At 37.8% G+C, this 57,671-nt stretch carries 33 protein-coding genes and 4 pseudogenes (1 of these 37 running past the window's edge); 12 read left to right on the forward strand and 25 right to left on the reverse strand.

Translation table 11 applies throughout. The features are described 5' to 3' along the window. A partial coding sequence (locus ADICYQ_RS16390) for an ATP-binding protein (RefSeq protein WP_040416736.1) occupies positions 1 to 1,530 on the forward strand: 1,530 nt, incomplete at its 5' end. 464 nt (positions 1,531 to 1,994) lie between these two features. Further along, positions 1,995 to 3,383 carry an arginine decarboxylase gene (locus tag ADICYQ_RS16400; protein WP_020889744.1) on the forward strand — a complete coding sequence of 463 codons (1,389 nt, stop codon included), beginning with the start codon at positions 1,995 to 1,997 and terminating at the stop codon, positions 3,381 to 3,383. 683 nt (positions 3,384 to 4,066) lie between these two features. On the opposite strand, the gene ADICYQ_RS16405 is transcribed toward ADICYQ_RS16400, so the two are convergent. Beyond that, complete coding sequence (locus ADICYQ_RS16405) at positions 4,067 to 5,806, reverse strand: c-type cytochrome (RefSeq protein WP_020889745.1); 1,740 nt, start codon at positions 5,804 to 5,806, stop codon at positions 4,067 to 4,069. 501 nt (positions 5,807 to 6,307) lie between these two features. Here ADICYQ_RS16405 and ADICYQ_RS16410 point away from each other — a divergent pair. Next, positions 6,308 to 6,850 (forward strand): hypothetical protein, encoded by a 543-nt coding sequence (locus ADICYQ_RS16410; RefSeq protein ID WP_146946930.1) that lies wholly within the window; start codon positions 6,308 to 6,310, stop codon positions 6,848 to 6,850. 174 nt (positions 6,851 to 7,024) lie between these two features. On the opposite strand, the gene argJ is transcribed toward ADICYQ_RS16410, so the two are convergent. The 11 genes and pseudogenes from argJ to ADICYQ_RS16465 all read right to left on the reverse strand — a co-directional run bounded on the left by argJ (position 7,025) and on the right by ADICYQ_RS16465 (position 21,406). Continuing rightward, positions 7,025 to 8,236, reverse strand: a complete 1,212-nt coding sequence (gene argJ / locus ADICYQ_RS16415) for a bifunctional glutamate N-acetyltransferase/amino-acid acetyltransferase ArgJ (RefSeq protein ID WP_020889748.1) — start codon at positions 8,234 to 8,236, stop codon at positions 7,025 to 7,027. A 13-nt stretch (positions 8,237 to 8,249) separates the two neighbouring features. Then, entirely contained in the window at positions 8,250 to 9,293 is a 1,044-nt protein-coding gene (argC, locus tag ADICYQ_RS16420) for an N-acetyl-gamma-glutamyl-phosphate reductase (protein ID WP_020889749.1), read from the reverse strand. Further along, complete coding sequence (locus ADICYQ_RS16425) at positions 9,280 to 10,485, reverse strand: acetylornithine transaminase (RefSeq protein WP_020889750.1); 1,206 nt, start codon at positions 10,483 to 10,485, stop codon at positions 9,280 to 9,282. Before ADICYQ_RS16425 ends, argC begins: the two co-directional genes overlap by 14 nt. A gap of 2 nt (positions 10,486 to 10,487) precedes the next feature. Continuing rightward, complete coding sequence (gene argB, locus ADICYQ_RS16430; RefSeq protein ID WP_020889751.1) at positions 10,488 to 11,312, reverse strand: acetylglutamate kinase; 825 nt, start codon at positions 11,310 to 11,312, stop codon at positions 10,488 to 10,490. Positions 11,313 to 11,671: 359 nt separating this feature from the next. After that, positions 11,672 to 12,439, reverse strand: coding sequence for a PhzF family phenazine biosynthesis protein (locus ADICYQ_RS16435; protein ID WP_020889752.1), 768 nt, complete (start codon positions 12,437 to 12,439; stop codon positions 11,672 to 11,674). A 17-nt stretch (positions 12,440 to 12,456) separates the two neighbouring features. Beyond that, positions 12,457 to 13,907 (reverse strand): annotated as a pseudogene (locus ADICYQ_RS16440) (TrkH family potassium uptake protein). A 2-nt stretch (positions 13,908 to 13,909) separates the two neighbouring features. Continuing rightward, a pseudogene (gene trkA / locus ADICYQ_RS16445) lies at positions 13,910 to 15,255 on the reverse strand (Trk system potassium transporter TrkA). Between the two features lie 114 nt (positions 15,256 to 15,369). Then, positions 15,370 to 17,370: an alpha amylase C-terminal domain-containing protein gene (locus ADICYQ_RS16450; RefSeq protein ID WP_020889757.1), complete on the reverse strand. Its 2,001-nt coding sequence runs from the start codon at positions 17,368 to 17,370 to the stop codon at positions 15,370 to 15,372. A gap of 45 nt (positions 17,371 to 17,415) precedes the next feature. Beyond that, positions 17,416 to 18,852, reverse strand: a complete 1,437-nt coding sequence (locus ADICYQ_RS16455; protein ID WP_051160255.1) for a Ca2+-dependent phosphoinositide-specific phospholipase C — start codon at positions 18,850 to 18,852, stop codon at positions 17,416 to 17,418. A gap of 38 nt (positions 18,853 to 18,890) precedes the next feature. Further along, positions 18,891 to 19,868: an endonuclease/exonuclease/phosphatase family protein gene (locus ADICYQ_RS16460; RefSeq protein WP_020889759.1), complete on the reverse strand. Its 978-nt coding sequence runs from the start codon at positions 19,866 to 19,868 to the stop codon at positions 18,891 to 18,893. 260 nt (positions 19,869 to 20,128) lie between these two features. Next, entirely contained in the window at positions 20,129 to 21,406 is a 1,278-nt protein-coding gene (locus ADICYQ_RS16465) for a DUF445 domain-containing protein (RefSeq protein WP_020889760.1), read from the reverse strand. Positions 21,407 to 21,667: 261 nt separating this feature from the next. On the opposite strand from ADICYQ_RS16465, the gene ADICYQ_RS26190 reads away from it, so the two are divergent. Further along, positions 21,668 to 23,023, forward strand: coding sequence for a sensor histidine kinase (locus tag ADICYQ_RS26190; protein ID WP_020889761.1), 1,356 nt, complete (start codon positions 21,668 to 21,670; stop codon positions 23,021 to 23,023). A 2-nt stretch (positions 23,024 to 23,025) separates the two neighbouring features. Here ADICYQ_RS26190 and ADICYQ_RS16475 read toward each other — a convergent pair whose 3' ends face one another. The 7 genes and pseudogenes from ADICYQ_RS16475 to ADICYQ_RS30870 all read right to left on the reverse strand — a co-directional run. Further along, entirely contained in the window at positions 23,026 to 23,745 is a 720-nt protein-coding gene (locus ADICYQ_RS16475; RefSeq protein ID WP_020889762.1) for an NYN domain-containing protein, read from the reverse strand. 192 nt (positions 23,746 to 23,937) lie between these two features. After that, a pseudogene (locus tag ADICYQ_RS16480) lies at positions 23,938 to 25,538 on the reverse strand (BCCT family transporter). Between the two features lie 532 nt (positions 25,539 to 26,070). Further along, positions 26,071 to 26,337, reverse strand: coding sequence for a toxin-antitoxin system YwqK family antitoxin (locus ADICYQ_RS16485; protein WP_020889765.1), 267 nt, complete (start codon positions 26,335 to 26,337; stop codon positions 26,071 to 26,073). Positions 26,338 to 26,395: 58 nt separating this feature from the next. Beyond that, positions 26,396 to 27,829, reverse strand: a complete 1,434-nt coding sequence (locus tag ADICYQ_RS16490; protein ID WP_020889766.1) for a sulfatase — start codon at positions 27,827 to 27,829, stop codon at positions 26,396 to 26,398. Positions 27,830 to 27,910: 81 nt separating this feature from the next. Continuing rightward, a complete protein-coding gene (locus ADICYQ_RS16495) occupies positions 27,911 to 29,137 on the reverse strand; it encodes a TolB-like translocation protein (protein ID WP_040416744.1) in 1,227 nt (408 codons plus the stop codon). Positions 29,138 to 29,580: 443 nt separating this feature from the next. After that, positions 29,581 to 31,173 (reverse strand): aminotransferase class V-fold PLP-dependent enzyme, encoded by a 1,593-nt coding sequence (locus ADICYQ_RS16500; protein WP_020889768.1) that lies wholly within the window; start codon positions 31,171 to 31,173, stop codon positions 29,581 to 29,583. 173 nt (positions 31,174 to 31,346) lie between these two features. Beyond that, positions 31,347 to 31,541: pseudogene (locus ADICYQ_RS30870) on the reverse strand (hypothetical protein); the annotation flags it as partial. A 990-nt stretch (positions 31,542 to 32,531) separates the two neighbouring features. Here ADICYQ_RS30870 and ADICYQ_RS16505 point away from each other — a divergent pair. Both ADICYQ_RS16505 and ADICYQ_RS16510 read left to right on the forward strand, forming a co-directional pair. Beyond that, the gene (locus tag ADICYQ_RS16505) at positions 32,532 to 35,399 is read left to right on the forward strand and encodes a SusC/RagA family TonB-linked outer membrane protein (protein ID WP_152520497.1); all 2,868 of its coding nucleotides are present in this window, start codon (positions 32,532 to 32,534) and stop codon (positions 35,397 to 35,399) included. A 17-nt stretch (positions 35,400 to 35,416) separates the two neighbouring features. Then, the gene (locus tag ADICYQ_RS16510) at positions 35,417 to 37,087 is read left to right on the forward strand and encodes a RagB/SusD family nutrient uptake outer membrane protein (protein WP_020889771.1); all 1,671 of its coding nucleotides are present in this window, start codon (positions 35,417 to 35,419) and stop codon (positions 37,085 to 37,087) included. 337 nt (positions 37,088 to 37,424) lie between these two features. Here the strand turns inward: ADICYQ_RS16510 and ADICYQ_RS28855 are convergent, their stop codons facing one another. Together ADICYQ_RS28855 and ADICYQ_RS28860 are read right to left on the reverse strand one after the other, a co-directional pair. Next, the gene (locus tag ADICYQ_RS28855) at positions 37,425 to 38,669 is read right to left on the reverse strand and encodes an FG-GAP repeat domain-containing protein (RefSeq protein ID WP_235114741.1); all 1,245 of its coding nucleotides are present in this window, start codon (positions 38,667 to 38,669) and stop codon (positions 37,425 to 37,427) included. Further along, positions 38,609 to 40,702 carry a CRTAC1 family protein gene (locus tag ADICYQ_RS28860; RefSeq protein WP_020889773.1) on the reverse strand — a complete coding sequence of 698 codons (2,094 nt, stop codon included), beginning with the start codon at positions 40,700 to 40,702 and terminating at the stop codon, positions 38,609 to 38,611. The genes ADICYQ_RS28855 and ADICYQ_RS28860 overlap by 61 nt, the downstream gene beginning before the upstream one ends. Positions 40,703 to 41,191: 489 nt before the next feature. On the opposite strand from ADICYQ_RS28860, the gene ADICYQ_RS16520 reads away from it, so the two are divergent. Further along, a complete protein-coding gene (locus tag ADICYQ_RS16520) occupies positions 41,192 to 43,108 on the forward strand; it encodes a heparinase II/III domain-containing protein (RefSeq protein WP_235114743.1) in 1,917 nt (638 codons plus the stop codon). Between the two features lie 176 nt (positions 43,109 to 43,284). Here ADICYQ_RS16520 and ADICYQ_RS16525 read toward each other — a convergent pair whose 3' ends face one another. The 4 genes from ADICYQ_RS16525 to ADICYQ_RS16540 form a co-directional block, all read right to left on the reverse strand. Beyond that, the gene (locus ADICYQ_RS16525; protein WP_020889775.1) at positions 43,285 to 44,409 is read right to left on the reverse strand and encodes a hypothetical protein; all 1,125 of its coding nucleotides are present in this window, start codon (positions 44,407 to 44,409) and stop codon (positions 43,285 to 43,287) included. A gap of 7 nt (positions 44,410 to 44,416) precedes the next feature. Continuing rightward, entirely contained in the window at positions 44,417 to 45,787 is a 1,371-nt protein-coding gene (locus tag ADICYQ_RS16530) for an FAD-dependent oxidoreductase (RefSeq protein ID WP_020889776.1), read from the reverse strand. A 137-nt stretch (positions 45,788 to 45,924) separates the two neighbouring features. Further along, positions 45,925 to 47,373 carry a RagB/SusD family nutrient uptake outer membrane protein gene (locus tag ADICYQ_RS16535; protein ID WP_040416746.1) on the reverse strand — a complete coding sequence of 483 codons (1,449 nt, stop codon included), beginning with the start codon at positions 47,371 to 47,373 and terminating at the stop codon, positions 45,925 to 45,927. Positions 47,374 to 47,415: 42 nt separating this feature from the next. Continuing rightward, positions 47,416 to 50,592, reverse strand: coding sequence for a SusC/RagA family TonB-linked outer membrane protein (locus ADICYQ_RS16540; RefSeq protein WP_040416747.1), 3,177 nt, complete (start codon positions 50,590 to 50,592; stop codon positions 47,416 to 47,418). Between the two features lie 1,585 nt (positions 50,593 to 52,177). Between ADICYQ_RS16540 and ADICYQ_RS16545 the strand changes: the two genes are divergently transcribed. The 5 genes from ADICYQ_RS16545 to ADICYQ_RS16565 form a co-directional block, all read left to right on the forward strand. Then, positions 52,178 to 52,780, forward strand: coding sequence for an RNA polymerase sigma factor (locus ADICYQ_RS16545; RefSeq protein WP_020889779.1), 603 nt, complete (start codon positions 52,178 to 52,180; stop codon positions 52,778 to 52,780). Between the two features lie 176 nt (positions 52,781 to 52,956). Next, the gene (locus tag ADICYQ_RS16550; RefSeq protein WP_020889780.1) at positions 52,957 to 53,226 is read left to right on the forward strand and encodes a hypothetical protein; all 270 of its coding nucleotides are present in this window, start codon (positions 52,957 to 52,959) and stop codon (positions 53,224 to 53,226) included. 148 nt (positions 53,227 to 53,374) lie between these two features. Further along, positions 53,375 to 54,046, forward strand: a complete 672-nt coding sequence (locus tag ADICYQ_RS16555) for a FecR family protein (RefSeq protein WP_161625611.1) — start codon at positions 53,375 to 53,377, stop codon at positions 54,044 to 54,046. Between the two features lie 136 nt (positions 54,047 to 54,182). Further along, complete coding sequence (locus ADICYQ_RS16560; protein WP_146946914.1) at positions 54,183 to 57,443, forward strand: SusC/RagA family TonB-linked outer membrane protein; 3,261 nt, start codon at positions 54,183 to 54,185, stop codon at positions 57,441 to 57,443. 15 nt (positions 57,444 to 57,458) lie between these two features. Then, positions 57,459 to 57,671: the 5' portion of a RagB/SusD family nutrient uptake outer membrane protein gene (locus ADICYQ_RS16565; RefSeq protein ID WP_020889783.1), read on the forward strand. Its footprint extends 1,455 nt past the window's final position; 213 of the gene's 1,668 nt are visible here — the first part of the coding sequence; it begins with the start codon at positions 57,459 to 57,461; the stop codon falls past the right edge of the window.

Consider the following 57,671-nt stretch of genomic DNA (forward strand, 5'->3'; position numbering starts at 1 on the left):
GCGATTCCTTTTTTCAAAAAGGCCATAGAGGAAAATAAGGCCTGCTGGGGAAATGGAAATTTGATACAAAACATCAATGAGCCTCAACAGTACAGGAATACCATGGCCCTTTGCTATGAAAAAATGGAGAAATATGATAGTGCAGCCTACTATTATATCGATGCTTTGGCTTTTCTGGAAGAAATCAAACCGAAATTTCCTGAACAAGAATTGTTTATATCCTCCGCTATGGGAGTTGTAAAAGGTAATTTAGGCGGTGTGATGGCCAAGCTAGGTAATATTGGCGTAGCGAAAAAGCTATTAAAAAGCAGTATTGCAATCAATAGCCAACCCAATTATGATCATAGTGATGCCCAAACTGCCAAACTTAAATTAACCCAAATTTACATAAATGAGGGATCGCTTGATAAAGCTTTGGTTTACCTTGACGAGCTTGACAAAGAATTACCTAATTCTGAATTAAAAACCCGACAATATTTGGATATAATACTTCGATGGTACCTGATAAAAGGTGCTTATTACGAAAATAAAGGAGACATGGCAAATGCTTTAGCACTCATGAAATCCTACCATCATCTAAATGATTCCATCCAAAAAATAGATCATGAATTGAAATATGTAGATGTGGAAGGGTCTTTTAGAAATGCTGCGCAAAATTACGAATTATCCATTGTCAACAGAGACAATAAAATTAAAAATATCTATCTCGCCACTGCTGCCAGTTTCACTTTTCTGTTGGCCATTTTCTTAATAGTCATTTGGAATAATCTAAAAAAATCAATAAAAGCCAACAACGTTATTCTTCAAAAAAACAGCGACCTTCAAGACACCTTAGGTGCTTTGGAATTTAGTCAGGCTGAAAACACCAAAATAATGTATATGGTAGCTCATGACCTGCGAAACCCAATAAGTAGCATGATCATGATGGCAAATTTGATACTTGAAGACCAACAAGTCAATGGTGAAAACAAATACCTTTTAGAAAACATCAAGACTTCCTGTAGCAATTCATTGCAACTCATCACAGAAATGCTACTTCCCAATAAAAGAGACAAGCATTTAGTGAAAGAGGAAGTACAAATTGACAGACTTCTAAAGTATTGTGTTGAAATACTAAACCACAAAGCGGAAGAAAAACATCAAAAGATACATCTGAATACGATCCCTGTTACCGCATTGATCAGCAAAGAAAAAATGTGGCGTGTTATTACTAATTTAATAGCAAATGCTATCAAATTCACGCCAGTAGGGAAAAATATTGACGTAATCATGCAGAACACGCATGAAATAATAACCATTAAGATAAAAGATGAGGGAATTGGGATTCCAAATTCATTAAAAAACATGGTATTCGATTGGGATACTATGGGCAAAAGAGAAGGCACAAATGGTGAAAAATCTTTTGGAATGGGATTGGCCATTTCAAAACAGATCATATCAGCACATGATGGGAAAATATGGTTTGAATCCAAAGAAAATGTAGGAACTACTTTTTTTATTGAGCTTCCAGTGAGAGCTAAACGTCTTTAGCCACTTTTTGACCGAATAGTAAACGCCTAGACCCAACCCACCAATTAAAATACTTAATCCCTTGCTATTTGAGCATTGCTTATAAGTTTTAGTGTAAACTCAGGCTGTATAGGCACAATAAAATTTCGATAGGAAAAGTTGAAAAATTGGGACAATGTTGGTGCCATCTATTTTAAAAAAAAAAGGATACACCGATATTGCCATACCTGATTATCCGGCATTTAATTATAATCTTAACACTTTGACTTACCCTGTAAAAAGGCTGATTTACTGCCTTTTGAATGGTTTACTAAGGGAGATCTGGACTAGCGACATCGAACTTTATTGTGAAATCTGGGTTTAAAGAATTGATAGGGTATCGATGAAATAAATAAAAATTATTTTCCGTTAAAAATTGATTTGATATTTCGGTTTTTAATGCAATTTTTGATCCCAGTAAACCTTTATATCTATAGCAGGCAAAAATGAACAAATACATAGATCTAATAAAGCAGACTTTTGATTTCCCTACCAAAGAATTCAAGGTAGAGGACAATAAGCTGCAATTCAATGGAATAAACTTATTGGATATTATTGAAGAGTACGGCACGCCTTTAAAATTAACTTACCTTCCAAAAATTTCTGAAAACATCCAGAATGCGAAAACCTATTTTGGCAACGCAATGGAAACGCATGATTATAAAGGAAGCTATACCTATTGCTACTGCACCAAATCTTCTCATTTTAGTTTTGTTGTTGATGAAGCCCTTAAAAACGGTGCACATATAGAAACCAGCAGTACTTTTGATATCCCACTTATCAAGAGCCTTTATGCAAAGGGGAAAATCAGTAAAGACATCTTTATCGTATGTAACGGATTTAAAAGAGACCTTTACAAACAATACATTTGCGAATTACTTAATGAAGGTTTTGTGAATTGCACTCCTATTCTGGACAATATCACAGAAATCGATTATTACCTGGAACACGTTAAAGTCCCTTTTAAGGTAGGAATTAGAATTGCCGCAGATGAAGAACCTACGTTTGGATTTTATACGTCCCGATTGGGGGTAAGGTACAATGACATCATTAGACTTTATGAGGAAAAGATTAAAAACAACCCTAATGTAAGTCTTAAAATGCTTCATTTTTTTATCAATTCTGGCATACGTGATACTGCTTACTATTGGTCAGAATTGACACGTTTTATCCAGAAATATGTAGAACTTAAAAAACTAGCGCCTGACTTGGATACAATGGATATCGGAGGAGGCTGGCCCATTAAGACCAATGTGTTTTTTGATTATGACTACCAATACATGGCAGAACAAATCATCAAAAACATCAAGTGGATGTGTGCTAAAAACAACACCATCGAACCAAATATTTTTACGGAATTTGGTAGCTATACTGTAGGTGAAAGTGGCGCTGTATTGTATTCCATTCTGGATGAAAAATTACAAAATGATAAGGAGCTATGGTACATAATCGATGGTTCTTTTATTACTCAACTGCCGGATACCTGGGGTTTGAATCAAAAATACATCATGCTTGCTATTAATAATTGGGACAAGGAATACCATAATATCTCACTTGGAGGCTTGACTTGTGACAGCATGGATTACTACAATTCAGAGTCTCATCAATTCAACATCTACCTCCCAAAAAGAGAAAAAGACAATCAACAATACATTGGATTTTTCCATACTGGTGCTTACCAGGAATCATTGGGAGGATATGGCGGAATTCAACATTGCCTAATACCTGCGCCTAAACATGTGATTATAGACAGAAATAAGGATGGCACGATCCAACATCGTCTGTTTGCTCCAGAACAGGAAAGCAAAGACATGATGAAAATCCTGGGCTATTAACCTACCCAAATTTCAAATAACTTTTAAACCAGGGATACTGCATTCAGTATCCCTGGTTTTTTTTGCTCATCGAAAAACTTAATAGAGTGAAAACCACTATGGTGCAACCCTATTCAGCAAAAGTTAACACACTTAGAATTGAACTAGTTATTTAGTCATTTTAGACATAAAAATAAGCTATGAAAAATTTTCCATAGCTTAAGTCAATTAACAATAAACCCAAAATAACCAGTTGTATTAGCAGGATTCGAACCTGCGATGTTACCATCGCCAACTCCCTTGTTAGGGTAATACAGTATCATTTCTTTCGATTTGATATCACAAATATAAGGATAAAAATTATTTTACAAAAGTATAAGCCATTTATTTATATTTTTTTTTAACTATCGAGATAATCAAAAAAAATTAGATATATAGTTGAATGATCTAATACTTTAAATTCTTCCATTGATAAAAGCTATTGAATCTTTGGTAAGAATTGAAATAAACAGCCAAAGCTAAACTTTATAAAACCAAAAATCCTGCCCACCAAAATGCAAATTCAGGGAGCAGGACACATTGTTACCCTCTAATGAGGAATAGCTCTAAAACAGGCCTAAAGAAATATATCTACAGCACAATGCTTGGTTTTTATTAGCGCATTATGCCCTATTTTATGGAGGTGAAATTGATTTATTTTTAATCTACTGATCAGCATTAAATGATATTTTCCAAATATTCCCACCTCTTTGTTTACCCCCAAACTCGATCAGGTAAAGGAAACCATCTACCAAAACAGCATCCACAGGCTGGGTAAAACCTTTGGCCACCCGGTAGGTATTTAATCGGAAATTCTCTTCTTTAGGCAAGTATTTTAAATCAAGTAGTAGCAAATCTTCCCCATTTTCTGTAAAAGGTTGCATTAAGGCGGATTTTTGACCATTGGTATACCTTGCAACAAGCGCCTTACCCTTAAATCGCCCTGGCAAGGATTGTTCATTGTCGAGAACAAGACCAAGGGGTGAAGAATGGGGGGTAAAAGTTCGTATTCCAATTCCCAGTTCAGATGCATCTTGAACCTTACCAGTGATTTTGTCTCTAAATTTATCCGAATCTGGGCCATAGTTCATTATACTTTTACCAAAAGCTACACCTTGAGGTTTTTTTGGAAAAGTGGGGTCATTGTAGAAATCATCAGGCCAGGCTGCAGCAGCAGCATTTAAAAAAGCATCTTTATCAGGATCAGGAGTCCAGTTTGGGAATTGCTGTGGAGATTCTAAATCACCCATTACCCAGGGATAGCCATAATGATGCCCTTCTTTTACCCAAAACATGTCTTCATTTTGATCGTAATCTCCTGAATTGACCACCGCCAATAATCTCCCTTCCTTATCTAAGGCCAGATCGTAGGCATTTCTAAGCCCTTCTGCATATAGGTAACCCTTTTCCTTTAAAAACTCAAGATTGTCTGGTAACAATAAATCAACGGCATCAATTGGAATCCTAAAAACTTTTGAGGTGAGGGCCACGTCACGGGAATTGGGGTAAGCTCCCAGGTTATCCTGAACCTCTCCGTGATCCGTACGACTGCCACTAACAACGTATATGCTCTGCCCATCATCACTCACCTGTAAGGCTGACCAACCATGATCAAAAGGTGTATTTGTAGTGCCATATTCTTCCGTCGTAAACACTACTTCTGGTTTTGCTTTCCCTGAATTCTCCCAACTCACCCTAACCATTCTACCTTTAGTGCCTTTATCATTATTCACCCGAACATTACCACAAAGAAACAACTTACCTCCGTGCATGGTAGCTCCCTGTAACCTGCTGATTCCATGATCCGAAACTTCTAGCATTTTTTCTAATTGGTGGGGATTATCTATAGGAAACCTATAAACTTCCCCTTCGATTGTCGCATACCAAAGGTAATTTTCAGGACCTTCCCATATTCTGACTGCCCTTGGTACAACTTTAGTAAAGTGTTCAATATAAAGATCAGGCACCAGGGATTCAGGTGCTTTTTGATCAATATCATCTTCTAAAATTTTGCTTAAATTTTTAATAAAGTTGACTAAATACCAGCGTTGGTCATCAGTTAGTAAGTCTTGAAAGGAAGGCATTACAACTTTACCTTTAGTGATCTTATAAAACAATTCTCCATCTGTCTGTTTCTGAACGCCTTCAGAAAGCAAATCTGCAGGCTGGCTACCCATGGCCTGGCCTGCAGCACCATCTCCCCTCCCTCCTACACCATGACAAGTGGAACAATAAATCTGAAAAAGCGCTTTCCCTTTTTCAAACATTTCATCATCCATAACAGGGTTTTGAAGATTTTTAATACTATCAGGTACCTGCCAATCGTTATCCACGATAACAATGTTTCCATCTCCTTTCTTACAGGAAATGGTGATCACAAAAAAACAAGTAAAATTAAAAGACATTTGAAGTTCATAAACTATTATCTATAATTAAATTACCATCATAATTTAAAAAAATTGTTGGATAGATGATAATCGGGTCAGTATATTTTTCTTTAGAAATATAAAAGATTCTTTAATCTATATTTCTAAAGAAAAATATTTGCAAACAAAATAGATAAGTGATATATATAAACACTGTAAAGAAAACAGTATTTTAATTCTTAATTTGCAATAGACATTCTATTAATTGATGTAATTGTTTAAAAAAATCCTCCTTGTTGCCATTTCCATTTCATTAATACTATGCTATACTAAAATCTCCACCCAGCATGTTTAGCGACATCTGTGAAGCTTTCCGATGGAATTGGGACATTTTATCACAAATTCTTTTGCACAATAAGGGTTAAAAAAAAGGCTATTAAGAGGCCAGGTAATATTTCTCCATGGCCTCAATATTGATAGAAAATAAAATTTATTATCTTGGGTTACCAATTATCAGCCAGATCAAGACCAAAATGAATCATGAAAAAGCAGCTACTATTTATTATTTTATTGATCGGATTAATTAGTCCATCATTGGCTCAAATCAGGACAAATCAATTAAATATCGGTTTCGATGCTGGTGGCGTAATAAATGAATACTACAAAACCCAATTTCCTGCAGGTTTTGGCCTTTCTTTAAAAGGAGTGATCGGCATGCCTATGGATGCTCAGCTTAGCCTTTCAGGAAGTTACCTCTACTTCCCATTGAATTCCAATTACATTTTGCCTGATGGGGAAAACATTAGCCTTCATCAGATTCCTGTTTTTTTGGGTTACAGGGTTTACAGGCAGTCTTTCTTTTTTGAACCTCAACTGGGTGGGGCATTATTGATTAATAATAATAAAAACATAACAGGAACCCAGTCTACCAAAAACCTCCAATTTGCTTTTGCAGCAGAGATAGGCTATGTATTCAATCAATTAGAATTAAGTCTTCGGTACCAACAATCAGGAGGTTCGCCCTACCAAATGGCATTCCTTGGAGCCAGAGTGGCCTATATAATTGGAGGGGATAATTATTAAGGGAAAAGTATCAGTCAATAGAAAACAGTAACAAAATTGTAAACTTATTGTCCTGAAAAAAAGTAAGTGGTTTTATAAAAGACCAACCTTAGCCTTACAATAAACCTTTGAATCTGAATTAAAACAAATAAAGCCTCTAATAATTTATTAGAGGCTTTATTTGTAATTGTTCGATCAGGTTGTATATACCGAATTAAACATTACATAATCTGTTGTGAGGTCAGACCCCCATCCAGTGGCTTCTTGTTTGCCTGTATTAATCTCAAGGTGAACTTTGATATGAGATTCCCGGAGCAGTTTTTTCATGTAGTTTTTATCAAACTTGGTAGGAGATCCTTTTAAGAGCACCAGTACCTGATTGTCAGCATCACCTAAATAAAGATTGGCTTTTTTATAATTAAAACTAATCCCGGCATTGCCACAAGCAGCGATTATTCTACCCCAATTGGGATCACGTCCAAACATGGCCGTTTTCACCAAAGTAGAATCTGATATTGCTCTGATCAGCTTCATGGCTACATTTTCCGAAATGGCTTTTGAAACTTTATATTCAATGAATTTTGAGGCTCCTTCACCATCAGAAACGATTAGTTTGGCAAGGTGAATCAATAATTCGCCGAGTTTTTCCTTAAACAAAATATAGAGCGGGTCATCTTCTTGGGTGATTTTATCATTCCCAGCCATCCCATTGGCCAATATTGCAACCATATCATTGGTAGAGGTATCTCCATCTACTGTGATCATATTAAAAGACCTATCCACACAATATTTTAACGTCTTTTGTAGTAATTTTTCGTCAATATCGATGTCCGTGGCTAAAAAGGAAAGCATCGTTGCCATATTGGGATGGATCATTCCTGATCCTTTTGCAACGCCACCAATGGATATGGTTTTTCCTTCCCATTCAAAATCAACAAAACCTTCCTTTGCGAAAGTATCTGTTGTCAATATGGCATTGGCCAGGAATGAACCAGCTTTTGCATCATTGGATAATTTTGGTACTGTTTCTTTTATCCCTGCTACCACATCTTCTGTAGGGAAAACTTCACCTATCAAACCGGTTGATGCAACAATTACATCATCAGGAGAAATATTTAAAGCTGCGGCAACAGTATCTGCCATTGCTTCTGCACCTTTTCTACCCTGCTCACCAGTACAGGCATTTGCATTCCCTGCATTACATACAATGACTTGGGCTCTATTATTGGCAAGGTTTCTTTTGGTTACCTTGATTGGTTCGGCCTGAACTTTATTCTGTGTAAGCGTAGCAGCTGCAGCTGCTGGAACTTCCGAGAAAATGATGGCCAGGTCTCTTTTCATGGATTTAACACCTGAATGAGCACCCCAACATTTAATTCCTTTTACACTAGTAATATTCTTAATCATTACATTTGTTAATTTATGGTTGCATTGGAACCTGTTGAAGACCAATGGATTCGTTCAATCCCAACATAATATTCATATTATGAACAGCTTGACCTGCTGCACCTTTTACCAAATTATCAATGGCAGTAACCACTATAACTCTTTTGGTCCTCTCATCCCAAAATGGATAAACGTCCGCATAGTTACTGCCTCTTACCTCTTTAATAGAAGGCGCTTGATTCCTCAGTCTCACAAAGGGTTTATTTTTATAAAAATCCTTGTAAAGTGAAGTTAGACTTTCCTGATCCATTTCTTTATCTAAAGATAAATAAGAGGTTGCCAGAATGCCTCTATCCACTGGTAAAAGATGGGGAGTAAACTGTAAAATAACCGAATTTTTCATTAAAAACGAAAGCTGTTCCTGAATTTCCACCGTATGCCTATGGTTACCAAGACTATAAGCTTTGAAATTATCATTTACGTTAGAAAAATGTGTAGTATTGCTAGCTTTTACACCTGCACCAGTAGCACCAGATTTCGCATCGATAATCGCTCCTCCTGGGATAGCTATTCCAGCTGCAAACAATGGAGCCAGACTCAAAATAGAAGCTGTAGGATAACAACCTGGATTCGCCACAAGGGTAGCAGTACTAATTTCATCGAAGAAAAGCTCAGGCATTCCATAAACTGCATTTTCAAAGCCATCAGGGAACGTGTGCTCTTTTTTGTACCAATCCTCATAAACTTCGGGACTAGAAAGCCTAAAATCTCCCGATAAATCTATAATCTTAACGCCAGCATCTGCCCAACGCTTTACAAACTCCATGGACACACCATGAGGAAGGGCTAAAAACACCACATCTATATTCTCTATGTCCACATCGTCTGCTCCAATCAATTCAAAATCAATAATCCCTGAAAATTGACCATGCAAATCTGAAAACCGCTTGCCTTTATGGCTTTCTGAGGTAATGCTAACTATATCTACTTCGGGGTGATTGATTAGGATTCTTGCTAGTTCTGAACCAGTATAACCTGATGCACCTACAATACTAACTTTATATTTATGATTTCTCATTTTGTTCAATTGATTCTATTATTGACTTCAATTTGTTCAAGGCTGTTTCTATGTCTTCGTCCGGGATATTAAGCGGCGGCACAAGACGTATGACTGATTCGGCAGTCCCATTGACGATAACTCCATCATCCAATAGTGCCTTCACTATTGGCGCTGCAGGTCTGTCTAACTGTATGCCTATCATCATTCCTAATCCCCGAACTTCTTTGATCATTGGGTGGTCTTTAGACCATGATCTAACGGTATTCATAATATAATCTCCCTTTTTGAGAGACCTTTCTACTAAACCTTCTTCTAAAATGGTTGTAAGAGTAGCCAATGCAGCGGCTGATGCTAAAGGATTTCCGCCAAAAGTGGTACCATGATCTCCGTAATCAATTGCGTTTCCTACTTTTTCATTGCATAAAAATGCACCTATAGGCATTCCTCCGCCTAGTCCTTTAGCCAAGGTCATTATGTCTGGTTGTATGCCATAATGTTCTTTAGCAAACAGTTTTCCTGTTCGGCCTATACCACATTGAATTTCATCAAAAATAAGAAGCACATTGTTTTCATCACACAGCTCTCTTACAGCTTGCAAATATTTCTTATCAGCCGGAATCACTCCACCTTCCCCTTGAACAGGTTCAAGGATTACTGCTGCTATTTGATCGTTGATTGCGGCTTTTAGCGCATCCAAATCGTTGAAGGGAACTTGAGAAAAACCTGAAGGTATTGGGGCAAAACCCTTTTGATATTTTTTCTGACCAGTAGCAATCGTTGCAAGGGTACGTCCGTGGAAGGAGTTTTCCATGGATATGATTCCTCCACCTCGATTGTTTTTGCTTGCATATTTTCGGGCTATTTTAATCGCTCCTTCTACCGATTCAGCACCACTATTAGTTAAAAAAACATGTTTCAATTTTGACAAATCAACCAACAATTTGCTTAGTGCTACTTGAGGAGGACTTACAAAGAAATTAGAAATATGAATTAACTCAGCTGCTTGCTCTTGAATGGCACTCACCACTTTAGGATGGCAATGTCCTAAATTATTAACGGCAATTCCTGCTAGCATATCAATGTATTCCTTTCCATCAGCATCCCATAACCGACTCCCTTTGCCTTTTATAAATGCCAAAGGAAAGCGCTTGAAGGTAGGTAAATAATTTTTTTTGTCTTCTTCGTACAAATACTCGTTCGAAATATGCATGCTTAAAGTTTAATTGTTGTACCTATTGAAATTTGGTGGATGATATAATCCGTTATTTGCTCGGGACGAGTACCATTTAAGATTACAGCTTTTTTAACACCGGACTGAACCGCTGAAACACAGGATTCAATTTTAGGTATCATTCCTCCTGAAATAACATCCCCATAATACTTCGGAATGGTAGCTGTATCTATCTCCCTAATAATAGATGCTGGATTGGGGTATTCCTTATAAAGTCCATCTACATCCGTCAGAACGATATAAGCATCGGCTTCAATTGCCGCAGCAATTTTACCTGCAAAAACATCCCCGTTAATATTGTAATCATTGCCCTCTTCATCTGAAGCAATGCAAGTGATTACTGGGGAAAACTTATTCTCTAACAACGTTTCTATTAAAAGTGGATTGACGGTAACTATATCTCCTACCTGGCCCAAATCAACTTTAACCTGTTCCCCATTTTCATTTAGCCCAGTATGCCATCTTTTCTGAGCAATAGCTAATTTACCATCTTTACCTGAAAGCCCAACCGCTTTCAGCCCTTGTTTATTTAATAAATTAACGAGTGAGCTGTTTACTTCTCCTTTTAATGTTTTTTCAATGCAGGACATGGCCTCTAAACTGGTGTGCCTGTGTCCATCAAAAAATTCAGATTCTATTCCTGCATCCGCCAAAGACTTGTTGATAAAAGGGCCTCCACCATGCACCATTACTACCTGTATTCCATGATCTTGCAAAACTTTCAACTTCTGAGCAATACCAACTTTAAGCGCTTCGCTGATCATTGCATTCCCACCATATTTAATGAGAATTTTACGATATTCCATTGTATATATATTTTGTCAATATTAGATTTAATAAAACATTGCAAAATAAAAAAGCAATAATTATACCAAGGAGAGAAATTTATATTGGAAAAACCTTAAAAAATGAATTCATTTAAATATTGCTATGGAATATTGAAATAATGAAAGGGATCCGTCCTGTTTTGACAGTCTGTCATGAAAAATGCATACACAGACCTTTAAGAATCTAATAATTCTTTCGCAATTTGTTAAAATTGTAAGAAAACTGATAAGCTAAAATTTTAAGGCATCAACCCAGTGCAAAACTCCCCTATTCAATGGCAAGGATTTAGAACAATATTGATTCATTTTGAAATTAAAGGAATGAATAAAAACACACCTTATTCTTGAATCATGAATTCACCTGATAACACAACTTCATTGCCTGTAATGCTGGAAATAAACCTTCCACCTCTTTTACTTAACTGCTCTGCTACCATTTCACTTTTATTGAGCCTCTCAGACCAAAAAGGCACCAGCATGGCATGGGAAGAGCCAGTAGCAAAATCTTCCAATTGACCAACATGTGGCACCAATGTTCTGCTAACGAAATCCACCTTGTCTCCAGGTGCTGTGATGGCGTATCCAAATATTTCAGAGTCTCTTAAACGCTTAAAATCAGGATTCATATTCTTTACAGAAGACTCAGAATCCGTTAGTATTAAGTGCTTGTTAGCCGTTTCATAAATGGCCAAGACTGGAATCCCTAAACCTTCTTTCAAAGGCAATGGACACTCAGAAATAAGCTTTAAAACGGGAATAGCTTCCAGGCGCATAGAAAAGGTATCCTCAGAAACCTCGACATTTATTTCTCCCCCTTTATAATAAAGGGTTATTTCAGGTTTCTCAAGATATTTGGAAAGGAAAATTCCTGCTGCTGCGGCTCCATGACCACATAATTCAATTTTTTCATCAGGGGCAAACCAACTCACATTGCAATTTTCATTTTTATCTATGAAAATAAAAGAGGTTGCCGGCAAACCTAATGCTGCTGCTTGCTGTTGCATCTCCTGATCTTCCAATATTTCACTTGTAAGCACAACTGCTGCTGGATTCCCTGTGTACCCCAATTCTCTTGCTGTAAACACTGATATAATAACTGGCTTCATGGGCTAAGTGATTGCTATTAATTGGCTCTCCAAAAATACGGAGTAAATAAAATCAATATGGTAAAGAGTTCTAATCTACCCAACAACATTAAAAAACTAAGAAATAATTTAGCAAAAGGCGAAAAGAAAGCAAAATTATCAACTGGCCCTACCCTACCAATCCCGGGACCCACATTCCCCATAGAAGTAGCTACTGCGCCAAAAGAGGTTATTAGGTCATATCCCGCAATGGACATTACAATTGAACCCAAAACAAAGATCATCAGATAAATCAGCAAGAAGTTCATGATATGGGTGATGACCTTTCCTGTAACACGTTCACCATTAATTTTCAAAGGAATCACTGCCCTTGGGTGCACAATACGCTTAAATTCCAAGGTTGAATTTTTAACAAAGGTAAGGTGTCGAATAAATTTAATCCCTCCACTAGTAGATCCAGCACAGGCACCCATAAATAGGGTCATAAAGAAGATGATGGTTAAACCATTGCTATAAACGGTGTAATCAGCAGTTACGTATCCCGTAGTCGTAACCAGTGAGACAACTTGAAAAAGAACGTCCCTAAAAGATTTTTCAAAGCTATCGTCCATCAAAAAGTAAACGGCCGCAAAAATCCCAATTACCAGGAGTCCGACACTAATAAAATAGGCCCTGAATTCATCACTTGCCCAAACCCTTTTGAAATGCCCTTTGAAGGCAAAGTAGATTAAGGTAAAGTTTGTTCCTGCTAAAAACATGAAGAAAACAGCAGTATACTGAATCATTGGACTATCAAAATAGGCCATGCTATTGTTTTTGGTAGAAAACCCACCTGTAGACATGGTGGTAAGCGCATGATTCATGGCATCAAAAAAGGACATCCCTTCCAAATAATAAATACCGACCAAAAGTAGGGTGAGTCCAAAATAAATGAGCCATAGCCTCTTGGCCGTTTCCCTAATCCTCGGATGAACCTTATCGGAGGTAGGCCCAGGAGATTCTGCTACAAACAATTCAATTCCACCAATACCCAATAAAGGAAAGATAGCAACAGTCAATACTATAATACCCAAACCACCTATCCACTGGGTCATACTTCTCCATAGCAATATCCCTTCAGGGAGTATTTCAATGTCTGTCAATATAGAGGCACCAGTAGTTGTAAATCCTGAAACAGTCTCAAAAATGGCGTCAGCATAATTTGGAATGGTACCGCTTAAGAGATAGGGCATCATGCCAAAAACAGACATTATTACCCAACTTAATGCCACAATCATGTAGCCTTCCCTTTTCCGTATATTCTGATCCTGATTTGCAAAGGAAAGAAAAAAGTTCCTCCAATAGTCAAACATATCAAAGCCGAACCAATCAAGGTGATCTGATCTCCACTTTGATAGTAATAAGCGAAAGCGATGCTTGGAAACATTAAAATGCCAAGGAGCATCATCAATCCTCCCATAACTTTTAAGATTGCCTTATAATGGATCATGATTAATTAAATAATTTTTCCAGTACAGGTTTCGCTTCAGGAAGGGCAAGTACGATGGCTTTGTCATTGAGTTGCAATTGAAATTCACCATCGGGGATAAACACTTCTTCCCCCCTAATAACGCCTGCTACAATGGCCGTATCAGGGAAATGCAGTGCCTTTAGGTTCTTTTTGGTCAATTTATTGTTTTTAGAAACGGCATATTGGACAAATTCTGCCTCCACACCCTGAATACCAGAAACAGCTTCCACATGTCCCTTTTTCAAGTACCTGCTGACATGATTTGCTGCTACCAGTTTTTTATTTATCAGGGAATCAACGCCAATACTGTGAGAAATATGGATGTATTCTCTGGTATCTACATGTGCAATGGTTTTATACACACCGTGATTTTTAGCACTAAGACTGGTAATAATATTGGTTTCGGAGCTATCGGTTAGTGCTAAAAAACCATCCATTGTTTCGAGACCTTCTTCTATAAGAAGATTAATGTTTTTGTAATCACCATGAATTATAAGTGCAGAATCCAACCTTTCTGCAAGCCATTTACACCGCTCTTTGTCATTATGGATCAAGGTAACCCCATAATCATCTTCTAATTCTCTGGCGGTCGAATACGCTAAGTCATCCCCCCCAATTATCATGACATTATGGATTTCCTTCTCTTTATGATGGACAAGATCCTTTACTGTATTGACAGATTTATTATTGGAAATAAAAATACATGATCATTGTTGCGTATAAATGTATCTCCCCTAGGAATAATCGTTCTTTGGTCTCGCACAATTGCAATGATCCTAATTTCTTTAAAAATTGGATCTGTACGCGTATCAGATAGTTTTCTGTTGATGAGTGGGGAATACCGGTCCAGTGTAATGCCTACCACGCTTAACCTTCCGCCTTCAAATTCAATAACATCAGAAAAGCTAGAGCGTTTCATTAGCCTGGAAATCTCCTTGCTACAAAGCATGGAAGGAGAAATGATAGAGTCTATACCGAGGTTCTCAAAATAGATTTTGTTCTCTTCGTATAGATAATCGTGGTTCCTAACCCTGGCGATTACCTTTTTCGCTCCTAGCTGTTTGGCTAAAACTGCTGTACAAATATTGGTTTTTTCGGAAGTAGTAACCGCCAACATGAGTTCAGCATTGTGAATGTTGGCCTTCTTTAATATCTCAATTGATGCCGAATCTCCCTCTATGGTCAATACATCCAGCCTGGATCCAATATTGTCCAAAACATCCTTGTCCAAATCAATCAAGATGATATTCTTACTTTCGTAATAAAGCTGTTCCGCCAAGTGAAAACCCATATCACCTGCACCAGCGATCACGATATTAACTGCCATAGACTCGTCTTAAATTATTAAAGGGTAATATTAAACAAAAAAGGGCCAAGACCAATACTTATTAGCTGAATTCCAATTAATTTCAACTTCTACCAAATAAAAAACTGGAAGTTATCAATCGTATTTCTCAAAAACCAAGGCCGTTCTATTGGTCATATAGATACTCAATTGCTGTTTTTGATCCGTAAAATAGGCCTTACTGGTGTCTATTCTGCCAAATCCCCCAAACTGTTTGTCATCTGAATTAAGCACTAGGCGGTATTGACCCATTGAAGGTGCTCTAAATTTATAATCAGCAATGGCCTTCTGAGGATTAAAGGAAAAAGCAAACAACAAAGGACCTCTTGTGAAAATAATGACCTTATTTTCTGGATCAGCATGAACCTGATCCGCAAAAGGGGCATTCAATATATGGTATTGCTTCATTACAGCTATCATAGACTTGTCCCAGCTAATTAGGTACTGGTATTTAAGCTTTTTATCTTCCGCAAGACTCCATTGTCTTCGGGCGTACTGATAACTCCAATTATTACCTTCCCTTGGAAAATCCACCCATTCCGGATGGCCAAATTCATTGCCCATAAAATTCAAATAGCCTTCGCCTCCCAAACCTATGGTAAATAGCCTAAGTAGTTTGTGAATGGCTATCCCCCGATCGATGATAATGTTTTCATCCCCCACCTGCATGTGAAAATACATTTCCTTGTCCATCAGCCAAAATGCGATGGATTTATCTCCTACCAATGCCTGATCATGTGATTCAGCATAGGCTATCGTTTTCTCTTTATACCTTCGGTCGCTTAATTCTTTCCAGAATTCTAGAATATCCCATTCCTCATCCTTTTTCTCCTTAAGCATTTTGATGTAAAAATCTGGAACCCCCATGGCCAGTCTATAATCAAATCCTACTCCTCCTTCAGCTGGTAATCTACACAGCCCGGGCATTCCACTTACGTCTTCTGCAATGGAAATGGCAGATGGTTTTACTTCTTTGATAAGCGCATTGGCCAGTTGCAAATAGGTAATGGCGTCCCAATCCACATCTTTTTCAAAGTATTTTTCGAAATGGTCAAAAGTGGTCAGTCCATGGTGAAAATAAAGCATAGAGGTAACCCCATCAAACCTAAATCCATCAAAATGGAATTCCTCCAACCAGTATTTTAAGTTGGACAGTAAAAATCGTTTCACTTCCCATTTCCCATAATCAAACAACTTAGAATCCCATACTTCATGATACCCTCTAGGTCCCGCATGAAAATACTGATGATCTGATCCATCAAAACCATTCAGTCCTTCTGAAACATTTTGAACCGCATGGGAGTGTACCACATCCATAATAACAGCAAGTCCAAGGCCATGTGCCTTATTCACCAGGTACTTCAAATCCTCCGGTGTACCGAACCGACTTGAGGGACAGAAAAAACTGGAAACATGGTAACCAAAAGAGCCATAATAAGGATGCTCCATTACTGCCATTAATTGTATGGCATTGTAACCTAAATTTTTGATTTTAGGCAAAATTTCATCGGCAAAAGCCCGGTAGGTGCCGACAGCTTCTACCTCAAGCCCCATACCTACATGACATTCATAAATCAATAATCCATCTTTTGTGTAATCTGGCGTAAAATTCTGGTCTTCCCAAGTGAAAGGGCTTTCTGGAGACCATATTTGACCTGAAAAGTCCTTGCTTTCCTCATCCTGAACAACCCTTCTTATATAGGCGGGTATTCTATCTTGTTTCCCATTTGCAGCTACTACATGTACTTTCACCAAACTTTTGTGTACAAGCCTGTCCTTATATTCAGCATAAGGTAAAACAATCTCCCAAACTCCCCATTCATCCCTCGTCAAGGGGTGGGTGTTTCGATCCCATTGGTTAAAGTCTCCAATCAGAAAAAGGGCTTTGGCTTCAGGAGCCCATTCTCTGTAAATCCAAACTTGCTTCTCCTTATCAAAATTAATCCCAAAATATTCATGACCCGAGGCAAAACTGCTTAGCCCTTCACCTTTCGTTGTTAGTGCTTCATAGGCCAATTGAAACCTAACCCACCTCTGGTGGATTTCTTCCTTGTAATCCTCTAACCACGGGTCCTCCTGAACAATTTTCAATTTCATATAGCTGTCTGCAAAAGTGATTGTATAAATATTTAAAAACTGTTGTTATTCCTTTACTGGAAGGCCATTCTCTTTCCAACGATCATATCCTCCTTCTAAATTGTACACATGCTTAAATCCCTTCGCTACTAATAAATCAGCGGCTTTACCGCTCCTACCTCCTACTTTGCAATACACTAGTATTGTCTGGTTTTTATCTAAGCCTGAAATTTTTTCAGCAAATCCCTCCTCAAGGAAGTCAATGTTCACAGCACCTGTTATTAGTCCCTGATCAACTTCTTGTTTCGTACGAACATCTAATACCAATGCTTCCATTTTATTATCTGCTATTGAGAAGGTCTCTGGGTTGAGTATAACTACACGGTCTGTATCTTCAGACAAGGAATCATTTGAAACATTACTTTCTGATATTAAAGAATTAACACGCGCATAGGTACCTCCTTCAAATTGCACCTTATAATCCCCCTCCAGTCTTTGATCAGGAACAAAATAATCTGTACTAATCAATTGGGCTCCACTTGAAAATGCCATGTCTCTTCTTTCCGTCAGGTTAGACCTGGCCTCTTTCGTTTCAGCATCTGCTCTTGTTCTGACTATAAATCCTTTTTCTACCAAATTCTTAATCTGATCATGATTTTTAATGGGGTCATTGATGATATGTATCGCAGACATGGGATGGTCTTCGGGTACCGTCACAAACATAAGCCCATCCGTGCCATCATTGGTTTTGGAAAGGTATTCATTCAATTTAGGTTCTCCTTCATCTAGAATAAAAATGAATTTACCCCTCGCTTTGGATAAGTCTGGCCAGCCAGATTGAGTAACGGCGGTTCTTAGGTCCTTAGACGCTCCTTTAAGTTCTTTGGGAGTTATTAGTTTATCAATCCCTAAAAATTCACCTATTTCCTTATCCAGCATTGAAAAAACAGCGCTATCAAACGCCAGTGCTTCTGCAAACCCACGATCGGGGTAATTGGCATCTTTAGCATTCAGGCTAATAAAGATTGGCAGGTGGTTGGGATGAATAGAAGACCAGTTTTTCAAATCAGTCAAATACGCTCTAAACAAGGCATGATGACTTAAAAAATCTATGTCTTGCACGTGAAACACTTTAAAACCTGGTTTATCAAAGTCCGTATCCCAATCATCTTCAGCAATTGCTCCTTTTCCTAAAGGATTACTAAATCTCCCTCCTTCAGGGTCATGATAAACATCCAACTCCAACAATCGAATACCTGCATCCAACTGTTTCCAGATATCGGGGTGACTATAATCCAGGCTTTGGGCCATCTCTGGGCTTTCCTTTTTGATTTGATTTAAGAGCACTTCAGGTATCGGGCGCTTATAGCTGTTATGTGTACCAATAAGCTGAATTTGATTGATTTTAAGGGGCTTAACCTCACTCTCCTGATGTTTTGTCTTTTCGCAACTGACAAATAATACTGATAGGCAAATAATAAAACACCTAAAAAACGTATGCATATTTTTTTTAATTAAATATATCGAATCTTAATTAGAAATTAGTCTCGAGTAGAAAACTCTGCCCACAATGGTAGATGGTCGGAAATTCGCCAAGACATTTGAAACGGGCTCAATCCTGCATTCTTCATAATATGAGGTCCAAAATCAAAAACGCCACCATTAAGGTAACGAATAGAAAGTTGAGGGATTTTATATTGATTTTCAAACCAGGCAATCTGAGAATAAAACTTCGTTTGACTGTCAATCAATGTTCTCCGAACATTCCACAAGTTTTCAGGGACAGCCAATCCTGTAGAAACAAATGCTTCATACCTGGGATCACCCATCCTGTCAATGTTAAAATCCCCTAAAAGGATAAGACTTTGATCGAAGGATTTCATATTGGCGGCCCATTGCTGAAGCCATTGTGCAATGGCTGTTAACTCTCCTTCTCTGTCTGCTGCTTTTTTCCCATACAAAACATGGGCACTTACCAAAATAAAGGTTTTATTCTCCACCCTAAAACCTACGGCATATGGTGTTCTGGCAAATTGCCTATCAAAAGCACCCTCCTTGATTTCTTCAGTGTTCTTGTTAGGCACTACTAGTTCGCAAGCCAATCCTGATAATTTCACTTTACGGGTATCAAATAAAAAGCCGATGCGTTCGTCATTCCCTTCATTTCCGCCTGAAACATCCGTTAAAATAAAGCTCCAATGGTTGCCCAATAATTTGAGCATGTGTCGGAAAGCCTTTAAATCCCCTTTGAGTTCTTGAACAGCAATAATGTCAAACCGGGAAATAATCTGAGCTATGGCCATAATAGAGTGGAGATCCCTTTTGGGTGAATCCGAATCATCTGCCTCCCATTTTTCAGTAAGTCCTCCAAATGCACGAATATTCCAGGTTGCTATCAGAATATTGTGATCCAATTTTTTAAAAGGGAGTCCCTGATCCAATACCGTATTTAGAGCACCCATCTCTTCTGAAATATGCTTGGGAGGTAAGCCTAGAATTTTTGAAGAATCTTGATTCATATCAAAATTGATAACGGAAGTCTATTTTGAATAAAAATAAGGTTTTTTAAGCTTTATCAAAACAATAAACAACATTCATTCCTATAATTGAATAAAGTTATAAATAAACACGAAATAATCTTTTGTCAATTTTGGTTAATTCTAACCTGAAGCATAATCAAAAGCTGTACTACTATTCAAATGCGCTTTTTCCAAACCTTTCAAGAAAGGAATAAACTTGAATAGCAAAGGTTATCCCAAAACTGGGCAAACATGCAGGCTTAATGAATAGCCCACCTTACCGTTGCTATTAAAAGCCCTACAATACCACCGACGACTGCTCCATTGAGTCGAATGTATTGCAAATCATAACCTACCTTGTCTTTGATTTGTAGCATAATTCCTTTGTCATCCAATTTGCCCAAACTGCTTCTAACCATATCCCCTAGTTCATGGTGGTATTTTGTCACAAGATGGGTAATGGTCGTTCTCATCCACGCATCAATCTGTTTTCTACTTTTATCATCTTCACGCAGTTCGTTTAGAAAACGGTACAATTGTCTTTTAATTAATTGCATTACTGGTGTTTCAGCCGAAGAAAACTGCAACAGCATATTGTCTTTTAATTGAACCAAAACCTTTTGAATCATGCCCTTGGTTTGATCATTTAAAATCCAGTTTCTTTTAAGGTTGTCTACATATGTCAGGGTCTTTTCGTCACCTGATTCAAGATTACTAGCAAACTCCAATACGTAATTTTCAAGATTTTTTCGAATTGGGTGTTCAGGATTTTCCTTTATTTCTTCCAATAAAGTCAATACCAGATCTAATATTCTATCGATTAATATGTCTGGGTCTATTCCACCCGTCTTTTTACCAATCCAAACTGCTGATTTCTTCAACCAATCTTTACTTGCATATAATTCAAGGGCATTTTTTAATTTCCCTAGGACAATTGCTCTTGTTTCCGGCTCTTTGATAGAAGTTGAAAATTGGTCCATGGCGATAGCTATGAACTCATGGTGTTTTCCTTCCGTAATAATGCCATGCAGCCATACTCCAAATGGCTTAGCAACATCTGAGCTTTCAAGCTTGTCTTTTAACATTTTCTGGACAAGTATCACTAAATGCGGATGGTCTATTTCCCCGGATATGCGTCTAAAAATACCTGCAAAAAATCCAACTAATTTATTTACATTTTCTTCGGATTCTAATGATTGTAACAAACCCTCTGAGATTTTTATATGCGTCAGTCTTTCTTCCAAAACTTCTGGAGACAACCATTTGGTAGTTACCAAATCAACGATACCTTCAGTTAATTTCTCCCTATTCTTTACGATTATATTCGTATGTTTCCTGACATAAGGAATGGGTATTTCATAAAACAAGGCACTTACTGCAAACCAATCTGCCAAACCACCTATTGTTGCAGCTTCGAATGCCGTGGCCAAAATGCGCCATATTGCTAAATCTAAAATCTCGAAATAAATCCCCATTTCCAGAGAAATAAATCCGGAAATAGCAATTAATAGGGAATTCCTTCCAATTTTACTCTTCAAAACCTTGTATTTATCTGATTTAGAAAAGATAACAGCTGATTGTCATCCGTTCTTTAAAGATTAATTTTTTAATTCATCTGCAAAATTTGATCCATTATTAGAATTGTATAATAAATTTCTAGATAAATCTGCTTAAGAAATAATATATTCACTAGTTTTAAATCCATTTCAGTATTAATCCAATTATTATTGGTTAAACTTCAATAAAATGAATGGCAAACACCTTAGGTGATTTTTTTACTCTAACAGCAATTTAAATTCATGTGGAATAAGTATGTAAGGTTTGTAAAAAGAACTTGTTTAGCTACCGAACATAAGGCTAACCCTCTTAACTATTGGAGGGACAGGCTTTTTATATCAGGTTTAGTCTATTTGTTACCTTTTTGTATGATCGCCCTCATTCCTGGTTTGATCATGGCCTATATAAACAACCATACGGCACTCTTTATTTTTGATTCTTCCGCTTTTTTAATTTCAGCAATCGCAGCCTTTATACCAGGCATACCCCTTATCATACGGAAATGGGCTGTTTTTTTAATATTCTATGGAACCGGTGCTTCGCTAATCTTTTTTGTAGGGAATTTTGGTCCAGGGTTAATGTACCTTTTATCGGTATCTGTACTAATGATCCTGTTTTTACCTAATAAGCAGGCATTTGTCAGTTTCTATTTGAACCTAGCTACTTGTACTTTATTCAGTTTGTTGATTTATTATAAAGTAATCATTCACCTTCCTAGTCTCCCAAATCTTGAATTACTGCACTGGGTTACAGTATCCGCAAATTTAATATTTTTGAGTGGTGTATTTTCTTTCCTTATACCCAAGTTATTTTCAAGACTAGAAAACAGTTTAAGAGATCAATACTCCCTTCAGCAAAAGCTTAAAAAAGGAACAGTAAAACTCAAAGAATCTCTACACGAAGTTGAATCAAAGAACAAGGAACTGGAGCATTTTACTTTTGTCGTTTCACATGACCTTCAGGAACCATTGCGGATGATTTCAGGGTTTATGGGATTGCTACAAAAAAAATACAGTGCACAATTGGATGAAAAGGCCAACACCTACATATCCTATGCTGTGGATGGTGCGAATCGAATGAGGCTTTTAATTCTTGATTTATCAGAATATTCCCGGATCAACAAGATAACAGATGATCCTGTCCTCATTGCTCCTGAAAAGATATTAGAGGACATTAAACTGACTTTTCAATCAGAAATGTTCAAAAAAAATGCGAAAATTACTTCTGGGCCTTTGGTTAAATTTCTTGGGTACCCAAGCTTTTTTTCGCTACTAATTCAAAACCTGATAAGTAATTCCCTGAAATATTCAGACCCAGATCGCCCTCCAATAATTCATTTCACAATGGAGGAAAGAGAAAAAGATTACTTGTTTCAAATTATTGACAATGGAATAGGTATTGATTCTAATTATTTTGATAAAATCTTCGTCTTATTCCAACGCCTTCAAAACCAATACACTGGCCACGGTACGGGGATGGGTTTAGCTATTGTTAAAAAGGTCACGGATATATTGGGAGGTGAAATATGGGTAGCTTCAGAAGTTGGAAAAGGAACAGTGTTCACTTTTACGCTACCCAAACATTCAACCACCAATTAATACTATTCTTTGTTTCGGACATAAATTAATTTGATCCTGCGTTCTACCTCAAAATTAGAAATAGAACTAACCAAAGGGGTAAGTTTCTGGAAGCCGAAATTCCTTGAATCAAAGTTAGGTTGCTTCTTTTGAAGTAAATTCCCAACATCTCCCATAAATGCCCAACCATCATCATCAGCCAAATCTGAAATAGTACTGGATATCAACCTGATCAATTTCGGGTTGATTTTATCAACCTGAACAGGTGCTTTTACTTTGGTTTTACCGTTTTCCTTTTCTTCACTTTGGTTATGTAGAATTTCCAGGTAGATAAATTTATCACAAGCCACGATAAAAGGATTGGGTGTTTTCTTCTCCCCCATTCCAAGGACCAACATTCTAGACTCACGTAATCTTGTGGCCAATTTGGTGAAGTCACTGTCACTGGATACCAAACAAAAACCATTAACCTTATCTGAATACAAAATATCCATTGCGTCAATAATCATTGCCGAATCAGTAGCATTTTTGCCTGTAGTATAACCATACTGCTGAATGGGGTTTATGGCATTTTCTAAAAGCACATTTTTCCACTTTCCCAATTGAGGTTTTGTCCAGTCACCATATATTCTTTTTATGGTGGGATTGCCATATTTGGCTATCTCTTCCATCATCTCCTTTACCTGAGTAGATGGAACGTTATCTGCATCAATTAATACAGCAATTTTAATGTCTTTATCCATGGGCTTAAATTATTCAGTAAAAATAAGAAATAAAACAATGCAAAGAAATTTACAGTTTTCAGGCAGCTTTCATGCTTGCTCACATTATAACTATTTAACGGTACAACAGCAATCAAAAGATTAGTTTCAACTGCAATCAAGTAGAGAAAACTATTCCTAAGCTATTTTATGCTATCAATACCCTTCCTTCAGTTACGATTTATTTTCCTGTTCAAGTTTTTTAATTATAACATTTGACAATTTTTCCTCATACAATTTTCTATCCATATCCTTTTCAAATTGCTTGTCCTTGGCATATTCTAATCGCAATCCTTTTAACAAGGAATAACACATGAAGAGCAATATTATTAAAAATGGTAAGCCTGTAGTTATTGCAGCAGTTTGCAAGGCGGTAAGCCCTCCTCCAATTAACAACACTGCGGCTACTGTACCCTCTGTTGTGGCCCAAAAAATGCGTTGCCCAACAGGCGCGTCCAACTTCCCACCAGCAGTAATGCTGTCGATCACTAAAGAGCCAGAATCAGATGAGGTTACAAAGAAACTAGTAACTAGCAAAATCCCTATAATTGATCCTACACTAGAAAATGGGAACTTCTCCAGGAAAACAAACAAGGCAATAGATTCATCAGCAACAATGCTAGTAGCCAGACTGTGGGTATTGCTAGCTACCCCCTCTTGCATGTCCAATAGTATGGCTGATCCACCTAAAGCAGTCAACCAAAAAACGTTAAAATGGAAGGCACCAACAAAACACCGAATATGAATTCCCTTATGGTCCTGCCTTTAGAGACCCTGGCAATAAACATTCCTACGAAAGGTGACCAAGAAATCCACCATGCCCAATAAAACACGGTCCAGTCTTTCTGCCAGCCATTGTCTCTGTAAGCCTCTGTCCAGGTAGACACCTGGAGAATGTTTTCCAGGTAATTCCCTAAATTTTGAACAAAGGAGCGAAATATAAACAGTGTAGGCCCTACCACAATCACAAAAATTAGTAAAACTGCGGCAATTCTCACGTTCCACTCACTCAAAAATTTCACCCCTTTATCGATTCCCGATACTACAGATAAAGTAGCAATAAAGGTTATCCCTGCAATCAATAAAACCTGAACGGTAATGGTGTTGGGGATATCAAATAAATAAGACAATCCTCCACTGACTTGTTTTACGCCTAAACCTAATGAAGTAGCCAACCCAAAGAGGGTAGCCAATACTGCCAAAACATCAATACAATCACCAATCCACCCGTGTATGCGCTCTCCTAGTAAGGGGTAAAAAACAGATCTTATTGTCAAAGGCAGTTTTCTATTATAAGCAAAAAAGGCCAGAGCCAAGGCAACTACAGCATAAATGGCCCAGGCATGAAACCCCCAATGCAAAAAGGTCAGGTTCATGGCCCCTTCTGCAGCACCAACCGTATAGGGCTGACCAAAAGGTGGATTGGCATAATGGTTTACAGGTTCTGCGACCCCCCAAAACAATAAGCCTATTCCCATCCCTGCGCTAAATAGCATGGCAAACCAAGAACTGGTACTGAATTCAGGTACCGCATCTTTTCCCCCAAGTCTGATCGTACCATATTTACTAAAGCCTAGGTAAAAGCAAAAAACAATGAAAACATTGACCGCAATAATAAAAAGCCAGCCGGTTTTATTTGTAATAAAGGTTTTGATGCTTGAGAATACAAGCTCCATAGGCTTACCAACAATTATGGTAATGAGAATAAAAATAAAAATCAATATGACAGAGGGCCAAAATACTGGCTTATGAATGTCAAAATGTTTTTTCAGCATAATTGATTGATTGAAAAGAAAGGTCTTCTATATTTATTTATAAACAGTACCAGGTTTACCTAAAATCAGATATAGCGAATTATCCTTGTTGAAGGGCGCTAAGTGCCTATTACTATTCCCTGACGTAAGCTAAATGCTCGGCCCAATACCTTAAACTATTTGCTCAAGAGGAGGGCTCATAGAAAAACATTAGGTTGATTACCTGCATAGATAAACTATCGATAAATCATATTATTTAAGAAGCAGCTATGGTTTGGCAGAATAGCAAAAACGTCTTATAAAATCGCTGCCATTTTAGATATTGTTAAAAGTAAACTTTTTTGCCTCCGATGACAAATCCCATTCCACTCAATTTTGAAATTCTGAAAGCATTTTCCACTTAACTAGTGGAATGGAAAACACGGAAAGGTCATGCGCCCGCCAGTATTTATTTCAACCTTCAAACAAAAAAAATCACATTACAGGACTTTAACCTACCTATTTGAATCTATTGCGCTTTGCAATAAAAGGTCAATTAAAAAATCGTTTTCCATCACTTATTGGTGACCTTGTATACTTTACCACTGGAATCATAGGTTATCCACTCCCCCATGGGCTCACCATTTTTAAAATAACCCGAACGCTTGATAGTTCCATCAAGTCGGTACCATTCCCAATAACCTTCTCCAAGCCCATTGATTATTTTACCTTTAGACCATATCGTTTCACCATTGGCGTGGTATTTAATGGTTAGCCCATCAACAATTTCAAATTTTTTCTGATTATTACATTTTGCTGTCATAGGGAGGGACTTGTCCATTGATTTTTAATCCAGGAATAGGCAATGGCGAGCCAATTCTCTTTTTTTACTGCCATATTTACTCGCTTTGCTCTATCTTCTGCTTGATAAAATAATCGTTGTTATCGTATTTAGACTCTTTGGCCCACTTGACATTGACTTTAGGAAGAAATTGAGATAGTCTTTCCTTTACTTCAGTGTATTTCTTTTTATCTGCCACATTGAACCACTCATTTGGATCCTTTTTTAAAGCGTACAATTCCTCAGAGCCATCTTCATAATGAATGTACCGGTAATCTTTCGTGACGATAGCATGGTTATTTCTTGCCCAGGTAACAATGGCTGGTTTCTCCCATTTCAATTTAGGGTTTTTAATCAAGGGATAAATGCTTTCTGCTTCAATATGCGCTACTGAGGGTAGATTAGCCAAATCTGTAAGTGTAGGGTAAATTGAAAACAATTCCACAGGTACATCTACCTTTTTGTTCTTTGGGATACCAGGCCCTGCGAAAACGAGTGGTGCTGCCGTCGCACTGTTCCAAAGCGCTACCTTGGCAAACGTATTTTTCTCCCCCAATCGGTAGCCATGGTCAGACCAAAGCACTACAATGGTGTTGTCTGCATGTTTGCTTTTCTCTAAAGTATTCAATACTTCTCCAATATAATGGTCCACAAAGGAAACACTGGCCAAATAACCTTGAAGTATGTTTTTCCATTGATTATTGGCCAAGGCCCATTCGGTAGTAGGCATCATTGGCAAATCATCTATCGCAAGCGCTATTTCCGGTAAGTCATCGCGATCGGTTTCCAAATAAGGAGGTAGATGAAGGGCAGCAGTATCGTACAAGTCGAACCACTTTTGGGGTACATACCAAGGTACGTGAGGCCGTAGAAAACCTACTGAAAGGAAAAAGGGTTGCTCATATTCTCTATTAAGCCTTTCGGAAGCCCACTTTGCAGTGTTATAATCCGGCATTTGGCTGTCCATCTCAGGAAAAGGGCCCCAGTCTGTAGATGTTTTCTCCTTGTCCCAATGAAAATTTTGTTTTGCATAAGGCCCAAAACCCTTGGCTCGTCCACCACTTTCATCAAATAAATTATCAGGTGCGTGGTTGTGGTAAATTTTACCAACTCCCATTGTATGGTAACCCTGTTCCTTGAAATACTGATGCATCATTTTAGCATTTCGGGTAGCTTGGTTGGTTTCTTTGATGTTATTGTCAGTAATAAACCCGTAAATCCCAGTAGTGGAAGGCCTTAATCCCGTCATTATAGCCGTTCGGGAAGGGCTACACATGGGAGATTGGCTTTGGGCATTTGTAAATAGCAAACCACTTTTGATAAGCTTATCCATATTGGGAGTGATGGCATCCGGATGCCCCATTCCTCCGACAAAATTATTCAAATCATCCACCGCAATCATTAGAATATTGGGTCGTTCTTGCTGGGCTTTTCCGCTAACGCTAGTAAGGCATAGACTTATAAAAAACAATAAAAGGTACTTTTGGGACATGATTAATGGTTAATTGGATAATGGTTAATGGTTAATTAATTAACAATTAACCATTGATAATTAATAATTATTAACTTCTTATTAGAATTTTAATTTCAGCAAGTAGGCTTGTCTTGAACCGGAATGTACGGAATTAAAACCAATCATATCGCCATTAGGGCTCCATCTGCAATGGATATCACAGCGCCAATGTCCTTTGAATGATGCAGGAGTAACAAACTGACCTAAGGAACGAACAGCGTTGGTTTTCATGTCCATCAGATAAATCTTTTGTTCCCTGAAAGCATTTTCGCCCGCATAGGTATCTGTAACCATCCATTTCTCATCAGGCGAAAAAGCACCATGTCCATCAAAATCCAAGAGACCATTGCCTAGCCTTTTATAATCCTGTTTGCCTGTAGTGTACAATACGTGTGAATATTGTTTGCCTTCATAAGAACTAGTGACCATTAGTTCCTCATCATTTAACCAATCAAAATGGGAACCTGCCCAGTCGTCAGGAAAACACCTTTCAAGCCCGGTTCCATCTATGTTCACAATCAATGAGGTAGTATTCCTATTTGGAATAGCCCTGGCAAGCCAAAACAATTTGGAGCCTCCGCGACTAAACAAAGTATGGTTAAAATACTCAATCCCGTCTTCAGGGATTTCTGGAACCAGCTCCTTAACATCAGCCAATGAGACAATAAGATCAGCTTCTCCTGTTTCCAAGTCAATCAAAAATATTCCGTCGTCTTCAGGAAATTGAACATTTTCTTTTTTATCCTGGCCTTCCCCACCATAACCGTAATCACTCCTGGTAATACGTAGCCTGGAGAAATTGATACTTACTGCCTTTTTCCCATCAGGAGAAACGGCACTTACCGGATGTGGAATGGTTTTGATTTCTTCTTGGGTATGAACATTCATGATTATAGAAATGAATTTCCCATCCCTAAGGTCATTGTAAATAATGAGGGAATCTGGAGAAGTAGCTAACCAATGCGCCATACAGCCTTGCTGAAAATTCCAAGCCCGGGTAGTTGTAAGGGGCTTAAACTCCATTGTTTCAAGATTTACAAGACCCAAAGTAGCTTCGTCATCTTCTGTCGGAAGACGATCATTAATATCTGTCTCTAAAATAGTCGCATATTTTTGATTTGCACTGAAGGAATTGATACCATAATAACTGGCATAAAGATGTTCTTTACCATTGTCAACCAATTGAATTGGTTCTGAAACCTCTGGGAAATGCACGGTATTGGGGGAGCTTTTCTCCTGAATGGGTGAAGGTTCTGAACACGAAAAGGCAATAATACAGATCAGCAAGAAAAAATGGAAGGTTTCATTTGGATTGATTGGTTTAAATAATTTTGCATAAAATCTATGGAAATGGAATTTAAATTACAAAATAGCATGAGTAAGTCATTTTTTCAAATCTCATTTTTAATAAACGTTAAACATTTCCATTATTGAAGTCAAATGTCCCTCTTAATATAATATGTCTTCATGTCACCTTATGAAGGTCAAGCTATTACGCACCTTTCTTTTGACCGAGAATCCTTGGATTTCAAAAAAAGGATGGATCAAATTAATAGCCTCCTTAAATTACAATTTGATAATTCTCTCCTTTATTATAATGGCATATCATACAAGAGGTAAAAACAATTGTAAAGTTTTTATTGGTACTATATATAGAGAAATATTTTACTATAACTCAATCCATAATTTTCTCCTTTTCTTTCAACCTTTTGTTACGAAACAACTGGGGCTTAATAGTGACGACGTTTTGCATTCCATTCTGCCTTGCCGTATTCACCCAAACTCAATATACCGTCCATATTATCGTTACTCACTACACCTGTAAATTGGAAATTAAGGCGTACTCCTTCGTTGGTATAGGAACTTCGAATTAAAACATCATTACCATGAAGCGTACCTGTTAGATCCCGAGGTCCGAAACTAGCATGGTGAGTACCAAAAATCTCATTTCCTTTTTGTTCAAACATGAAAGTTTGGTTCACAACGCTTGCGACGAATTGAATCTCCAGGTCCCAGAGTCCACTTAAATCCAAAGCAGCAGGACCACTGGGTTTTTCTATCTGAGGTGGGTTGGAAAGCAACTCATAAACACGTTTCGCGATTACCCTCTCCTCGCCTGCCGCAAGTTGGGAAGGGTTAATCCGTATGTTAGGCTCCATATTTGGAGGGAAAGGAAGGTAACTCCCAGCACCGCTGACAGCAATTCGGGGATTGTTTTCCCACAAAAGTTCTTCAACTTCTTGCCCTGTGAGTGGAATTAAAGAAATATCCCATTTCACATGAAGAGAAGGTGATCGGTTAGATCTTCCTTTTGGGAGAAGAAGTTCTGTCTTCACCCCAGGAACCTGTTCCAGATGATGGGAGATGTAATTGGCCCATGAAATCCACGTCCTCCACTCTTCGGCATGATCCCGTTTTTTCCACATTTCTACTGCTGTCAGCATCCCCATGATTTCTTCGCGACCCACCTTCAAACCACGTCCAAAGCCATGGTGGGGCGCACTAGTGATCCAAGAAGCTTGGACAAAATCTTTGCGTCCAATCAAGAGGCCAGCACATTGCGGACCTCGCAAATATTTACCTCCACTATAGGCCACCATATCCGCCCCCTGGGCTATATGTGGATTCGGGACTTCTAGTCCCTCAGCCGCTGCATCCACTAGGATTGGCACATTAAGTGGCTTGGCAAGAGCAGCGATTATTTTCAGCGAGAGGGGTCCGTCCTCAGAGGCGCCACTGGCCATAACCAAAATCATAGCTGTTCGGGGACCCAAGGCAGCTTTCAGTTCCTCAGGGGTATTCACCTCTACCATTCTCACTCCCACCGCCTTTGCTGCAGCATCGTAGGCTGATCGAGAATAAGAAGGAATAATCACTTCATCCTTCATTCCGTCAAGATTGGGAATTTGCCAAATTTTATCAGGGTCGCCTCCAGTCACGCATCCAGCTGTCGCAACAGTTATTGCAGCGGATGCACCGGAAGTCACCACGCCCCATTCCGCCCCTGTAATTTCTGCTAAGCGAAGTCCTACTCCATTCATCAATTCATCAATTTGAACAAAGTCCTTCACTGCTTCGTCCATCGCTACCTGTACTTCTGGCAGGACCCGGGTTGCACCAACGACCGTAACAGTACCACGGGCATTAATCAGAGGGCGTACTCCTATCGAGTCATATATGCTTTTGCCAAGAACCTTTCTACTTGGAGATACAGTAGTGGTTGGCATTGACCTGGCACTATTTGTACCTGCAAGTGCTCCTAAGAGAAGCCCCCCAAATGGCAGGCTTGATAAAATACTTATTACTTTTCTTCTGCTAATCATGATCAATCTTATTCATTATAAAAGGTGATATTTTATATTAATTCTTACTGAGGAATTAGTTAGTATTGAAGTTTGAAGGTGATGTAACCTAATGACCACAAAACTAAATCATTAAAACCCTATTCTAGATCATTTAACCGAGGGTATTCAACTGAAAGGTCAACGCTACCTACCTAGACAATAGACTCAAATATTTCTTGTTTGTTACTAACTTGATACTGTAAAGATGGAAATTGAGGCCTTCCAATCCAGCTTCTTATACCAATAATTGGACCTATTAACCCTTTAGGTTTATTATTCTCGCTAGTTGCTTCTGAGTGAATTAAAATAACATCCGCTAATCGAATCCATGGAACAATAGGATGGCTATATCCATTATTAAATTGAAAAGCAGGGAAGCGTCCTTTTTAATCGTTTCGCCAGTCGCTAGCTATGATTTATACGACACTTCATCATAGGAGGCTCCTTTACAAAATAAACAATCTTGGATAGTTTTGGTTTTTTGTCCGCTACAGCAATAAACAGTTGCTAACACAAAATAGCATGAGAAAATGGACTTTTCAAGTACGACTAAAAAATATGAATAAAAGCACCTCGTATTTATTCTTTAATCAAAAATCAAATGATCAATTACACGCTTGCTTATCACGCTTACTACTTGAAAATTACTAAAAGATTAATATTCTCCTGAAAGGATAATTTTTGATGGCTTATATTCAAAAACCTACCCTTAAAAACGATGCCGGACTCCGAAATTATTTCCTACCTATCAAAAACAGCACCTTAATTCTTCTGAGGTAGAAGACACCTTCAAATAAGCTAGATTAACAACAAATTGCCCCTCCAATATTTCTCCTAAATATTCTTGCAGCGACCTAAGATTAATCAATCACTGCACCTCATTTTATCAACAAAATCTTTGGCTCTGATTAAATATGACTCTGAAACAAAGATACTTATTAAAACATTTTTTATAATTATTTATGACAAAATCATCATAACAATAATTCTATCAAATTTTAAATAAATTTTATGATCAATAAAAACTAAAATAAACTATTGAATACTATTTTTTAGTTATGGTTTTTGTTATCATTAGGGATCATTTTACGGATACTAAATTTCAGTTGATTGACAAATTAGTACCCTATTAAAAAACCTAAATCCAAAATAATGAAACAACCTTTATTAAATCATGTAAAACCCTTAATTCGATTGTTTTCAATTGCTATTATCATCCAAGTTGTTACTTTGGATGATATATATGCTGAAAACAAAACGGGGAAGGAAAAAACTTTGAAACAGCTACCAATTCGTTTTTATTAACAACGGATAATAAGCGTTTTTCTAAAACTAGTTTGATTGGTTATTTGACCAATATGGCAGATGTGACTGTAGCCGGTACAGTAACGGATGAAAGTGGAGAGCCAATACCTGGCGTTACAATTTCCATTCCTGAAACCGGTGTTGGAACCGCCACTGACCTTAGTGGTAAGTATTCAATTACAGTTCCGGAAGGTTCAACCCTGATTTTTTCATTTATAGGTTTTGAATCACAGAGCATTGTAGTCAATAATCAAAATAAAATTGACGTCACCTTGCTTGAAGATGTTGCTTCATTAGAAGAAGTCGTAGTCGTTGGGTATGGGTCTGTTAACAGAGAGAACCTTACTAGTGCAGTGAGCTCATTAGATGAAAAGGATTTTGTAGCGGGTACAGTCTCTCCTTTGATGGCCATTCAGGGAAAGGTTCCGGGATTAAGTATTCAATCTTCCAATGGTACCGACCCCAACTCCGGTGTGTCCATTCAATTGCGTGGGGTTAATTCCGTAAATGCATCACAAGGACCACTAATTGTAATAGATGGGGTGCCAGGTGGAAATATCAATTCCGTTGTAAAAGAAGACATTGCCTCCATTGAGGTTTTACGTGATGCTTCTGGCGCAGCCATTTATGGAACAAGAGCTTCTGGTGGCGTTATTCTTATTACCACCAAATCTGCTAAGGCGGGAGAATTGACTGTAAGTTATACAGGAGAGTTATTTGCAGAAACAGTACGTCGTTACAACGAACCTCTTGGAAGGGACCGTTTCCTGGAAGAAGGTCTAGGTACAGATATGGGACACAATACGGATTGGTTCGACGAAGTTACCAATGATGTCCCTCTTAGCTATAGAAATGTAATTAGCTTTAGCGGTGGAGTAGAAGACGCGAAAATCCGTGCTACCATAAGTAATAGAAATGCTACAGGATTGGCTATAGGTGCAGAACGGAAAGATTTGCAAGCAAGGATAAATACTGACTTTACTTTATTCGATGGTTTCTTAAAAATAACCAACAACCTCTCTTACAGTGAAAGACAGTCCACATTTTCAAGCAACGATATTTTCAGGATGGCTATACAGCTTAATCCAACTGATACGCCCTATGATCCTACTACCCCACATGGCCTCAACGTCTGGACGGGTGGTTATGACTGGTATAACCCTGTAGCAGATATCAAATTAAGAACTGATCAAAGGAAATATGCCTATTTACTGAATACCACAACTTTTCTGTTTAACATCACTAATAACGTTGCTCTTACCGCCAGGTACTCTATTAACAATGGTGACAACTATGGATCCTATTGGAGGTCTGCGCAACATAAAACTTCATTGGATGAAGGAGTAGCAGGATATGCAAGCCAAAGTTACGGTGAGTCAAAGGACAATACATTTGAAGCCTTTGCCTCTTACGATGAGACTTTCGGACTTCACACCCTTAATGCAGTGGGAGGTTATAGTTTTCAGGAGTTTAATGGACAAGGTTTTAATGCAAACAATTCGGATTTTGCAGTGGACGGAATAGAGGAGCATGACCTGGGTACAGGTAGGTTCTTGTCTGAAGGTAGAGCTGGCTTAGGCTCTTATAAAAACCCAAGAGTAAGGTTGATGGCTTTCTTTGGTAGGGTGAACTACAGCTGGAACAATAGGTATTTGATTACTGCAAGTTTGAGAAGAGAAGGTTCTTCAAAATTTGCGGAAGGCAACAGATGGGGTAATTTTTCTGCTCTTTCCTTAGGATGGAACATACACAATGAACCCTTTATGGCAAGCCAATCTATTTTTAACACACTAAAACTCCGAGCTGGATATGGTGAAACGGGTAATGAAGGATTTGCACCAGGTGTGGCAACCAGAATGTATGGCCCGGATACCTGGTGGTTGATGAATGGCGAATGGAGAAGAACCTATGGCGTCTCTCATAATCAGAATACGGATCTAAAATGGGAAACAAAAAAGGAATACAATATCGGTATCGACTTTGCCGTGCTTAATGGTGATGTTTCCGGTAGGTTCGATGTTTTCAAAAGGGATGTGGATGACCTGATTTATGATATCTCTGTACCACAGCCGCCAGCAATTCATGACAAAACCACAATGAATGTGGGTATATTAAGAAATACAGGTTGGGAAGCTGAAGTTACTTGGAATGCAGTCAAGAAAACCAATTTCCAATATGAAACTTCTTTAATTGCTTCTTCCTATAAAAGTGAATTGGTAAGCCTTTGGGGGAATCAGACTTTTTGGGATCGAAAAAGTTTTCCTGCACCAGGAAGTCCAGGCAATGCCGTTAGGCTTTTTCCAGGTGAACCTATAGGTCGTTTCTTTGTTTGGGAACACGCTGGATTTACAGAAGATGGAAATTGGATGCTAAGAGGAGACGATGGAGAAGTATTTGATGTAACCGAAAGAACCAAAACCAACCAGGACAAAAAGTTCATAGGCAATGCGATTCCAAAGTTAATCTTAGCCTGGAACAATCAATTTACTTTAGGGAAATTTGATGTCAATGCTTATTTCAGAGCTTGGACAGGACATGATGTTTTCAATATGCCTAATTTCTATTATGGAATTCCATTGGAGTCTAGAAATGTTTTAGTAGAAAATTATGATGAGCAAAAACATATCACGGGAGAAAAAGAATTGAGTGATTACTGGATTGAAGATGGTGATTTCTTGAAGCTTGATGTATTGTCATTAGGCTATACTTTTGATGTGAAAGGAAATAAATATGTAAAAGGACTTCGTATTTATGCCACAGGGCAAAACTTATTCGTCCTTACAAATTATTCAGGTTTAAATCCAGAGGTAAATATAAATGGCTTGGATCCAGGGTTTGAAGAGAGGGCAACCTATCCACAAACGCGAACTTTTATGTTTGGTGTACAAGCGAATTTTTAAACCCAAAAATTAAGATCATGAAATTGACAAAATATATATTAATACTCTTTACTGTCATTATAACAAGCTGTTCTCTGGATGAGGTTTGGTATGACAGGGTAGTTCCAGAAACCTTCTTTAAAACAGAAGGAGATGTATTGGCTGCACTATACCGTCCATTTACCCACGCCAGGTGGTACCTAACAGGAGATCGATGGGTAGCTCAGGAGTTTTCCGGAGACCATTTTGCCCGTACTACAAAAGGAAGGCATTGGTATGATGGCGGACGTTATGCCAGATATCAACACCATGAATGGACTCCAGATGAATCCCAGTTGTTTGGTACCTGGAGAGGAACTTTGCAAGGTGTAGCTTTGGCATTAGATGTAAAGCAAGACCTGGGAAAATTAGATTATCAGGAACTTGCGCTTTCAGAAGAAGATAAAGCTGCCCACTTGGGCCAGTTAGATGCTTTGATCGCATTCTTCTACTTAAGAGGACTAGATTTCTATGGTGGTCTTCCAATATTCACCAGTTTGGATCAGGAAGATGTTCCTAGAAGCACCGACAAAGAAACTTTTGATCACATAGAAAGTTTGTTAAAGCAAGCGCTTATCGACTTGTCTGTAAAAGAAGTGGGAGCACCTCAGGAAGGGGCTATCACCAAGGGTGCTGCCGCAGTGATGTTGGCAAGATTGTACTTCAATGCCGAAGCTTACATTGGAATACCTATGTACGATGAAGCAGCAGAGATCTCTCAAGCACTTATTAATAATGAATATGGCACCTATAGCCTGGATACAGATTGGAAGGGACCTCATGATTTTGAAAACGATCAATCTCCAGAGATAATATGGTCAATCCCTTCAGAATTTAACAGGCTAGAGTATACGCACTATGGTCATATGTATCATTATAATTCCCGCGTTTATTTTGATGTAGATTTGGGTTCAAATAACGGTACCCATTTACAGCCTTCAAGAAGACCTGATGGAACCTTATACTCTGAGGATTTCAAATTGGGTTCTCCTTACGAAAAATTTGAAGACACTGACCTTAGGAAAAAGCCATTTAAATATTTTGGCTCTGGTAGTTACGAAGGAATGTTTTTAGTAGGAGCCCAAATCTCACCTATAAACGGTGACCAGGTTGTAGGTAATGAAGAGTACAATGGACAACCACTGGAATTTGTCGATCAGGTTGCAAGATTTTCGGAACTGGGATCAACTTACTCAACTATTGCGGATCTACCATCCAATATCGGTGCAGGTGAAGAAAACACTGGTATTCGTTTGGTAAAAATCCCTGTCCCTTCAAGTCAGGACCTGACTTTGAGATGGGCTGCAGATCATCCAGTATTTAGATTAGCAGAAGTTTACTTAATGCTTGCTGAGTGTCAGGTAAGGTTGGGCGACCCATCTTCCGCAGCTGAGCTAATAAATACTGTTAGGATGAGGGCTTTTGAAGGAGGAAATGATCCTAACCCTGCTACATCAGGAAATTTGGATTTATACCGAATGGCAGATGAATGGGGTGTGGAATTTTTAGGAGAAGGTAGAAGAAGAACTGACTTAATTAGGCTAGGATTTTTCACCACAGAAAAATGGTGGGATCACTCTCCTTCTAATTCAAGTCATCTAAATCGATTCCCAGTACCTACTGCCGCACTTTCAGCAAGTAATGTGCTGGAACAAAACCCTGGTTATTAAGTATGGTTAAGAAAATTCAATTGACGGGCTTCTTGTAAAGGAATCCAAAATTGAAAATTACAATCCGGCATCTCTGACGAAAGTCTAGGTGCCGGATTTTTTTTAGCTTGTTTTGAAGGGGGGTAATTGTTAATTGTTAATTGTTAATTGTTAATTGTTAATTGTTTTTAAAGTATAAACTTCAATAATCTATTACCGTTGTTTGAGACTGTTGGGCATCCGAACTACCGGTGCCTGAGCCTGTCGAAGGCAGAGGTAAGGCAGTGGACCAATTATTTCTAGGCTATTTTTGTCACTGAGTTGCTTCGCTTCAGGGCAGGCCCTGAGTTACTTCGCTTCAGGGCAGGTCTCCATTTGGGTGTCTTAGTTTATAGAAATCTGGTTTTTCATTGTTATATGTAACCATGACGTAGGAAGTGCCTTTGACATTAATGATATCTAAACCTCTTACTGCTTTCTGGCTAAAATTTAAACCCAGTTGGTTGCCTTCTAATATTGTTCCTTCGGAAGTAATGACATTTCCTGAAAGACTTCCAAGGCGTCCATGATAAGGGGATACGCCAAAATAATTACCACCTGCCAAAACTTCTTCCTTACCATCTCCATCAAAATCAAACTTTAAAAAAGTCGTCAATGGAGCTACCTGTAAAGAGGCATCAAATGCTTTAAAAGTAAACTTACCCCCAGCATTCAATAGGTATCCGGATGCCAATTGCTGGGCAGTAAAAAGGGTAGCATTTTCCAACTGATCTTCATCAAAAATCTCTTCCAGTGGTTTACCAGCGAAATCTTTATACGAAGTAAATTTCCTTTTAAGAAAACGCATTTGGCTACTCAGTTCATCTAGTCCTGCAACCGTATAGTATTCGCCGTCTTTTTCATAGGCCAATATGGTTTCTGTACTCCCATTTTCATCAAAATCCGCATAATACATCTTTAATGGGTAATCTTCTTTCGAAGTAAATTTGCTGTTTAGCCCCCAATTGCCCAATAAATAATCCAATTCACCATCCCCATTTATATCAAAGGGAATGATGGATTGCCATAGACCTGTTAACTTTTGATCAACCATTTCTTCGGTAATGTCTTTTAAAATTCCTTCCTGGTTTTTAAAAAACCTGGGAGTCATCCACTCCCCTACTACGATAAGATCGACCCACCCATCGCCATCAAAATCTGACCAGACAGCATCCGTTACCATCCCTACGTTCTCCAGTGTTTTGTTATCAACTGTCTCAAACGAGCCGTTTTTATTGTTCAGGAGATAAGATTTTGGAAGATTTCCAAAATCATTTGCAACAGCTCCACCACCCACAAAGAGGTCCATGTCACCATCTTTGTCATAATCATGCGCTTTTACTACAGCACTATTCTCAAAATAAGGAGGAAGAGCCTGTTTTTTAAAACCCTTGTCTTCATTGATAAAAAGCCTATCCAACAAAGCCTCATTCTGTTCAGAAAGCTCACCACCTGAGGAGACAATGAACAGGTCATTTTTACCGTCATTGTTCAGGTCTTCTATTATTGCCGACACATCTTCACGAAGAGAATCTTTGGCAATTGCATCGATTTGTTTCTCCATAAATCCATTGCCAGTTTGAAGAAAAATCTTTGCAGGCTGCAATTTTGCTCCTCCAAAAAAATATCATCACTACCATTGCCATCAAGGTCTTTGACTACAACTGCAGGTCCACGATCAGAAACCTTATAAGGAATAAGCCGCTGATGATTGAAATCTATGAACCTGTTTTCTTGGTGTTTATAATCCAATCCCGATAAAGCCTCGACTTTTTGGAACCAAGTTTCAGCTTTGGAGAAAACTTGTTGATAATCAACTTTTTGACGGTTTTCTGAAGGATTCAGCTCCAGTGTTTGATTCACTGTTATGTTGTGTTTTTTTTCAATTGTATTGTCCGGCCATATCACCAGCATAGAATCTACTTGTTGAATATTGCCGAAACCAAAATGGATCAAAGGTTCTGAAGAGGATTGAAAACCCCTTGAAGTAAACAACTGTTTCATTTGCATCTTACCCTGATGCCAGGTGATCACTTTGGTGCCAATCCCAAAAGTATTTGGAGCAATGAAATCTACCTTGATTTTTAAATAAGCTGAATTTCCAGCCAAATTGTTCTGGTACAAGGTTGCTGGTTCATTGAGATTGTTGGTAACCAAATCCAAATCTCCATCATTGTCCAGGTCTGCCCATGCAGCTCCTGTTGATAAATTGGGGTAATCAGAAATCCAGTTGCCGGATTGATCTGAAAACTGAAGGTTTTCTTCCCCTTTAAAGATATAGTTCTTTACTTTACCCGAAGGCATTTTATTCAACGCTTCCTGATCTAAACGATTTGAAGCATTAAATTGTCGTTCTACTTCTTCACTAGATATATAATTGATGTAATCATGGTCATTGGGTCTTCGGGAAATCCCTGTAGATATGAATAAATCCTGTTTTCCGTCAAGATCAAAATCTGCAAATAGAGGACTCCAACTCCAATCAGTCGCTGAGACACCACTATACAGGGCGACTTCCTGAAAGTATTCTCCACCACGGTTGATTTGCAACATATTACGCGCGTATTGGGGATGATAATTGAGGCGTTCTATTTTCAGGTCATGCGTATAAATGGGATCATCACTCATGGATGATTTGAGCACCTTTTCATCTTCAGATAGCATATCCAAGGTGATAATATCTACAAAGCCGTCTTGGTTGATGTCCACAGCGTCATTCCCCATAGAAAACCTGCTTACCTGGCTGAATTTATCCTTCAGTTGCTCGGTAAAAGTTCCGTCTCCGTTGTTGATATAATAATAATCGTCTTCGTGAAAATCGTTGCTTATATAAAGATCAGTAAATCCATCATTGTTAAAATCTGCAGTGGCCAACCCAAGTCCATAGCCATTGGCCCCACCAAAAATCCCTGCCTCTTCGCTGACATCAATGAATTTTCCACCTTCATTTCTAAGCAACTTATCACCACTTAACTCAGTGCGCTTATGCCTTATCGCCGCCGGACCATAGGAATTATCAGTATGTACAGAATGGTTTAACAAGTACATGTCCAGGTCTCCATCATTGTCATAATCAAAAAAGGAAGCCGTGGTAGCGTAATTTTTAAAATCCAGTCCATATTTCTCCCCTTCTTCTGAAAAGGTGAGGTCACCATTGTTTATAAACAGTTCATTCTTACCCTTCAACCCGTGGATTCCTACGACTGCACACACATAAATATCAAGATTTCCGTCACCATTCACGTCGGCCAGTGTTACGCCAGTATTCCAATCAGAAGAACCAGCAACTCCAGCATTTTCCGTGATGTCTTCGAATTCCATATTGCCTTTGTTTAAAAACAGCTTATTGGGAACTTGATTACCGGTGAAAAATATATCCTGAAGACCATCATTGTTGATATCTCCTATTGCTACTCCCCCACCATTGTAGAAATAGAGGTAATAAAGAATACTCAGGTTATTGGTTTCTTTTAACTCATTGGTGAAATCCAGATTTGAAACAGTCGGGTCAATGGATCTAAACAGGTAATTTTCTTCCTTAACTTCTGAGCATCCAACAAGAATAAAAAATAGGAGCGCAACAAAACTGATTTTCATTTTTCTTGAGTATAAATGATGAATCACTAATTTAGTAATTTGAAGCAGTATTTAAGGAAATATTCACTTCAATCCGTAAGCAGATTAAGGAAAAAGGATTTAAATTAATCCCATTCCGATTTTTCCGATTTATTTTGTTCACTTGTTTAAGGAATACATAAGTCAAAATAGAAATTCCCTATTGAGCAGCAAAAACCCATTACTGGTCTTTATATTAATAAGTATTATATACCTATATTAATTTAGCGCCTATTTAATTAATTGAATCCTTCAGATAAGCAATATATTGGAAAGATAATCAGGTAAACTCGGTTTAAATAAGTAAACAAAGTGGAAAATTTGAAGAATAAAAACTATCAGATTAATTAAGCTACTGTTTTTCATCCTATTCTTGCCGAAATCAAACCGATTTTCATAAAAACGATCTGTATATTTATAACTTGATTAATCAAATAAACCCATCCTACAATAGGAAATAACTAAAAAAGCATGACTGTCCTGAAAAGTGTAAATCGATCGTTATTTCTTATCAGCCTTCTCATAGTATCTTTTATGAGCGACCTGGCTTATGCTCAGTTATCAGAAAATCATGATTCTCAACCGTATCAACTCGATAACCCGATATCGGTACAGTACCTGAAAAGGAATCTTCGAAAATCTCAACCTAGACTGGTATTAAATCAGGCAATTGAACAGAACCTAAGAGAAAAGCTTCAAACCGATCCCTTTATTCAGCATATTTTTCAATCGATCAAGTACAATGCTGAATCGGTATTAGCTATAGATTTAATTACGGTTGACATCCCAGATAATCCCCGATCACAACAAAATCAGCTCCGTATTTCCAGAGATTTCCTCTATCGAATAAATATGTTAGGAATGGTCTATTTAGTTGAAAAGGATCCGGAAATTTTGCAAAGGTTAAATGAAGAAGTGCTTGCTGCTTGTAATTTCCCTACTTGGAACCCAAAACATTTTCTCGATGTCGGTGAAATGTCTTTGGCTATTGCCTTGGCTATAGATTGGACCGCAGGGGAATTACCCAAATCTACCCTCTCTTTGGCGAAGAAGTCTTTAATAGAAAAGGGAATTATGCCCAGCTGGCCTGAAAATGGAGATACACCTAAATGGGTCAATGGAACAAATAACTGGAATCAGGTTTGCAATGCAGGTATGATTGCAGCATCTATTACAATTGCTGAGGAAAACCCGGCATTGGCAGCAAAAACGATAAAACGGTCAATTGCAGGTATGAACCATGCCCTTGCTGAATATGCACCGGATGGTGCTTATCCTGAAGGCCCTACTTATTGGGGATATGGAACAATGTTTTCAGTAATGACTGCGGCCATGCTTGAGAGTGCATTTGGAACTGATTTTGGAATAGGTGAATATCCGGGCTTTAAAGAGAGTGCTAATTTCGGCCTTTTAACCTTGGCCCCTTCCAAACTTTTATACAATTATGCTGATAGCCCCGACATTCCGGAGCTTTATAATGATTTTACCTTGAGTTGGTTTGCCTCCAAAACAGGAGATAAGAATTATTTGAACCATGCAAGATTTATGCAAACACCTGAAGAGATAGGGAAAATCTCACGTCTGGCAGGAGCCGGTTTGGTTTGGACGGCACAATTTGAAGAAAAGGAATCAGGATTTATCCCAAGTGCATGGAAGGGTGAAGGAGCAAATCCACTAGTAATTTTCACTGGGCAGGGGGAGAATAAAGAAGGTTTTTATTTTGGAGGAAAAGGAGGTCGAGGATCAATAAGCCATGGGAATATGGACGCTGGCTCTTTTATTTTTGAATTAGATGGCGTTCGATGGGTGATCGACCCCGGCAATCAGAGCTATGGGTTGTTGGCAAGAGCTGGTTTCGATTTATGGAATAGGTGCCAGGAATGTGATCGATGGAAATTGCTTACCAAGAATAATTTTGGACATAGTACAATCTCAGTGAATAATAAACGACATGTGGTCGATGGTTTGGCTACCATTATTGACTTTAAAGATGGAGAAAATCCCGAAGCCACCTTTGACCTTACACCGACTTTTGCAGGTCAGCTAAAAAGTGCTAAGAGAAAATTTACAAAAGACAGCCCCAGATCTATTGTAATTGAAGACCAAATAGAAACCAACGATTCTACAAAATTGATCACTTGGCAACTTATGACTCAGGCCAATATTGAGCTTGTGGATGGTGGAGCTGTTTTGACTCAGGATGGAAAAACCCTGATGTTAGAAAACTTGTCACATCCAGGGATTAGCTTGTCCGTCATCTCTCTGGATCCAGCCCCACTCGAATTGGATAGGCACATTGAAAACCTAAAAAGAATAGAATTAAGGGTCCCTTCATGGATTTTAGAGGGAAATAAAGTTAAAATAAAAGTGCGCTTGTATGGAGAATAGCGTGAATTCAGAATAGGCAGGTTATTGGTGCTATTTTATAATTAGGGAAAACCCATATTTTGAACCAATGATTATGCGGATGCAAATTTTTAATTTCCCTTGAACTTAAACCAATTTAAAAATTCGATATTTGGTTAGACTTTGAAATTAAGCTGAACAGCAATTGAAACCCAGGATTATTTTGGAACTGTTTCTAAAAAACGCTTTGCTTTTTGTGCCAGATAATTGTTATCCGATTTACTTAGAGCCCTTACTTTTCCCAGACTATTTGCATCGAACAATTCCTGCTTTTGGTATACCTCTAAAAGGATCACCGTAAGTGGAACCTCAAGATCAATAATTACCTCATTAAAAAAAGTAACTGTGTTAGGGTGCACAATTGGAGCTTTCTTGAACAAGTCCAGAATCCACTTTTTCCTTCCGCTGTCCATTTGAGGAAATAGCGCAACTAAATTTGATTGGAAGGTTTCGGAAGCTAAATTTTGAGGGTTAATTGTTTGAATGGCCTTTTCGGAAAGGCTATATTCATTGCTATTTATAAACTCAAAAATCAAAGGGCTTATCTCCGGGTATTGATCGAGTTTGCCTTCCAATTGCTCCAAGGTCCACAATACATCTGAAAGGTTTTCACTTTCTAATAAAAGGCCAATATAATCGGAATCAAAATTACCTGTGGTCCATTGCTTAATAACCGCACTGGTAGGACCATAGATCAGGTGCCATAATTTATAAGTAGTGTAGGCAGCCCCTTCTACCACGTAATCTAGAATAAATTTAGAAGTAGCACTGGATACCCCATCTATTTCTTCATCATCGTATTGGCTTTCAGAATTAACATCCTTAGCCCCTTCCATCACAATCTCATTGTAGGAAAAACCTCCTAGGGGAAGAAAAGGATCTGCTAACAAAGCATTCAGTCTAAGGTACTCTTCTTCAGTAAATGGTTCGTGGTCATGCTTACTGAGGTACTCATTTTCGGGCATTTCAAAGCCCAGGTATCTTCCGGTAGGATTCCAATAAACAATAACATCAAGCAACCTACATTTACCATCAAAGCAAACACTTGTTACGACATTTCTGGAAAAAAATACGGGATCTCCTTTGCCCGACAAATGACCATAGAGCGTATCTATTGAAATTTCCTCTTCGAAATCAATCAGTCTTTTTTCTACTTCAACTGCTTCAATTGTTAAGGTCTTGTCATTGATATATTGTATGGTCCCCGTATTGGAAACGGGAACCATACCAATAAAGAACACAGCAATAATTAATAGAAAATGTTGCTTTGTAACTTTAAACATTGATTTTTTAAACTTCGCCTGTAGGAACAATGGCACCATGATTTCTTAAAAGTTCTCTCACTTCATCTAAAGGAACATCAGCAGGAGACACATTTCGTTGGCAAGCGATCACTGCTGTAGCTCCGGCAACCTGTCCCATGGCCATGCTGGATCCTTGTACTCTTAGAGCGGAATTGGCTAACCTATCGCTAGACAAACACCTACCTGCTACCATAAAGTTTTTGCTGTTTTTAGGAATCAATGCCCTCAAGGGTATACTAGCAACTACCCCTTCACTCAATTGTTTTGGGCTTACACCATGTTCAATTATATGCAAATCTATCGGATAGTAAGAATAGGAAAGTGAATCTTTATACTTTTTTCCTGAAGTATAATCCTCGTGCGTGATTTGATACAAGCCATCAATCCTATAGGTTTCCCTGATACCGATTTCTGTTCGCATGTCTTCTATCACTATGTTCTCACAGCCTGGTAATCTTTTCAAAAACTTCAGGTGCTTCAACAGTGATCCTCTCGCATGAATATTCGCCGCAGTATGTGATTCGGAGGTTGTAGAGTCTGCCCCTCTGATATGTTGAATATTATCACCTTTGGAACTCAAAAGGCGAACAATATTTCCTCTAAACTCCTCCCTTATCAACTCTCCGCTGTTTATCGCTGCTTCATATTCCTTTTTGATCATATCCAAATCCAAGGCTTCCATGTCATAGCCACCCAATCTAAAGATAAGCGTTCCAGGTTGTGTTTCAGCTTCTTTCAGCAAATCAAACCCTGCAATATTTGCAGCAATTGCATTTCCTGAGCAATCGATAATTTGCTTGCACTTTATTTTTGTAGTAATACCTTTACCAACCGTCTCCATTTCCCAGAATCCCTTCTTGAATTCTATTTTGGTAGGCGTTTCGTAATAGCGCAAATCAACGCCAGCTTCAACGCATTTTTGCTCTAATATTACAGAAAACAAAGGACCATTTAGTCTCACTTGATGGTTCCAATGTTGGCGTCCATGAGGAATCGAAAAATTGGGTAGCGTATCTCCATTAAGTTCTACTGCTTCTTGAACATTTTCCCAACCGATACCACTAATAATCTGCTTTCCCCAGGCAAAGAATATTCCCGGAAAAGCCACTCCTGCGGTAGTAGTAGTACCACCTAATTGGCTAACACACTCAATAAGGGTTACTTTTTTACCAGCTCTGCCAACCTGGATCGCTGCCACTGCACCAGCTGTACCTCCTCCTACTACTACAACATCCGTTGTAATATTTTTTTGAACAACCTTATAGGGTTCCTTTAAAACATCCCCTTTAGCAAAGGGAGAAGCCGCCACACCCAGGGAAAGTGTTCCCATAGCGGCGATCATATCTCTTCTTTTCATAATCCTTTTTATATTAAACCCGAACCATGCAACTGCTATATTATTAATAAGTGTAATGGATTCCTGAGAAATTCATTCACTTGCTAATTAAGTAGCAACTGCATCATTCGGGTTAATTAATTAATTTACTGTAAGAATTAGTATCCTGGGTTTTGATCTGTATCAGGGTCTATCGCACCGTTAAAGTTTAACTCTGACAATGGTATAGGCCATAAATAATGTGCCTCCGCTATGGTTATGCCTTTGTTTTTCGTTAGCATTTCTTGTGCTCTTCCTGTTCTTTTTAAATCCAACCAACGCTTTCCTTCAAATATAAACTCGTAAGCCCTTTCTTGTAATAAGGCATCAAGGAATTCCGTGATTTCACCTGAAGAAAAAGTATAATCAACTTCCGAAGGTGAATCTATTGCCAATCCATAAGCCCTTCTTTTAATTTTATTCAAGGCTTCTAAAGCTTCAGGAGTTACGGCATTGGCATTTCTGGCTGCAGTTTCTGCATAGATTAAAAGAACTTCTGCATACCTGTAAATGGGTAAATCATTTCCTCCATCACTGCTTCCAACGGCATTCCGATCCATGTACTTATTGCTTACCAAGGTATTTGGTCCCAATCCAAAATCTATTTGGTCCCATAACTCTTTTCTCAAATCTCCATCTTCCCAATTGATATAAAAAGGATTAGAAGCGTCGCTATAATGCGCATAAGCACCTCCAAAGTTAAAGTAATCAGTGCTTGGATGATTCAATATAAACAGCATGAAGTTCCCATGGCCGAGCTCTCTGGAATATTTAAAATAAAAGACCTCTTCAGTAGTTGTAACTAAATCAGCTCCGAAAATATCCGTTCGAATGTCATTTGCTTCTTCTATTCCAACCAATGAATAATTGTTTGAATCAATTACTTCCTTGCTTTTTGTCATTGCAAGGTCATAATTTCCCATGAACAGGTGGACATCGGCAAGTAAAGTTTTAGCAGCATTGACCGTTGGCCTTCCTATTAATGTTGCAGTAGCATTTAAATTCATTTCAGCATATTCAAGGTCTGCTAGAATCAATTCATAAACTTCAGCTACAGAACTTCTAGGCAGATCAATTTCCAACATGTTGTCCTCTGTTCTCAGGGGTACGCCAGCCCAGTTTCTTACCAGATCAAAATAACTCAAGGCCCTTAAGAATTTAGCTTCGGCGATATAATAATCGATCGCTTCCTGACTAATATCATTGCCATTGGGCGCATTGGAAATGACCAGGTTTGCATTTCTAATGGCCTGATAGAAAGAATTCCACCTTGATCCTGCAGTATTGATATTAGTAGCATTTAGTCCTGCAAAATCGTTGTATTGCGCACGGCTTCCCCTGCCATATCCCCAGTCTGTATGAGCATCTAATATCACCATTTGCTCTGCCCTGGTTGAACCCAAAGGAGAATAAATAGCGTTCACTGCGGTCTCTACTTCCTCTGCAGTATTGTAAAAATTTTCTACCGCAACGGTTTTAGGTTGTTCCAGCAATAAATCCTCACAACTTGTTAAAATAAGGAGGAATACTGGAAGAATATATAATTGAATGGTTGTTATCCTTTTCATTTTATTTCACTTTAGATTGAATACTTTTTTTCATTATCCTGTTTAAAAGCCTAATCTTATACCCATAGTGAAGGACTTTGGAATAGGATAACTGTAATGGTCTATACCCAGTTCTGTACCAGCACCTCTTGAATTTACTTCAGGGTCCCACCAGGAATAACCAGTAAAAGTGATTAAATTTTGAGCACTCACATAAACCTGAGCACTATTAAGCGATTTTTTAAACAAGAGGGCTGAAGGTAGATTGTATGCCAACTGAATATTTTTAAACCTTAGGTAGGAGCCATCTTCGATAAACCTATCAGATACCCTAACCGCAGTATTTCTACTGATCAATGGGTATTTAGCATCTGTGTTTTCAGGTGTCCAGTGATCGTACAATACTTCTTTTGGCATGTTCATCCCTTGCCCAAAATCCATTGTGCTGGTAATTGAACTTACATTGAAAATATCATTGCCATGGGATCCCTGAAGAAAGAAACTGAATTCAAAGTTTTTGTAATTCATAGTGGAATTAAACCCATAGATAAATTTAGGGTTAGGATCTCCTATATAGGTTTTATCATTGTCATTGATGATGCCGTTGTCATCCTGATCAACAAAATTGATGTTTCCATTTTCATCATACCCATCTTCCTGATAGCCATAAAACTGACCGATAGGCCTTCCTTCTCTTAAAATGGTAACGTTGTCTCCAACAACCAATACACTTACATAGGCACCTAAAATGTCTTCGCCGTTGTGTAAACTTAGCACCTTGTTTTTGTTAAAGGCCACATTGCCAAAAACATCCCATTTAAAGTCTCCGGTTAAAACTTTGGCATCCAAACTTAACTCCAATCCTTTATTTTGAACCTTACCAACATTTTGAATGGTAGTAGTGAAACCAAGGGAACTTGGAAGTCTTACTGTATTTAGCAAGTCACGGGTATTTTTAATGTAATAATCTGCATTAAAAATGATTCTGTCTTCCAAGAAGCCAAAATCCACTCCAAAGTCAATTTGCTCTGTTGTTTCCCATTTTAAATTACCTGGCAATACTGTGCTAGGTGCAAAGGTATTGTAGAGGCTATTTTGAAAAACCGTATTTCCAGGGCTTAGTTGGTTTAGGGTGGCATAAGGAGAAATGGCCTGACTACCTGTAAGTCCCCAGCTTGTTCTAACCTTTAAATCTGAAAGCCAGCTACTGTTTTCAACAAATGACTCTTTGAATAGCTTATAAGCAAAGGCTCCTGAAGGGAAGAAACCCCATTTGTTACCTGGGCTATACTTGGAAGAGCCATCAGTCCTAAAACTAAAAGTGAATAAAAACCGATCGTCAAATGTGTAATTGACCCTACTTAGATAAGAAATCAATACGGAATTTGAATAACCACTACTTGGGATACCAGGAGTTTGCGCAGCTTGAAGGCTGTAAGTTTCAAAAGCATCACTTAAGAATCCTACACCACTTGCACTAAGGTAAGTGGTGGTGAAATCCTGATAAGTAAATCCAAGAAGTGCATTTAACTGATGCTTACTGGAGAAAGTTTTATCATAGCTAAGGGTGTTTTCACTAAGAATACTCCTGAATTGACTAGTATTCACACTTGCCCTACCATCAGAGTTAAAGAAATTCCTTGTGGTATATCCATCCGTTCTGTCATCTCTGTTTTCTATACCTCCTGAAATTTTCAATGTCAGGTCAGGAATGGGTTTGTAAACAAATGCCATATTTGTCAATACAATATTGGCTTTTACAATACTCATTTGTTCGTTGATGAAATTTAATGGATTGACAATATCAGGGGCAATAAAAGGATACTCATTTCCCAAAATATTGTAACTACCATCTTCATTATAAGGCTGAGAGATAGGGGCAGCAGACAAAGCCGAACCAATCATTGAATTTCCACGAGATCCTCCGCCACTGTCTCTTCTTTCGGTTTTTAGATGGGTAAGGTTACTATTGAACAGCAAGGAAACTTTATCACTTATTGTATGGTTGATATTTGCTCTAAGTGAGTACCGATCGTAATCACTTCCTTTTACAATTCCATCTTGACCAAAAAAGCTTCCAGAAATGGAATACTTAGTTTTAGCAGTTCCTCCACTTACATTTAAAGATGTGGAAGATATCGGAGCATCTGTAAAAATCAAATTTTGCCAATCATATCCTTGACCAAAGTCTGCTACTTCTTGTGCTGTAAAGTACAAAGGAATATTGTCATTGGCCGCCTGGATATTCTGAATCTCGGCATATTCACTTCCATTCATTAGGTCCAAGGTCTTGCGAAGGGATTGCATGCTGTAACTTGTTTCAAAATCCACTTTGGAAGTACCTTCTTTTCCTTGCTTGGTGGTGATCAACACTACACCATTGGCTCCTCTGGAACCATATATCGCAGTAGCAGAAGCATCCTTCAACACTTCAATACTTTCGACATCAAAGTTATTCAAATTGGTAGGATTTCCAGAAAATGGAAAACCATCTACCACATAAAGTGGCTCATTGCCGCCCTGAATGGAATTAGTTCCCCGAATTCTAACACTTAGACCTGCTCCTGGTGCACCACTATTTTGAATGATCTGAACGCCTGCCGCTCTTCCAGACATGGCCTGCATCACATTGGATGTAGGAAAAGCATTGATTTCATCTGCCTTTACACTGGAAACTGATCCTGTCAAATCACTTTTCTTAACAGTTCCATAACCTATTACGACAACCTCATCGAGTGCGGTATCGTCAAGTTCCATGTTGATGTTAAACTGGGTTTGATTGCCAATTACCAGGCTTTTGGATTTATAACCAATAAAAGAAACCACCAATGTGGCGCCTTCTTCAACTTCAATGGAGAAATTCCCATCTAAATCCGTTACCGTTCCTTTGGTCGTGTTGGCAATAGTAACCGTAGCACCTGGCATTGGATCACCATTTTCATCTATGACGGTTCCAGTGATAGCTACTTGGACCACTGCAATAGGAGCAGCTTTCGTTTTAACATTTGATTTTAGGCTGATCAGTCGGGTATTCTCGATCTCCCTGGATGGGAAAACGAAATTGTAATCTGTAAGCTTTTCAACCTTTACTTCTTCGAGTACGGTTAATTCCTTTATTCCTATCGACTTGGCATTGCCACTGAAGGCCATAAGGGAATACATACTCAAACACTGAATAGTAAAAGCTATTGTAAATAATTTGGTCATGTACATAACATGCATTAGTAGGCTTTTTTTCATAATTCACATTGTTTGCTTTTGCATAGGACTAACTAAATATCTATCGGGAAGAGCAATAATGTCCGTTTCCCGATTTAATTGAAGGTAATAATCGAAAGCACAAAATGTTAGCTCTTTTATGGCTTTCTTTAACTCAACTTTTTAAACTTTACATAGGCGGCATCTTCAAATTGTACATTAATATTCCTTTTTTTTCCATTTGGCAATTAGTAAGCATCGGGGCAAATCAAAGAGGCATTAAATTTAATTGAAATTCTCCTTTCATAATCTCCTTCAATTTTCTAATTCAAGTTTCTAATTCAAGTTTTTGACATCTATTGTAATACCGTTCACGTTACCATGTTTACTTACCTTAATCATAACAAGACATCGCTTACCCCACCCCTAAAATACATTATCAATCCGGTAAATTGTTTAAAAATTATTTGGGCGGGGTGAAATATTAATTACAGATTAAAAAGAAAAGCTTTGAATCAAATGGTAATCGTAACACTTTTAAATTTGACCTTCTTAAATCTGTCCTATTAGTGATTTAGTTTAAAGTAACATTTGCTCCTCCTGCTTTATCGAAATCTACTTAAAAATCAACCTAATATTGGTAAAGCCACCTATATAATCAGTTCAACTATAACTATATATGGTTTTTCGTATTTAGAGCAGAATGAGATGCACATATATTGAATGCATCTATGCCGTTTTGTGTTTGGCCATTTACAATCAGGAAGCTTATCTTCAAAACGATTGACTAGCGCCTCCTGCACCATAAACGCTATAACACAGGCTTGCATTTGAAACCATAGCCTTTCATGAAAGGCTATTTTAATGGTATTTGGTCTACTGCATCCACTCCTACTACCTTGGTAATTGGAAATCAGTAATCCTATCTCTTTGATGAAACGATTGATTTTAATAGTGAAAATCACAAATCAACTTTCTCAAAAAGGTGCTAATCAATAATTAGTTTTTGACCAAAGAAGTTATTTAAAACAAAGTTGTGTCCATCCTAAAAACTACATCTTTTGATATTGTAGATTTGTTGTTAAACTAGTGACTTGAAAAAACAAACTGAAAGAAGCATAATGAAGCTTTATCAGTAAAGGTAATCCAGGGTTGTTAATAAGTCTGAATTTTCCAAATGAATAACGCGCTTTCAAATCCTCAGTTTCTTAAATTTGTTTGAGAAAAATTATTTACCAACTTCACCTGATCAATCTGAGAATAATGATAGATGACAAAACCATCTTCAATTTTTTTAAATAAATTTTTCAAAAAACACTAAAAATATTTTACAAAAACTCATTAATCTATTTAATGATGGCTACTCAATTTAGGTCAAAATTCCTTTACAAATCAGTCAAAAAATTTTGATTCTTTGTTGCTGCAAGATCTACATTAGTCTTCAGTTCAAAAGTAAAATATCTTCTTGTCTACTTGCTCATAAAGTTAAGTTTACTTTGTTTTTAAGCCTAATTCTTGGTCTAGTTTTAGGGGAGTATTATGCCTCTGTTAAGTTATATACAATAGTTGTCATTAAATGGGATTTTGGCGATTATTAGGCCTTGATTAATCCATACGAAATTAAAACATGGAAAAAAGACTTCTAAATTCTATTCCCCAAACAGACTGTGATGCACTATGGCTTTTGCTAAGAAATGGTGACAAGAAAGGCCTTGAGGGTCTTTATAGACAATTTTCCCACGAACTTTTTAAATATGGTCTGTCCATGGTAAGGGATGAGGGGTTTGTTCAGGACTGCATTCAGGAAATTTTTATTGATCTTTGGAAGTATCATTTAAGGCTTAATAAAGCAGACAATGTAAAAGTCTACTTATTTAAATCCTTATCCAACAAAATTATCAGGGAGCTTAAAAAAGCTAGAAAAAGGAAAACGGAGGAAATCCAAGAAGAAATTTATTCCCAAATTTCGATTGAATCCATTGAAAGTAGTCTAATAAATATCCAGAGAGAAAAAACCCTTCAAGCTAAATTAGCAAAGGGGTTGGAAGAATTACCTTTAAGGCAAAAACAAGTAATCAACCATTTATTTTTCGATCAATTTTCTTATGAGGAAACTTCAAAAATGATGGGTATCAATTTACGTTCCGTCTATACTCTTGCATGGAAAGCAATTGGAACACTAAAAAAACACATTCTTTCCCTGGCAATTGTTTTAATTTTCTTATTTTAAAAAATATCATTAGTAAATATTCTAATGATATTACGTTAAAAAGGTTTTTGATTAAGCCTGTTAAGGATTAATTTTTTACCCTCAATTTTAATAGATTCAAATTTATAAAATAATTTATTTTTTTCAGAGGATAACTTTACATATGATTTGACTCTTATAATTGAAAAGTAGCGAATATGTGCAAAAAAGATTATAAGACAGAAGATTTTGTTTTAGACCCTGATTTTCAAAAATGGGTTCTTCACCCGGATACTGAATCGAAAATCTATTGGAACACCTTTATAAAAAATAATCCTAAAAAGTATACTGATATTCTTTTGGCGAGAAAACTGGTTTTGAATATGTCCAGAAAGTCTACTGATATTCAAGAAGAAAAATTAGAGCAGACTTGGAAAAATATAGACCATGCTATAAATAATATAAGGATTAATCCAATCAAAAAATAATCCCTTTGGATTCATCTAGTACGATGAAAAATTATAATAATAGATACCCTAAATCATCCAATAAAACGATAGTTGTTTATAAATGGGCAGGTATTATAGCAGTTGTTTTTCTTTGGCTATAATAATTAATTTAATCTTACCCCATCCGGTGTCTAAGGAAGTCCAAGCGCCGATGATTTATGAAGAACATACCACTCCTCCTGGTGTTAAGTCCAACTTAACCCTACAAGATGGATCAAAAGTGATCCTTAATTCCGGGAGTACTCTACGGTATATTAAAAATTTCGAAGCCAATCAAAGAGTCTTGGAGCTCGAAGGGGAAGCTTATTTTGAAGTTGCCAAGGACCAACTACGGCCTTTTAAGGTAATTACAGGACCTGTTACCACCCAGGCTTTGGGTACTACTTTCAATATCAGTGCATATAAAGGTGAATCTTTGGATATATCCTTGCTAACAGGTAGAGTGGCAGTTAAGGGAGCCTTAGATGAATCTGGGGAATTAAAACTAGACAAGGGTGAGGGACTAGAAATTGATTTGGTAAAAGGAGAGATTGTGAAGGTAGCTTTCGATGAAACATTACTCCTGTCCTGGACTCGAAAAACCATTGTTTTCAACCAGACAAAGATGTTTGAGGTCAAGCGTGTGCTGGAAAACTGGTATGGGGTTAATGTGAAATTCACAAATTTACCTAGCAATAGCTTAGAAGTTTCAGGGAAATTTAAGGATCAACCCCTTAAGAATGTACTTGAAGGATTAAGTTATTCCGCCCGTTTTAATTATAAGATTTATAAAGATGAGGTGACTTTAACTTTTAATTGATTTTGCCTATGAAATAAAAAAAGGCCATAAGTGCTTCAACACCTATGGCCCAAATTAAATGCTGAAAATGAGACTGCAATCTCTTTTTCAAAGTGTGTTTATTTATTAGAAAAGCCTAAACAAACGATGTAAAGATATGAAAAAATGCCTACTAAAGCATGTGATCTACATGACAAAATTATTCACTTTTGCCTTCACCTTCCAATGCCTCAGCATGAGTCTTCTTCTTGCCCACAATGGCAATGCTCAGGTGAAAAATATAGAAGACGTAAGTGTACACCTTTCTTTAAATGAGGTGAAGGTCGAAAAAGCCTTTAAGCAACTTGAAAAAATAACGGAATTCAATTTCGTTTTTGCCACCAGGGAAATTCGCAATAGCCCCTTGGTAAGTTTAGAAAGCAATGGGGAAAGTTTATATGATCTGTTGGTTTCCATTGGTAGCCAATCTCACTTAAGTTTCAAACAAGTAGATGGAAACATCCATGTGAAAAAATCGGATAAAATAAGTGTGACCACTAAGGTGGATTATGAAGACGTAACAGTTTCCGGAGTGGTAACAGACAAAAATGGAGAGCCAATTCCTGGGGTTACCGTGTCTATTCCAGGTACGTCAATAGGAACTGCTACAGACCTTGATGGAAAATATTCCTTATCGGTCCCAGAAGAGTCAACACTTATATTTTCCTTCATAGGATACGAGACTCAAAGTGTAGTTTTAGGAACCCAGAGTATAATTAATGTGGTGTTGAGTGAAGATATATCTTCTTTGGATGAAGTGGTGGTAGTTGGATATGGAGAACAAAAAAAGAGTGATATAACAGGATCCGTTGCCTCCATTCCCAAAGAAAGACTTGAGATGGTACCAATTATTAATGTAGCCCAGGCGATTCAAGGTTCTATACCAGGAGTTATGGTACAAAATACCTCTGCAGGTGCTGAACCAACTCAGAATATCATGGTTAGAGGTCGTAACTCTATTGCTGCAAATAATTCTCCATTAGTTGTGGTAGATGGGGTACCATATGGAGGAAACTTATCAGATATTAATCCAAATGACATTGAATCTATTGAAATTTTAAAGGATGCATCTGCCTCCGCCATTTATGGTTCAAGGGGGGCCAATGGTATAATATTGATTACTACAAAAACAGGTAATGCTGGTGAATTGAAAATATCCTATAATGGTTTTTACTCGGTTCAGGATCCTACCAATGTCCCCGATATATTGAATGGTGAAGAATTTTATCAATTCAAAATGGCCCGTGCTCCTCATATGATGACAATTCCTGAACAAGAAATTTATGATTCAGGGGAATGGGTGAATTGGTATGATGAAATATTACAAACTGGTTTTACACACAATCAGCATGTTAGTGTATCCGGAGGTACACAAAAAACTCAATTTTTCATGTCAGGTGGCTTACTTGATGTAAAAGGTCTAACCTTGAATGATAATTATTTGCGAGGAATCAGCAGAGTTAATGTTGAAACCAAAATTAATGATTGGCTATCATTAGGCACCAGAAGTCAGTTTTCTTACGACGATCAAAGTGGAACTTCTCCAAGTTGGGCTGATGCCAGGTCAACTAATCCTCTTGTAAAACCTTATGATGAAAATGGAAACCCTACAATTTACCCATGGGAAGGTATGCCTCAACAAGGTAACCCTCTTGAAGGATTACTTTTCGATAATAAAAATGAATCCTTTCAGATCAACCTTAACAATTTTGCAGTCATAAATATTCCAAAAATAGAAGGTTTAAGTTATCGCATTAATACAGGATTTAATTTTATATTTCGTGACCAAGCAACGTACAAAGGAAGAGATACCAGAACTGGATTAGAAGTTCAAGGAGAAGCAGAAACTAGTCGGTATAGGTATAACTCCACTCTTATTGAAAATATTCTATCATACAAAAAGAACATCGACAATCATTCAATTTTCGGTACGGCCCTCTACAGTTTTGAAAGTAATAAAAGTAGTTCGAACGATCTGTTGGCTAGGGGATTTGAAAATGATCACCTAAAGTATTACGCAGCTGAACAAGCAAATTTTATATCACCAAATTATGATTTTAATGAGTCTTATTTAATTTCTCAGATGTTGAGAGTTAATTATGCGTTTGATAGCCGATATTTAGTAACTGTAACCGGAAGAAGGGATGGATTTTCCGGATTTGGAAAATCAACAAAATGGGGGATTTTCCCTTCAATCGCATTAGGGTGGAATATTGGCTACGAAGATTTTTTCACTTTTAAAGATGTTATCAGTGAACTCAAACTTAGAGCATCTTATGGAGTTAATGGCAATCAGGCTGTAGGAAGTTATCAATCCATTACACGCCTTGGTGAATACCATTATGTTGACTCTAAAGAAACTGCACCAGGTTATCGACCCACAATTCTTGGTGATCCAAATTTAGCCTGGGAATCATCCAGAACTTTTAATGTGGGCCTTGACATGGGTTTTTTAAACAATAGGTTTGTTGCAAATGTGGATATCTATGAGACAAGTACAACTGACCTTCTTTTAAATAGGATTATTTCATCAGTGCATGGAATTAGTTCTTTGACAACCAATATTGGTGAAACAAATAATAAGGGTGTAGAATTTTCAATTCTATCTAGAAATATAATAACGCCTGCATTCAGCTGGACTACAAATGGTAACCTATCTGCCAATAAAAATAAAATTGTTTCCCTATACGGAATTTTAGATGAGGATGGTCAAGAAATAGATGATTATGCAAATAATTGGTTCATTGGCCAACCTATAAGTGTCAATTATGATTTCGATGTAAATGGCACTTGGCAATTAGATGAAGTAGATGAAGCAACAAAATGGGGGTCTGTTCCTGGTCAGGTTAAAATAGATGATCTCAATGGCGATTATAAATTAGACAACGATGATCGTAAAATTCTAGGTCAAGAAGATCCCGTTTTAATGTGGGGTTTAACCAATACCTTCACTTTAAAAAACTTTACCTTAAACGTATTTATTCACGGAATGCATGGTATCACTAAGGCAAACAGCCTAATGAATGACCATGTTCTTGAAGAAGTTCGTAACAATACCATTAAAAAGGATTGGTGGACACCAGACAACCCAACCAATGAATGGTATGGAAACTGGTTAGGAGCAGATGTAATGGGAGGAATTTTAGCTAGAAACAGGATTTATCAGAATGCAAGTTTTGTCCGGATCAAAGACGTTTCTTTGTCATATTTATTTCCGCAATCAAATATCTTAGGTGTTTTCAATAATTTAAGGGTTGCTGCCACCGGAAGAAACCTCTATACATTTACTAACTGGATTGGCCTTGATCCAGAACTTAGTAGTCAAACCAGCATACCACTTCAACGAGAGATGGTTTTAGGTCTTAACGTAAGCTTTTAATAAATAAAAAAAATTATGAGGACTATTATAGTTACTTTAATAATAAGTTTTTTCTTAATTTTTGTTTCTGGTTGTTCAGAAACTTGGTTAGAAGAAAATACACCGCACCTAATTACCACAGAATCTCTTTATACTGACTTAAATGGATTTGAATCTGGTTTAAATGGGTTGTATTCATTGGTTAGAGTTCAATATGAAGAAGGCTGGGGTGGTTATTCTATGTTAAAA

Origin of the sequence: Cyclobacterium qasimii M12-11B, assembly GCF_000427295.1 — a bacterium.
GTDB classification, from domain to species: domain Bacteria; phylum Bacteroidota; class Bacteroidia; order Cytophagales; family Cyclobacteriaceae; genus Cyclobacterium; species Cyclobacterium qasimii.

Bases quoted from the DNA above. Each gene is read 5' to 3' on its own strand.
- ADICYQ_RS16435 (WP_020889752.1), bottom strand. From the start codon at position 12,439: ATGAAGCCAGTTATTATATCAGTGTTTACAGCAAGAGAATTGGGGTAC.
- ADICYQ_RS16405 (WP_020889745.1), bottom strand. From the start codon at position 5,806: ATGTCTTTTAATTTTACTTGTTTTTTTGTGATCACCATTTCCTGTAAG.
- ADICYQ_RS28860 (WP_020889773.1), bottom strand. From the start codon at position 40,702: ATGAAAATCAGTTTTGTTGCGCTCCTATTTTTTATTCTTGTTGGATGC.
- argC (WP_020889749.1), bottom strand. From the start codon at position 9,293: ATGAGAAATCATAAATATAAAGTTAGTATTGTAGGTGCATCAGGTTAT.
- argB (WP_020889751.1), bottom strand. From the start codon at position 11,312: ATGGAATATCGTAAAATTCTCATTAAATATGGTGGGAATGCAATGATC.
- ADICYQ_RS16485 (WP_020889765.1), bottom strand. From the start codon at position 26,337: ATGGACAAGTCCCTCCCTATGACAGCAAAATGTAATAATCAGAAAAAA.
- ADICYQ_RS16545 (WP_020889779.1), top strand. From the start codon at position 52,178: ATGGAAAAAAGACTTCTAAATTCTATTCCCCAAACAGACTGTGATGCA.
- ADICYQ_RS16475 (WP_020889762.1), bottom strand. From the start codon at position 23,745: ATGGATAAAGACATTAAAATTGCTGTATTAATTGATGCAGATAACGTT.
- ADICYQ_RS26190 (WP_020889761.1), top strand. From the start codon at position 21,668: ATGTGGAATAAGTATGTAAGGTTTGTAAAAAGAACTTGTTTAGCTACC.
- ADICYQ_RS16530 (WP_020889776.1), bottom strand. From the start codon at position 45,787: ATGAAAAGAAGAGATATGATCGCCGCTATGGGAACACTTTCCCTGGGT.
- ADICYQ_RS16520 (WP_235114743.1), top strand. From the start codon at position 41,192: ATGACTGTCCTGAAAAGTGTAAATCGATCGTTATTTCTTATCAGCCTT.
- ADICYQ_RS16560 (WP_146946914.1), top strand. From the start codon at position 54,183: ATGAAAAAATGCCTACTAAAGCATGTGATCTACATGACAAAATTATTC.
- argJ (WP_020889748.1), bottom strand. From the start codon at position 8,236: ATGATTAAGAATATTACTAGTGTAAAAGGAATTAAATGTTGGGGTGCT.
- ADICYQ_RS16460 (WP_020889759.1), bottom strand. From the start codon at position 19,868: ATGAATCAAGATTCTTCAAAAATTCTAGGCTTACCTCCCAAGCATATT.
- ADICYQ_RS16510 (WP_020889771.1), top strand. From the start codon at position 35,417: ATGAAATTGACAAAATATATATTAATACTCTTTACTGTCATTATAACA.
- ADICYQ_RS16450 (WP_020889757.1), bottom strand. From the start codon at position 17,370: ATGAAATTGAAAATTGTTCAGGAGGACCCGTGGTTAGAGGATTACAAG.
- ADICYQ_RS16425 (WP_020889750.1), bottom strand. From the start codon at position 10,485: ATGCATATTTCGAACGAGTATTTGTACGAAGAAGACAAAAAAAATTAT.
- ADICYQ_RS16500 (WP_020889768.1), bottom strand. From the start codon at position 31,173: ATGATTAGCAGAAGAAAAGTAATAAGTATTTTATCAAGCCTGCCATTT.
- ADICYQ_RS16535 (WP_040416746.1), bottom strand. From the start codon at position 47,373: ATGAAAAGGATAACAACCATTCAATTATATATTCTTCCAGTATTCCTC.
- ADICYQ_RS16540 (WP_040416747.1), bottom strand. From the start codon at position 50,592: ATGAAAAAAAGCCTACTAATGCATGTTATGTACATGACCAAATTATTT.
- ADICYQ_RS28855 (WP_235114741.1), bottom strand. From the start codon at position 38,669: ATGGAGAAACAAATCGATGCAATTGCCAAAGATTCTCTTCGTGAAGAT.
- ADICYQ_RS16410 (WP_146946930.1), top strand. From the start codon at position 6,308: ATGAAAAAGCAGCTACTATTTATTATTTTATTGATCGGATTAATTAGT.
- ADICYQ_RS16400 (WP_020889744.1), top strand. From the start codon at position 1,995: ATGAACAAATACATAGATCTAATAAAGCAGACTTTTGATTTCCCTACC.
- ADICYQ_RS16525 (WP_020889775.1), bottom strand. From the start codon at position 44,409: ATGTTTAAAGTTACAAAGCAACATTTTCTATTAATTATTGCTGTGTTC.
- ADICYQ_RS16455 (WP_051160255.1), bottom strand. From the start codon at position 18,852: ATGCATACGTTTTTTAGGTGTTTTATTATTTGCCTATCAGTATTATTT.
- ADICYQ_RS16490 (WP_020889766.1), bottom strand. From the start codon at position 27,829: ATGTCCCAAAAGTACCTTTTATTGTTTTTTATAAGTCTATGCCTTACT.
- ADICYQ_RS16550 (WP_020889780.1), top strand. From the start codon at position 52,957: ATGTGCAAAAAAGATTATAAGACAGAAGATTTTGTTTTAGACCCTGAT.